Annotated in this window: 38 protein-coding genes and 1 tRNA gene; 12 read left to right on the top strand and 27 right to left on the bottom strand. The window is 45.9% G+C overall.

The features are described 5' to 3' along the window. The 3 genes from GX089_12320 to GX089_12330 form a co-directional block, all read right to left on the bottom strand. Positions 1–439: hypothetical protein (locus tag GX089_12320; GenBank protein NLP03274.1), on the bottom strand; the 439-nt coding region annotated here is incomplete at its 3' end. A 21-nt stretch (positions 440–460) separates the two neighbouring features. Further along, positions 461–1318, bottom strand: a complete 858-nt coding sequence (locus GX089_12325; GenBank protein NLP03275.1) for a hypothetical protein — start codon at positions 1316–1318, stop codon at positions 461–463. Positions 1319–1324: 6 nt separating this feature from the next. Next, positions 1325–3169: a serine/threonine protein kinase gene (locus tag GX089_12330; protein NLP03276.1), complete on the bottom strand. Its 1845-nt coding sequence runs from the start codon at positions 3167–3169 to the stop codon at positions 1325–1327. A 171-nt stretch (positions 3170–3340) separates the two neighbouring features. Here GX089_12330 and GX089_12335 point away from each other — a divergent pair, with 171 nt between their 5' ends. The 3 genes from GX089_12335 (at position 3341) to GX089_12345 (ending at position 7753) form a co-directional block, all read left to right on the top strand. After that, positions 3341–4852: an IMP dehydrogenase gene (locus GX089_12335; protein NLP03277.1), complete on the top strand. Its 1512-nt coding sequence runs from the start codon at positions 3341–3343 to the stop codon at positions 4850–4852. Positions 4853–4986: 134 nt separating this feature from the next. After that, complete coding sequence (locus GX089_12340; GenBank protein ID NLP03278.1) at positions 4987–6543, top strand: DegQ family serine endoprotease; 1557 nt, start codon at positions 4987–4989, stop codon at positions 6541–6543. A 313-nt stretch (positions 6544–6856) separates the two neighbouring features. Beyond that, complete coding sequence (locus tag GX089_12345; GenBank protein NLP03279.1) at positions 6857–7753, top strand: hypothetical protein; 897 nt, start codon at positions 6857–6859, stop codon at positions 7751–7753. Between the two features lie 315 nt (positions 7754–8068). On the opposite strand, the gene rpmA is transcribed toward GX089_12345, so the two are convergent. The 11 genes from rpmA to GX089_12400 all read right to left on the bottom strand — a co-directional run bounded on the left by rpmA (position 8069) and on the right by GX089_12400 (position 24273). After that, complete coding sequence (gene rpmA / locus GX089_12350; protein ID NLP03280.1) at positions 8069–8332, bottom strand: 50S ribosomal protein L27; 264 nt, start codon at positions 8330–8332, stop codon at positions 8069–8071. Between the two features lie 19 nt (positions 8333–8351). Further along, on the bottom strand, positions 8352–8663 hold the full coding sequence (rplU, locus tag GX089_12355) for a 50S ribosomal protein L21 (GenBank protein NLP03281.1): 312 nt from the start codon (positions 8661–8663) through the stop codon (positions 8352–8354). A gap of 160 nt (positions 8664–8823) precedes the next feature. After that, complete coding sequence (locus tag GX089_12360) at positions 8824–10356, bottom strand: Rne/Rng family ribonuclease (protein NLP03282.1); 1533 nt, start codon at positions 10354–10356, stop codon at positions 8824–8826. 8 nt (positions 10357–10364) lie between these two features. Beyond that, positions 10365–16568, bottom strand: coding sequence for a hypothetical protein (locus tag GX089_12365; GenBank protein ID NLP03283.1), 6204 nt, complete (start codon positions 16566–16568; stop codon positions 10365–10367). Between the two features lie 62 nt (positions 16569–16630). Continuing rightward, positions 16631–17749, bottom strand: a complete 1119-nt coding sequence (locus tag GX089_12370; protein ID NLP03284.1) for an SUMF1/EgtB/PvdO family nonheme iron enzyme — start codon at positions 17747–17749, stop codon at positions 16631–16633. 116 nt (positions 17750–17865) lie between these two features. Then, entirely contained in the window at positions 17866–18705 is an 840-nt protein-coding gene (folP, locus tag GX089_12375) for a dihydropteroate synthase (GenBank protein NLP03285.1), read from the bottom strand. 145 nt (positions 18706–18850) lie between these two features. After that, a complete protein-coding gene (locus tag GX089_12380) occupies positions 18851–20785 on the bottom strand; it encodes an ATP-dependent metallopeptidase FtsH/Yme1/Tma family protein (protein NLP03286.1) in 1935 nt (644 codons plus the stop codon). Positions 20786–21062: 277 nt separating this feature from the next. Continuing rightward, complete coding sequence (gene tilS, locus GX089_12385) at positions 21063–22427, bottom strand: tRNA lysidine(34) synthetase TilS (protein ID NLP03287.1); 1365 nt, start codon at positions 22425–22427, stop codon at positions 21063–21065. A gap of 86 nt (positions 22428–22513) precedes the next feature. Further along, positions 22514–22587: transfer RNA gene (locus GX089_12390), tRNA-Met, on the bottom strand. A 52-nt stretch (positions 22588–22639) separates the two neighbouring features. Beyond that, positions 22640–23539, bottom strand: a complete 900-nt coding sequence (locus GX089_12395) for a M23 family metallopeptidase (protein ID NLP03288.1) — start codon at positions 23537–23539, stop codon at positions 22640–22642. Between the two features lie 158 nt (positions 23540–23697). Beyond that, complete coding sequence (locus GX089_12400; protein NLP03289.1) at positions 23698–24273, bottom strand: methyltransferase; 576 nt, start codon at positions 24271–24273, stop codon at positions 23698–23700. A 399-nt stretch (positions 24274–24672) separates the two neighbouring features. Between GX089_12400 and trxB the strand changes: the two genes are divergently transcribed. Further along, complete coding sequence (gene trxB / locus GX089_12405; GenBank protein ID NLP03290.1) at positions 24673–25620, top strand: thioredoxin-disulfide reductase; 948 nt, start codon at positions 24673–24675, stop codon at positions 25618–25620. Here the strand turns inward: trxB and GX089_12410 are convergent, their stop codons facing one another. Next, the gene (locus GX089_12410) at positions 25621–27069 is read right to left on the bottom strand and encodes a GntR family transcriptional regulator (GenBank protein NLP03291.1); all 1449 of its coding nucleotides are present in this window, start codon (positions 27067–27069) and stop codon (positions 25621–25623) included. Between the two features lie 352 nt (positions 27070–27421). On the opposite strand from GX089_12410, the gene GX089_12415 reads away from it, so the two are divergent. Next, positions 27422–27943: a phospholipase gene (locus GX089_12415; protein NLP03292.1), complete on the top strand. Its 522-nt coding sequence runs from the start codon at positions 27422–27424 to the stop codon at positions 27941–27943. Between the two features lie 188 nt (positions 27944–28131). Here GX089_12415 and GX089_12420 read toward each other — a convergent pair whose 3' ends face one another. Further along, positions 28132–28845 carry a 16S rRNA (uracil(1498)-N(3))-methyltransferase gene (locus GX089_12420; protein NLP03293.1) on the bottom strand — a complete coding sequence of 238 codons (714 nt, stop codon included), beginning with the start codon at positions 28843–28845 and terminating at the stop codon, positions 28132–28134. Positions 28846–29035: 190 nt separating this feature from the next. Here GX089_12420 and GX089_12425 point away from each other — a divergent pair, with 190 nt between their 5' ends. Beyond that, entirely contained in the window at positions 29036–30892 is a 1857-nt protein-coding gene (locus GX089_12425) for a protein kinase (protein NLP03294.1), read from the top strand. 27 nt (positions 30893–30919) lie between these two features. Here GX089_12425 and GX089_12430 read toward each other — a convergent pair whose 3' ends face one another. After that, positions 30920–31708: a ParB N-terminal domain-containing protein gene (locus GX089_12430; GenBank protein ID NLP03295.1), complete on the bottom strand. Its 789-nt coding sequence runs from the start codon at positions 31706–31708 to the stop codon at positions 30920–30922. 308 nt (positions 31709–32016) lie between these two features. Between GX089_12430 and GX089_12435 the strand changes: the two genes are divergently transcribed. The 3 genes from GX089_12435 (at position 32017) to GX089_12445 (ending at position 35135) form a co-directional block, all read left to right on the top strand. Continuing rightward, positions 32017–33666 (top strand): LTA synthase family protein, encoded by a 1650-nt coding sequence (locus GX089_12435; protein NLP03296.1) that lies wholly within the window; start codon positions 32017–32019, stop codon positions 33664–33666. A 132-nt stretch (positions 33667–33798) separates the two neighbouring features. Continuing rightward, complete coding sequence (locus tag GX089_12440; protein NLP03297.1) at positions 33799–34461, top strand: BON domain-containing protein; 663 nt, start codon at positions 33799–33801, stop codon at positions 34459–34461. Between the two features lie 89 nt (positions 34462–34550). Further along, positions 34551–35135, top strand: a complete 585-nt coding sequence (locus GX089_12445) for a hypothetical protein (protein NLP03298.1) — start codon at positions 34551–34553, stop codon at positions 35133–35135. 7 nt (positions 35136–35142) lie between these two features. Here the strand turns inward: GX089_12445 and GX089_12450 are convergent, their stop codons facing one another. The 5 genes from GX089_12450 to GX089_12470 form a co-directional block, all read right to left on the bottom strand. Further along, positions 35143–38385, bottom strand: coding sequence for a hypothetical protein (locus tag GX089_12450; protein NLP03299.1), 3243 nt, complete (start codon positions 38383–38385; stop codon positions 35143–35145). Further along, positions 38382–39050, bottom strand: coding sequence for a DUF4159 domain-containing protein (locus GX089_12455; GenBank protein NLP03300.1), 669 nt, complete (start codon positions 39048–39050; stop codon positions 38382–38384). The genes GX089_12450 and GX089_12455 overlap by 4 nt, the downstream gene beginning before the upstream one ends. Before the next feature lie 98 nt (positions 39051–39148). After that, positions 39149–40066, bottom strand: a complete 918-nt coding sequence (gene secF, locus GX089_12460; protein NLP03301.1) for a protein translocase subunit SecF — start codon at positions 40064–40066, stop codon at positions 39149–39151. A gap of 26 nt (positions 40067–40092) precedes the next feature. After that, positions 40093–41763 carry a protein translocase subunit SecD gene (secD, locus tag GX089_12465; protein NLP03302.1) on the bottom strand — a complete coding sequence of 557 codons (1671 nt, stop codon included), beginning with the start codon at positions 41761–41763 and terminating at the stop codon, positions 40093–40095. 50 nt (positions 41764–41813) lie between these two features. Beyond that, positions 41814–42218, bottom strand: coding sequence for a response regulator (locus GX089_12470; GenBank protein NLP03303.1), 405 nt, complete (start codon positions 42216–42218; stop codon positions 41814–41816). Between the two features lie 267 nt (positions 42219–42485). Here GX089_12470 and GX089_12475 point away from each other — a divergent pair, with 267 nt between their 5' ends. The 3 genes from GX089_12475 to GX089_12485 all read left to right on the top strand — a co-directional run bounded on the left by GX089_12475 (position 42486) and on the right by GX089_12485 (position 44925). Then, the gene (locus GX089_12475; protein ID NLP03304.1) at positions 42486–43181 is read left to right on the top strand and encodes a hypothetical protein; all 696 of its coding nucleotides are present in this window, start codon (positions 42486–42488) and stop codon (positions 43179–43181) included. A 33-nt stretch (positions 43182–43214) separates the two neighbouring features. Further along, a complete protein-coding gene (locus GX089_12480; GenBank protein NLP03305.1) occupies positions 43215–44252 on the top strand; it encodes a hypothetical protein in 1038 nt (345 codons plus the stop codon). 79 nt (positions 44253–44331) lie between these two features. Then, on the top strand, positions 44332–44925 hold the full coding sequence (locus GX089_12485; protein ID NLP03306.1) for a hypothetical protein: 594 nt from the start codon (positions 44332–44334) through the stop codon (positions 44923–44925). 123 nt (positions 44926–45048) lie between these two features. On the opposite strand, the gene rodA is transcribed toward GX089_12485, so the two are convergent. From rodA to GX089_12510, 5 genes are all read right to left on the bottom strand, one after another. Next, positions 45049–46326: a rod shape-determining protein RodA gene (rodA, locus tag GX089_12490; GenBank protein NLP03307.1), complete on the bottom strand. Its 1278-nt coding sequence runs from the start codon at positions 46324–46326 to the stop codon at positions 45049–45051. Further along, a complete protein-coding gene (gene mrdA / locus GX089_12495; GenBank protein ID NLP03308.1) occupies positions 46323–48263 on the bottom strand; it encodes a penicillin-binding protein 2 in 1941 nt (646 codons plus the stop codon). Before mrdA ends, rodA begins: the two co-directional genes overlap by 4 nt. A 6-nt stretch (positions 48264–48269) precedes the next feature. Then, a complete protein-coding gene (mreD, locus tag GX089_12500; GenBank protein ID NLP03309.1) occupies positions 48270–48767 on the bottom strand; it encodes a rod shape-determining protein MreD in 498 nt (165 codons plus the stop codon). A 12-nt stretch (positions 48768–48779) separates the two neighbouring features. Beyond that, positions 48780–49613 (bottom strand): rod shape-determining protein MreC, encoded by an 834-nt coding sequence (gene mreC, locus GX089_12505; protein ID NLP03310.1) that lies wholly within the window; start codon positions 49611–49613, stop codon positions 48780–48782. An 89-nt stretch (positions 49614–49702) separates the two neighbouring features. Continuing rightward, on the bottom strand, positions 49703–50528 hold an 826-nt coding region (locus tag GX089_12510; protein NLP03311.1), incomplete at its 5' end, for a rod shape-determining protein.

Consider the following 50528-nt stretch of genomic DNA (forward strand, 5'->3'; position numbering starts at 1 on the left):
AGACGGGACTCTGAGAGAGCGGTGACCTGATGTAAAAATCAATTTTCTGAAAAACCTGCTGCCCGTTTGTCCTCCCTGTGATAAAGTTTATGCTGTTAGCTCCGGTATCACTGAATGAGAAAACAAATCTGTAAGGACCCGAACTCAGAGTCTTGCCCTCCTGAGCTCTCCTGATCACCTCACCTCCATTAAAAAGCCTGTTTCCAGGAGACATTACCTTGAAATAATCTATCTTCTCCCTTACAGCCAGCATCACCATGATTGTTTCTGCTGTAAAGATCTCAAGCGTATCGCCGGGTGCAAAAGTCATACCGGTTATGAGTACCTCGGAATTGGCAGGATCCTCAAAGGGGTTGTAATCTCCTATGCAGGAAAGAAGGATCACAAATCCGCAAAAAGGCAGGATAAGCAGATAATTTATGCAGGCAGTTCTTTTCATTTTTAAGTATTACAGCACAGGTCAAAATTTAAAAGACCAGGAAAATCCCGTCACTCCTATAAGAACCAGACAGTATCCTGCGATAGACAATGCTTTGTTTCTGTTGAATCTGGAACGTGCGTCTTTCCAGTCACTGCTGTTTTTTGTTGTCAGATTCAGGGTATCTAGACTGCTCAGAGATCTGACCTCCTTTATCGATGTACTGAGTTCATACGTAAATACTCCTCCGGCAGCCGCTCCCCCCATGGCAAGCGCCAGTCCCACATACCTTAATAAGTTGCGCTTTGCAGCCTCCGGGTCCTTCAGTATCCTGATCGGTACCCCGTCAGCGGTTACATCTTTCACAGACAGGTTATACGAGAAGGACGCCCCGGCAACAACCTGCTTCTCCTCTCCCTCTATAACCAGGTTTGATCGTCCGTTTTCCCTGAATACGCAGTTTGTAATCCGGATATACTTCGTTTCAGAAACTATCCCCTTAACTGAGTACATTAACTTCATATTTCGCAGGTCCGTTCCAAGCCCATCCTTGTGTATGTAAATACCATTCCAGTCGTATGGAGTCGGCGCCAACTTGCTTTGCGGATTATAATCTTTATCATTTTCAGATGTTAATATTACGGGATTGAGAGATGAGCCATCTGCAATCAGCGTACCCTGAACATGTACACCAGTAAAGTTCTTGAAGAGCATCACTGTTCCAGGCTCGATTGTCACTACCTTTCCCACCGGAACAAAAACATCGGCAACAACCAGATAAGGGGATTTTGCTGAAGAAAGCAGTTGGGGAAGATCTCCCGCAAGCTCCACCGGGCTGCCACCCCGAGCTGGCAGAGTAATAAAGAGCAGCATTGCGCTCCATTTCACAAATCGATTCATTAACCTTTAACCTCTTGATGCGATGCGCTGCATCTCTGCATCGGCTTCTTTGTAATACCTGTGGTCTTTTGATGTCTGAAGTGCGGATTTGACCTCGTACCAACTGTCAAGTGCATCACGCTTGATAACAGCCGTGGGATTCTGATCAAACTGTCTGCTTCTGCATTGGGCAGTGAAATACAAACGCTCCAGCCGTAAAGTACTTGAATTGACATACATGCCGGGAGTTCTGGAGCAAAGGTCAAGATAATTCAAAGCCTCGGAAATCCTCCCCTGGTTGAAAAGAAACTTTGCCTTCTCCAGATAAAACTCACCATCTTTGATATCTGTCCTGGAAAACAGGGAATTGAGCTCACTTCTTCTCCCCAGACCCTTTAAAGCCCTTATTCTGAATATCATCGCTTTGTCAACTGACGATTCCTGCGGAGAAAGCGATTCGTAAACTTCCAGAGCATTTTTATACTGCCCGGATTCAACTTCCCTTGTAAAAATAGACATCAGGTCATTTGTACCATGTTTCCTCTTGAGCTGATCGATAAGTGATTCCTGTGTAGCTATGGCAACTTGTGCCGGTGCCACCGGTGCAACTTGTTTCTTTTGTGCCACTGGCGGAGTGCTTTTGATAGGACGCGGCTCAGTTTTTTTAACCTGTTCCTCAACCACTTTCGGTTCCTCAGGTTTTTTTTCTTCCGGAATTTGGGGAACCTCTACTGTCCAGGCTGGTTCAACTACCGATACAGGCAGAGGCTTCTGAGCCAGATTTGCAACAATTTTCGGAATTAACATGCCTGTTGCAAATACCCCCAGTACTATCAGCAGTACTGCTGCTGTCATGAGAAACGGGTTTTTTCTCCGCAGGTTCACTACTATCTTCTCTCTGTCGGCTCCCATAAACCTGGCCAGCTCCTGCTCAGGAGAAAGCGGTGTGGTACTTCGATGGATCTTGCCGATTTCAGAGAGAAAACTCATCGCGTCCTGGATCCTCTTTTCCCTGTCCTGAACCATGCACATGTGAATCAGGCGGCGGAATTTAGAGGGGATTTTGATATCATAGGCATCAAGAGGTTTATAGTCGTTTTTGATCTTGGAAAGCATCAGTTTGGAAACATTCTGTTCCGGAAAGGCCTTCATTCCAGTAACCATCTCATAGAGAATTGTCCCAAGGGAATAGATGTCGGTGCGGATATCCGGTTCTTTTCCATCAAGCTGTTCAGGCGACAGATACTGCATCGTCCCCAGTATCGCTCCATCTGTGGTATGAATAGAGGCATCAGTGGGCCGGGCGATTCCAAAATCCATCAGCTTTACAATCCCATTGCTCGACACCATGATATTGGATGGTTTCAGATCACGATGAATTACACCATGATAAGTTTTACCATAGATAACATAATTCTGATTGTGAGCATAGCGAAGCGCTCTGCCGATCATTATTCCTATCGACATCGCCACTTCTACAGGAAGAGCACCCCTGTCCTCGATGATTTTCTCCAGGGTCTGCCCATCTATACGCTCCATCTCTATATAGGGAAGACCATTCCACTGCCCGACTGCATGAATTTCAATAATGTTAGGATGGTGGAGTTTGGCAGTGATCTTGATTTCCGTTTGGAAACGCTGCTTTGTATCTTCAGTATAGTTAGGATGGAGGAGTTTTACCGCTCTGTTAACCTCGAGCTGCGGATTCCATATTTCATATACATTGGCCATCCCTCCGACTCCCAAAAGTCCAGTAATGACACCTGAACCCATTGGTTCTCTTTTGGTGCCGTCAGGAAGAATAACAGCGTTCCTCATGCGCTTAATCGAACCCTGATCAGCGTCGGCTGTCCTTCTGTCTTCCGGAGTCATAAAATTCCTTACCAGGTTCCTGCAATAAAGGACGGCTGTATACTATATTTAGTATTGATATTCTACCATAATTGGGTGTATAATTCAATAATTTTAAACTTGAAAACCCGCCGGTAACAAGGCGGTTTTCTCTAAATAACCGGAAATTCCTGACCCATCCAAGAGGCATATATGGCTAAAATCATTGATGAAGTATCCAGAACATTTTCAGAGTACCTCCTGATTCCCCGATTAACCAGGAAACATCATCTTCCCGAAAATGTCTCCCTGAATACACCTGTGGCAAAGTACCAAAAAGGCCAGAACTCGAGATTCTCTCTTAACCTTCCCTTCGTTTCGGCAAGCATGCAATCGGTATCCGGGTCGGAGATGGCTATAGCCCTTGCCAGAAGAGGCGGATGTGCCTTTATCTTCTGCTCACAACCCATAGCTCAACAGGCAGCCATGGTTGCAAAGGTGAAAAATCATAAAGCGGGATTTGTCCCTTCCGACTCCAATCTTCGCCCCGACAACACTCTCAGGGATGCTCTTGTCCTGCGAAAGAAAACCGGCCACTCAACTATGCCGGTAACCCATGATGGCTCAAAAGATGGAATTTTTCTGGGAATAATAACAGACAAAGATTTCTGGGAATTTGAAGATGATCTTAATGCTCCGGTTTCAGAATTTATGACCCCAAAAGAAAACGTGGTCTTCGGGATCAGTGGAATCAGCCTTCATGAAGCAAACAAACTTCTGAGAAGCAACAAAAAAGAGTGCCTTCCTGTTCTTGACAGCAACGGGCGGCTGCTCTCACTGGTCTTCAAAAAAGACTACTTTGATCACATGACCAATCCAGATGAACTCCTTGATGATAGTAAACGGCTGGTCACTGGAGCAGGAGTCAATACTCACGATTACAAAGACAGAATCCCTGCCCTGATGGAGGCTGGTGTAGACGTTCTCTGTTTTGATTCCTCTGATGGTTATTCAGAATTCCAGATGGAAGCCATAAAGTGGACAAAAACCAAATACGGCTCCAAAGTTGTAGTCGGAGGTGGAAATGTGGTTGACGGAGATGCCTTCAGGTATCTGGTGGAGGAAGCCGATGCAGATTTTGTAAAAGTGGGCATTGGCGGAGGCTCCATCTGCATTACCCGGGAACAGAAAGGCATTGGCCGCGGACAGGCATCGGCACTGATGGCTGTAACCGCTGAGCGGGACCGCTATTTTCAGGAAACCGGCATATATGTCCCGGTCTGCTCTGACGGAGGATTGGCAAACGATACCCAGATCATAATCGCGCTGGCAATGGGAGCAGATTTCGTAATGATGGGACGGTATTTCGCGATGACGACCGAAAGCCCGACACCCATAGTGTCTATTGGCGGCAGAATGTACAAACCATACTGGGGTGAGGGGTCCAACAGGGCCAGAAACTGGCAGAGATACAATCAGTCAGGTGAATCAGGAATGAAATTTGAAGAGGGTGTCGATGCTTATGTTCCAATAGTGGGATCGGTCAAAGATGTCCTTTCTGTCACTGTAGCAAAGCTTAAATCCACAATGTGCAACGTGGGCTCCACTACCCTCAAAGAATTCTCGGACAACGCTGTCCTTACACGAATCTCGGAGCAATCCTTTGTTGAAGGCGGCACATCCAACGTGCTCTCCCTTGACAAAGACCTGCCCAGAGAGGTCTGATTTTTCCAGGCCGGATTCTTCCGGCCATCTTTCTGCTCTGCAGTTCCTGTAAAAATTGCAATAATTCTTTTTATACGCTCGTATACATTTACAAAGTATTCTCAACTGGTTGTTGTATCAAAAGGAGGAACATCTTGAAGAAACTTAAGCCCCTAATCCCTTCTCTGGTGGCTTTGATCATTACTGCCGGACTTATTACCTATTCAACATGCTCTTTCGCTGAATCCAATCATCCCCCAAAGGGATCTGTAACTTTCGGCGCCGAGAAAAAACCTGATATCAACACTCCTCCGCAGTTAAGTGCTTTCAGCAATATGTTCGCCGATATCGCAGAAAAAGTGGTACCTACTGTCGTCCAGGTTGTGCCCACAAAGATCGATACAGTCATATTTTCCAATAACCCCTTTTATCAATTCTTCGGTGATCCTTTTGGCTTCGATGAATTCTTTGGCAACCCTCGCCGACAATTCCGGCGTCAACCACCGGTTCAGAAAAGGGAGTTCAAGCAGCAAGGCCTGGGATCAGGGGTGATCGTGTCCAAAGATGGCTACATCTTGACCAATTTCCATGTCGTTGCCGGTGCCGATGAAATCGAAGTCAAGACTTCGGACAACCGCAGCTTCCAGGCAGAGATCGTTGGAACAGATTCTCTTTCCGATGTAGCAGTAATCAAAATTAAAGAAAAAGTAAAAAATCTCCCGGTTGCTTATCTTGGTGATTCAGACAAGCTTCGTCCGGGTGACTGGGCAATAGCCATTGGCAATCCTTTCAGCCTGGCCTCATCCGTGACAATGGGAATAATCTCTGCTCTTGGACGGACCGCAGGGGGAAATGCCAACTCCTACCAGAACTTCATCCAGACAGATGCCGCAATTAACCCGGGGAACTCCGGCGGTGCACTGGTCAACATTCATGGTGAGTTGATCGGTATCAATACAATGATCTACACACAATCAGGCGGTTATATGGGAATTGGATTCGCCATTCCTATCAACATGGCACGCAGAATCATGGAAGATCTGATCTACGAAGGGAAAGTGTCCCGTGGATGGCTGGGTGTGGTGATCCAGGATCTGGATGCTACAACACGTGATGCAATGAGAATCAGCCCAGAGACCAGAGGTGTTCTGATTGGAGATGTATTCAAGAATCAACCAGCAGATAAAGCGGGATTCCGCAGGGGAGATATCGTAGTTTCTGTTGGTAACAAGGCTGTTTCCAATCCAAATGAGCTGAAAAACGCCATAGCCAATATCAGACCCGGAAACAAAGTACCTGTTGAGATCCTCCGTGACGGAAAGAAAATGACTCTCCATGTCACTTTGAGTGGTCGTGATAAGAGTAAGCCGGACCAGCCCGCTGGTGCCAGTGTCCTGGAATCCTCCGAAGGTAAGGGTGATATTGTTGAGAATATGGGCATCAAAGCAGGAAATATCACTCCGGAATTAAGGGAGCAGCTTGACCTCAAGTCGGATATCAAAGGTGTTGTAGTTACACAGATCGATCCCAATTCCCAGGCGGCTCAGGAGGGATTCTCCCAGTACGATGTTATCCTGGAAGTGAACCGGAAACAGGTTACAAATGTTAAGGAATTAAAACAGGTCACGAAATCAGTTAAGACTGGTGATTCCATTCTCTTCCTTCTGCATCGAAATGGAAACACTTTCTTCAAGGCTTTCAAAGTTCGTTGACAATCACTGTCCGGGGGTGGCGCATGGCTGCCCCCGTTTTCCGTTTCCCCCTCAGCAATTCTCCTTGACTCTATTCTATATAGAACGTATCTTTGGTTTAATCAGGATGGTTTTCCATTGCGGAAGATTACCTCAAAGGAAAATATCAGGGACAGGTCCTGTATCCGGATACTATTTCTACATCAATAATTCGGATACAAATAACAACATTTGAAATCTTTTTCTATAACTAAAATCAATAGAATCGTTTCTTAATCCGGATAATCAGGGTTTTAATTCAAAAAATCTTACCAATCATTCAGGAGGAAAATATATGAAACGGTGGCGGGCAATCAGGATTATCAGTTTAACCGCTATTACCGCTATTATGTCTTGCGGTGTCAGCCAGAGTTCTTTGGATCAAGCATCAAAACGCATTGATGAACTGAAAACCATGGGTGTACCTGACAGCGCTCTCTCCAGAGCAAAAGTGTTCCTTTACCAGGCCAAAGATGCCAAACAGAGAGGCAATTCCGGAATAGCCAAACTCGCCGCCGACTCTCTCCGTATCCATATCGCCAAGGCTGAGGCAATGTATAAGGATAATATCAATAACCTGCTTCCAGTAATCGATTCCATGCGCTCAGTCATAAAAATGAACAAAGCCAACTTCAGCGGTATCACACTTAAGAAACTTGACAGTCTGATGATTCCCGTAGATTCACTTATCAATATCAAGTGGTATCTCCAGGCTCATCATCTGCTCAAAGAAATCATTGCAAGATTACCTCAGTTTAAATTTGACGACGAGAGAGCAAAGGAACTCAGGCCCAGAATTCCGGGTGAGTGGACATGTATAAATGAGACAAAAAGCAAAGAAAACAAGGCAGTTCATGCCATAGAGAAGAAAATTTTCACTTTCAGAAAGGATGGAACAGTTCTGCTGGTCGAAAACAAAAAGGGTCAGAGCGGTCCATTTCTTAAAGAAGACTATGAGTTCAGGTCATGGGGTAAATACGATCTGATCGGAGATACCATAGTTCTTCTGATCGACCGCTTTGCGGCTGTAAAGCAGAATTTTGAACGTCTCTATGTTGAAGAAGAAAAAGGGAAGAAGAAAACTGTCTGGAAAAAAGAGCCCCAGCCTACTTACGATTCTCTCATTACCGATGGAAGCCAGAACAGATTTATTACTTTCACCGATCTTAAGGAAGATTTCAAGAAAAAGTAATTCATCCGGATTTATCCGCAATTAGTCCGCTTACCTGTTTAAGGTAAGCGGACATCCTCTTGTTCCCCACACCGGGGTCGGTATCGGAATCGAAAAATATCCTGACCAAATAAGTCTGTTAAAGAAATGATAATTTTACTGTTTAAACTACAGAAGAAAATTTCCGGTTATTTTTTCAACATTGGAGTATCGTCTCCCCAAGCCCGGTTCACCGGGCTTAATATGCCCAGGGGCAGGCATTTATGCCGCCCCCCAAAAAAAAGGCGGTTTCACCATCTCCGGTAAAACCGCCCCTTAAGATTTCCTGTCTGAATATTATGCCTGTGCAGCCGGCACTATATCCACTCTTTTTCTGTTGCCTGCAAACCAGGAAAATTTAACCTGACCATCCACTTTGGCAAAAAGAGTGTGGTCTTTACCCTGTCCTACATTCATACCTGGAAACACAACTGTTCCGCGCTGACGGACTAAGATGGCTCCGGCACTTACCTGTTCTCCACCAAATCTCTTCACCCCAAGCATCTTGGGATTACTGTCACGACCGTTGCGGCTGCTTCCTACACCTTTTTTATGTGCCATTTTTTTTCACTCCCTGCAATCAGATTTTGATCGAAACTATTTCCAGTTTCGTGTACTGCTGACGATGACCGTTCTTGCGGCGATAATCTTTCCTGCGCTTCCTCTTTATCACCAGCACTTTCTTAGCCTTGGTATGATCAAGAACTTTGGCTGTTACAGAAGCACCCTCAACCACCGGCGTCCCGATCTTTATTTTATCGCCATCAGCAGCCAGCAAAACTTTGTCGATGGTTATTTCCGCACCCTTCTCTGCCTCAATCAGAGGAACCCGGATAGTAGCACCTTCTGTTACCTTGAACTGGGCACCACCTTGTTCGATAATAGAATACATATTGTCTCCTGACCCGAATATGCCAGTATATCTTAGGATTTTTTTCTTAATTTGCTTCAACCGGGAGCTGATCATAGCCAAAACATGACCAGATAATCCTGGTTTTCAGAGAAAAGACTTTTAAATATAATTACTTCCGGATTAAAATGCAAGCATCTGGCTAATCACAGGGCTGCTCTCTTTTCTTTACCTTGCCATCCGGAACTATGTTATACTCATCCTGATCAAGCTCCTCATCCTGTTCTATCAACAATTGATATTTATGTGCCCTCTCCAGCCTGTTTTTCATCTGTTCACCCTCTTTCAGAAGATAGGCAGCAACAGCAGGATGAACTGAGAGCTTCACCTGATTTGCCCGGACATTGGACCGCTTCAGATCACGGTCTATTCTGGAGATTACTGTCTCGGGTGAGAACACCCATCCCAACCCTTCACATACCGGACATACATTTGTGAAGAACTCCTGCAGCTCCGGTCTGACTCTCTTTCTGGTTATCTCCATCAGTCCGAATTTAGAGAGGCCGGTCATCGATGTGGCAGTGGGATCAGCAGCCAACGCCTTGCGCATCGCCTCCTCAATCTTCCGCCGGTTATCCGCGTTTCTCATATCTATGAAATCGACCACGATGAGTCCACCGATATCCCTTAAGCGCAACTGACGGCAGATCTCAGCCGCAGCATCGAGATTAGTCTTGAAAATAGTCTCCTCAAGGCTTGATTTTCCCACATTTCTTCCAGTGTTTACATCAATTGCCACCAGCGCCTCTGTTCTGTCAATCAGAATATACCCGCCGCTTTTCAGCCAGACTTTACGCTTGAGGAGCCGGTCGAGGTCACGCTCGATATTGAATTTGTCAAACAGAGGCACTTTTTGATTGTAGCGGATCACCCTGTTACAGAGATCCGGCGATAGCGCCTTCAGATAATTGAGTATCTCCCTGTAGTCATCATCCTGATCAACATACACCTCAGTAACATCCTCGGAGAAAAGATCCCTGATCACCTGGGTTGTAATACCCAGTTCTCTGTAAACCAGCTTGGGCCCGGTGCCGCTGAGCGCTTCCTCCTGTGCTTTCCTCCAGGCATCGAGCAGCATGTGGATCTCCTTCACAAACTCTGTTTCTGAGACCTTCAGCCCGATAGTCCTCACTATAAAACCTACCCCCTTTGGCTTTATCTGTGAGATAAGTTTCTTGAGCCTTACCCGCTTTTTGGTGTCCTGAGTCTTTTTGGAAACCCCAATAAAGTCGGTATCAGGTACAAGCACCAGAAAACGTCCTGCAAGACTGATCTGAGTAGTAACTTTAGCTCCTTTAGTACTTATAGGCTCCTTGGTAACCTGAACCAGTATCTCCTGGCCGACAGTCAGCACTTTTTCTATAGGAATCCTGGCAATCCGCCGGCGCTTCGATGAATCGTTGCCTGTATAGCGCTCCATCAATTCATTGCCGACTTCAAGAAGCAGTGACGGGTCTACATCGGTTGCATGGAGGAATGCGCATTTATCCAGACCTATATCGATGAAGGCAGCTTGTATACCCGGCAGTATTGAGGTAACCCGGCCACGGTATATGTTTCCAACGAGCCGGAAATGATCAGGCCTTTCTACTACCAGTTCAACAACCTTGTCGTTTTCAAGCAGGGCAGCTCTTTTTTCTGTAGGAGTAGCATTAAACAGTATTTTTTTGGTCATTTTTCAGCCTAAAATTGTATTTCTGCGATCAGATGGAACCTGTTGTCGATAATTTTCTTGTCGTCACCCTGAACCTTTCGTTCACCATAGGTGTACTCGGCTCTTCCGGTAACATTGTCCGTAAATATATATGTGAGATGAGGAGTGAAGTAGAAGTTCGTTTCAAAAGCAGTCGTATCCGCTTTTGTGAGTTCCACCTTCTTACCGATATTTCCCTTTAACCCGACAGTTGTACGACCCTTGACTGGAATTACCCATGTCAGCAACCTGATCTCTGAAAGACGGCTGCTTTGCTCTATCTGATAATTAATATCAATATCATGGTTCTGCAATTCGCTTCTGTGTGTCTTTATTTCAGCAGAATCCAGCGTGTGAGCTCTGGAATGGCTGAAATTATAAGTAAAACTGACAGGCAGCTTTTTCATCGATCCGGTAACTGAAAGTAGCGGCGAAAAATCGAACCTGAAATCTGTATTGTTTCCAAGTACCCCGGTGTTTCTCCTGGATTTCCTGTAGCCGAAACTGGAACTGAGATTAAGACTCTGCAAAGCATCATTTATAAAACCAATTTTCATCAGGGCCGATGTCCTGGAACCAAGTGAAAAATCCGGAAAAACTATTGCGGTGTCCATTTTGGTACTGTCCGGAACCACTTTGAAACTTCTGTTCCAACCGATACTTATGGGACTGAAACTGATTTCAAAAGGAATTTTTAAATCCAGTCCTGAAGAGATACTGTATTTCTGGTCTACAGTCCGGTAATCATTACCATAGAAGTCTTTTTTGCTGTTATTATCGTCTCTGTATTTCATTCCGCCCAGGGCCATGTCATCCATGTTTCCGGAGAAGAAGTTTCCTGCCTTCCCGCTCAACCCAAGTTGATATTTAAGAAATTCAAATTGTCCCGACCTGCCAAGCAGAGATGATTCAAGATAGTTGTTTTTCAGATCAGATCCGGCGGTATAGTTAAAGGTGATCTGCCTCAGTCCCACGTTATCGAAACCTTTGTCAAGCAATTCAAAAAACTTACCTGCTCCGTCCTTGCCTGTCGCATCCATAAATCCTTTAAGAAGCATATCGATATTCAGATTTGCGTTAAGGGAGAGAGTTGATTTTACTCCGGCACTGATATAGTCTTCGGCACCGGTTCTCCAGTTCACCATATCGGCTCTGTAGTCGGAAACATACTCTCCTGATGTGGAAAGCCAGTCAAAGATCTGAGGGTTAAGTTTGAGGCTGGCATGCTGTGTCCTGTTCTTCTCACCCCAGAGAACCATAAGATGTTTGAAGTTCGGATCTTCATGACGGGAGAATATCCTTCCCCATTCATCGGTGGAATCATGTTGAGAATTCCTGTACATATCTCTGTCGATGCCAATGCTGTATGCCAGATCGATCAGAGGTGAAATGGGGGAATAATCGAGAGCAAAGCCATGATGCAGGTCAAAGGTACCTATGATACTCTTGTCTTCCAGACGGTTATCATCCCTGATTTCCTTTCCTTTTCTCAAATCAACAAGATCGAATTCAATCCGCTCAGGAAGCAGGGAGAATTCGTAATTTTTCAGCGGCTTTGGAATCCACTTCGATGTATCGGTTTGCAGCGGTTTCCATTTTGTCCACTCTGGCGGCTCCTGAGGATTGAGGTTGTACTTGAGCTTTCCTGAGTAGGATTCTCTGTCTGTTCTGATCACATAATCCCCGATACTGTCGGATGGAGCGGGTCCCTGCCACAGTTCATCCCTGGACCTTGTCCACTCAACCTGTGCTCCTATCCTGTCGGCGGTAAGATTGACAATAGGGTTATCGGAACGGGATGATTTACTGTAGTTGGCGAAAAGCTTGTTATTTGTGTTCTGAGTCTCATAATGCTCAGCTTTTGTCATGTCATCCCTGTCTTTTTCCCTTCTTAAAAGTATATCACCAGCATCAGAGATCATGTCCATCAGATTGTCAGAGCGTCCGTTCTCTTTTGTAAGATAGACATCGGAGTTGGTTTTAAGCTGGGGACGGGTAACAGAGCCGGAAACGGACCCTCCCACAGGGATAGATACCCCCCACTCCGATGGAAGAAATTTGTCAAGATACAAGGTTGAACTGAAGTTACCTGTCAACGTGGAATTATCGGGTTTAAGGGAGTTTTCGGTCATCCGCCTGAAATCTCCATCCTCGTAATTGAGATCAGCGGATATATCAAGCAGGTCTGCAAATTTACTATTGAACCTGCTGCTCATGGCCCATCCGTTAAGTTTCCCTATACCGCTTACCTTCATGTCATTTACCCACAGTTCGCCCGAAGAGAGAGAATCTTCCCCTGCAGTATTCTCCTCCCTGTATACTCCTATTCCCATCCACTGGATATTGGAAAGATTGGGCTGCCTTCCTCTGGGTGCCTTTACAAGCAGACGACCCTTTCCATAAGAGAGAGAATCGAGGATCAGAGTGTCGGGATTGGAGAGCATATAGTTGTCTTTCAGCTCCGCAATCCTGCGCAGATCGATGGAAATCTGATTCCATCCTGAATAGAGATCTCCTCTGTACTCATAATAACAGGAATCATCTGTGCCGAACCTGAACACAAAATCCACTTTTCCCCCGTAAAGGAGTGCCTTGTCCGCATTGCTTCCGGAGGGGCTTTTTCCATAAACGTACAGACTCAGATTCCTGTAAGCGGAAAGGTTGATATTCTGATAGGAATAATTTCTGGTTATAAGCGCAGTCTCCCCCTCCTTGACATTCTGAAAAATAAGCTTCAATGCGCTCTCCCGCTCGTAATCTCCGGTCTGTTCATCCCTTTTCCAATGGAATATATCTCCCCTGGTACTGGATCTGTATTCTGAATCTTCATGGTTATTTATAGATACAGCCTCGATCTTTGTACCGATCGAATCGTAAAGAGGCTGCCACTGATTGCCAACAAACTGCATGTCATAGAAAATGAGCTGCTGTTCCTTGTTAAGAGCAGTAGTGTCAAAATCGGTCCAGATAAACCTGACCATCTTTATTTCCGACCACCTGGGACTATTGACAGAATCACGCATGTGTTCATAACCTGCCAGTACCTCCTTAAGCGGAATACGTACCTTTCTCCATCCTCCGGCAGGGTTAAGCTTTGCTGTTTTATCATAGTAGGGAGCATCGGCATCAGAGAGATCTATGGTAAACTCAAAGTACCTCTCCTGAGTGTGTGTCTGGATAGTACCGTCAAAATTGATATCCTCAGATGTCAAATAGCCATCACCCTGTTTTTTACAGGCATACCGGTAAAAATCAACATTAGTCTCATAGTTTTTATAATCATCCCTGGCAGGATCCGGAAATTTGATACTGTCGTAGTACAGCGTATCCCAGGTGAACAGTTTTTCACCCGGAATCAGATAGTACTCATCCCTGTTTGCTTTCCGGTCCAATCCAAGATCATCTTTCTGCCGGTAAATATCGGTCCAAATCGCGCTTGTATCCTCTTTATCCGACATCTGATTCGGCGGTCCTCCGTTAAGAGAAATATCTTCTCTCATGTCACCCATCTGAATTTTCAGAACACCCTTTCTGTCAAACCCGCCCACAGCTTTGACCATAAACTCAAAGTAGCGGTCACGCTCCTTGTTCATGAAACTGCTTGAGATCGGTGTCATTATTCCGGCCCATGCCTTGCGGAATCTCCTGATTACCTCACCCGAGGATGTGTCCGGCGCAGGTGTGGCATGCAGCCTGACAACAGTCTCATAAATCTCATCTCCTGCTGTCGGTTTCTCATTTCTGTCCCATATTTCCCTTCCATCCACCCTGTGCCTGGAGTCGACCGATCTGGGTGTAAACCAGTAAAAATCAAAAGCAGGAGGATAAAGATACAGGGAATCGGAATGGTATGGCGGGCTTGACTGAAACCAACTGTCAAAAGTACCGCCGATAGAAAACGGCTGTTTACTCTCCTCAAAATCATCTACATATGCTTCGTTTTCCGTATTGGGATTCATCCTGCTGTGGGCCAGCTCGAAATCAAACTGTATCTTGGAAGAAGCATCAGTTTTGATTAGCGGAATCTTATTAACAAGTGCAGTCATCCATTCCGGTTCCAGATCTATTCTGGTGTTAACATCAAAAAGCACCTTGTTATAAGGCTCCTGCTCCAGCCGCGGTATATCATCGAGAATTTTCGTATTCTGGAACAGAATACTCATACCTGTAAAAGATTTTTCGCCCAGAAAAGGAAGCTTCAGCTCGCCATGCATACCCATGAACAGCTTACGGTCAGGTACAAAAAGAGCCTCTCTCTGATACTCGATTTCCACTCTGTCTGCGGTTCTGGCAAGTGGTGATGTCAGTTCAAGAGTTCCCATATCATAACTGATCACATAATCACGGTCTCTCTGAAGAACCTTGCCGTCTGCAATAACCCGCTCTGTTCCTTCCATTACCCCCCAGCCCAGGTCAAAAACTGTCTGTTTTTTTGTTCCCGACATAATAAGAACGTAGGGAGATCTGTAATTATCAATCCGGTCTACATTGTAACGGTAGACGAACCTGTCGCGTTCTGTCAATTCCGGATTATCAAAAGGTTCATTCCCGAAAAAGCTGGTATCATAGGGAGGAATTATAAGGACACCATTATCTTTGTCAAAAATGTCAGATCTGGTGACAAGCGGCTTTCCGTTCAGAGTCAAACCCAGTATGTCGGAAATATGAGTATTGCCCTGACGTTCCTCCCCGATTCCGCTGACAGGTGTAGTTTCTACCTTGAGGGTAAAATTGGAAAAATCAGGAACTGACAACTGATAAACGTTTCTCCACATCAGGTAAAACCTTGATGTATCCGCACTGGCTGAGTCAATCGGCGCCTCAGTCTTAAGAGTCCAGAGATTAAGAGAGGTGTCCTGTTTCTCTCCTCTGCTGATCTGAGGACTTTCTGTCCTGAGATATATCGCAACATGGTCATTTGCGCTTATAGTTATCGAATCAAATCTTATCCATCCTTCCTCTTTGTTCAGATAATAATGCATGTCCTGAAGAAGCAGCTCGAATTTGTACTTCTGCATGTTATCATCAGTTGTGGCTTCCCTTACAGTGCGGTTGGGCAATTTCTCGATTTCAGTCGCCTGAGCAGGATCAACTCTCCGGTACACCTCCAGAGTAGTTACCTTGGGAGGAGCCTGTGGATTTGATGGAGCACCCTTTCCATACTTGAGGTTGTAGGCAGCTCTGTAAATATTGTGAAGGAAGAAGAATTTGTTTTCCAGATACTGGTTTACTTTGTAAGGGATCCCGCCCTCCGAGCTCTGCCCTGTACTGTTCGATACTGTCAGCTTATTGGTTTCACCCTGCTCATGACTGACAATCGTTGTCAACTTCAGAGGACCAAGCTGTGATCTTATTTTTATTCCAAACAGTCCCGCATGATTCTCCTGGTAACCGGCAAGCCCCTGCCCGGGCATCTGGAATCCTGTATAACCGGCTATCACCTCCTGAATGATCTCATCTTCCAGTTCTCCCGGCCTGGATTCCTTGTACTCGATCTTAAAATTTTTCAGATTGTCTGTAAGCGAAATCTCCTCTTCGCTATTGGCTTTGATATTGATATTGATAAGACGCCCCACACTTCCAACGATACTGAAATTGTACATAATGTCAAAATCCAGCCCGGTGGTGGAAGCAGTATTATCATTCAGGTCAGAATTCATCGTCTTTGAATGGTCGAAGCCCATCTTTATTGTCAGATTCCCGTCAATACTGAGACGCGGGGGATCATTTCCAAGTACCCTCTGAGCCCAGGATGGGTACTGTACGGGAATCTCCCACTGCAGTTTCATGAGCTGGGGCTTTGTTTTCTCCTCCTGCTTCCGGGGAGCAGAAATACCCTTATGCCAGCCCTGGTAAAGGGCGAAATTTTTCCTTGATAAGAGATAATCACTGAGTTCAGGATAGTGATACTCCCACATTGTATAACCCAGAGAATCCTGACGGCGGAAGGTGATCTGACGTTTCTCAAAGTCAATAACCGAAGTGTCTCTGAAAAGCTGGGTATTAAGCTCCAGTATCACCGGATTTTTATGGGCGAGCTGTGATGAGGCGTAAGGCTCTTCATCGAGCGGATGAAAGCCCTCTATTCTGGGCTTCTCAAAACGGATACCCTGCTGTCCGGATGCCACGGAAAAGCCTGAAATAGCTGTAAACAGAAGAATATAAAGAAAGCTGCCTTTAGAGGACCCTGTCACAATTCACTTTCTCTTTTTCTGCCCTTTTCCGGGCTGTATGCAAGGGAGATTTTCTATCACCATCATTTCTTCTTTTTCTCCCCCGTCTCTTTTGCCTCTGGAACATCAGCACAGCAGCGAAATCCTACCGGATTGTGCTGGTTTTGAGGATAGTAGCTGTACCTCTTATCTGAACACCCGCTCTTCTGACCACTCTGGTGAAAACCACCCTGAACATAGTAAAAACTTGTGTTCTCTCTGGCCCTGGTATCAGTCCACTCCATTAGATTTCCCGACATATCATAGACATCGAAGAAACCCCTGCACTCGGGTCTGCTCCCGGATGCCACATAAATAGTGTCATGTGTAGCACAGGCATAGGGCTCGTAAAACTGGCCATAAGGATACTTCCAACCGTGTGGTCCTGTGCAGGCAAGATACCATTCTTCTGATGTACACAGTCTTTTTCCTGCCGCAAAACAGGAATCAGCGGCATGGTAAAAGGAAATATAGGAAAGAGGCATTACACCTTTACGGTTGGGCCATTCGTATCGGTCAATACAAAACCGGGTTGAACCCACTTTTATATACTCCATATCCGGAGGACACACTGAGGGGCTGCTTGCCTGCTCAATCTCATAGAACTCTTCCCGCGTCTCCATCCCTCTGCCGCAGGTGTCCCTTCCCTCATAAACAATCACTCCGGTTTTGCTCATCCTGACCGGATCACCACTGTAAACTGTCCAGGCTGTGTCGCCTTTGAGACGCCACCGGATTACCGCTCCCTTTTTGTTAGCGAAAAACCTGATATCCACAGGTTTACGGTGAAGTCCACCGGAGGGATCGGGATAAACCCACAAACCTAATGTATCAAGTTCACAGGGGTCCCGGGAATCCTCTTCCTCCACAGCTACAACAGAACTGTCTTTTATCGAATCCTCTTTAACCTCCTCAGTAACCGTATCCGCTGTGATTAAACTCACTGGCGGTGCCTCCTTTCTGAGGGGCTTTTTCTCAACAGGTACCACCTTTTCCTTTGGAACCGTATCCACCGGAACCGTATCCACCACTGTATCAGCAGTTGTATCAGGCAAAGCTGCTTTTTCCTCTTTTGGAGGCTCCTCCTGTATAACCTCTTTCTGCTCCGGAAGAGAGATTTCAGGCGGCTCACACCGAAAAAGCCGGAAAACCAAAAATAACAAAAAAACCAGAAATAACAACAGTATCAGCCATATCCGGTTTTTCTTCTTTTTTTGACTTAAGCGCTTCTGCACAACTGCAACCCGTTATCATTCTTACAGTTATCGAAATTGTACCACTATGAAAAGTACTCTACTGGCAGACCTTTTTCAATTACTGCGAGCACTTTCAGAAAATCCCGGGTTTCATCCACATCATGCACCCGGAAAATCCTGCTTCCTCTCAAATACCCCGCGGCCACAGTAGCGAGTGTCCCACATAGACGATCCTGAACTTCTTTACCGGTTATCTGACCTATAAACCTCTTTCTCGATGTACCCAGCAGGACCGGATATCCAAGCTCCGCTATTTTATCGAGACCCCTTAAGAGAGCCAGATTATGCTCGGCGGTCTTGGCAAATGCAAATCCAATTCCCGGATCAAGTATGATTTTGTCCCTGGAGACTCCTCCTTCGATGAATTTCCTGCAGGCATCGAGAAGCTCCTCTCTCACCTCAGAAACCACATCATCATAGCCGGGATTTATCTGCATGGTCTCCGGTGTCCCACGGCTGTGCATCAGCACCATGGTACATTTCCGCCTCGCAGCCAACCTGATCATCTCCGGATCGGCTCTGCCAGCGCTGATATCATTTATCCATGATGCCCCGGCATCCAGTGCCGCCTCTGCTACACCCGACCAGGTGGTATCAACACTTATTGGCCCGCTGAACCGGGCAGCCACCTCTTTAATCACTGGCAATATTCTTCTCTTCTCCTCCTCCTGAGGAACCGGAGAAGCTCCGGGGCGGCTGGATGCACCTCCAATATCCAGTATGTCTGCACCCTGTTCGGCAAGCCTGAGACTATGCTCCACAGCCGAAACAGTTGTATCGTGCTTTCCCCCGTCATAAAAAGAATCAGGAGTGACATTCACCACTCCCATAATCCTGAAAGGTACTTTGATTTCGTTATTCATGGAACAGATATTTACACGTTAAAGTTGGTATATTAAAAAACAAAGAGGCAGGAACAGTTTTTCTGCCCCTACCAGCGTTGTAATTTCTCTGCCCGGGTTCAGACAGATCAAAGATCTGCCTGTATGATATCGGGCATTGTTTTTATCAGTTAATACCGGCAGCAGGCTCTGTCTCCGGTCCTACTGTCACCGTATTTTCAGGCTTCTCCGGTGCTTTCCTCAGAAGAGACCGCGTTTTCTTTACTGTCTGGAGCGTATCCCCGCTGATCACCTTCATGATTTCTTCACGGTCAAGAAGTTCATGTTCCAGAAGAGCATTTGCGAGCATTTCAAGCTGGTCACGGTGCTCAGTGAGAATCTCTCTTGCCCTCTGAGCCTGTTCCTCTATCATCACCCGCATCAGACGGTCTATCTCTTCCGCGGTTTTATCCGAGTAGTCCCTGTGACGGGAGATCTCACGTCCCAGGAAAATCTGCTCATCTTTTTCACCGTAGCTTAAGGGTCCCAGTTCATCTGTCATTCCGTAATCACAGATCAGTTTACGGACCAGATTAGTGGCCTGTTTAATATCGCTTGCCGCACCGGTCGTCTGATTCCCGAACACTATCTCCTCAGCCATCCTTCCGCCAAGCATAATGCAGATACGGTCGAGTATATACTGTTTGGAATAGCTGTGCTTATCTTCCCAGGGAAGCGAAAAGGTGACTCCCAGCGCCCGTCCCCGGGGAATAATTGTCACTTTATGAAGAGGATCGGCCTCTTCACAATAGATATTGCATATGGCGTGTCCTGCCTCATGATAAGCTGTAAGCTTTTTCTCTTTCTCGGACAGTACCATGCTTTTCCGTTCAGCACCCATCATGACCTTGTCTTTGGCTTCTTCAAAATCGAGCATGGTGACAGTGTCCTGACCAAACCTCGCAGCCATAAGTGCCGCCTCATTGACCAGATTCGCCAGATCCGCTCCCACAAATCCCGGTGTTCCGCGGGCAATAGTGTAGAGATCAACATCAGCGCCCATAGGAATGCTCTTTGTATGCACCTGAAGGATTCCCTCTCTTCCCTTTACATCAGGAACATCCACCACTATCTGCCTGTCAAACCTCCCCGGTCTCAGAAGAGCCGGATCGAGAACATCAGGTCTGTTGGTAGCAGCAATGAGTATGACACCTGAATTCACCTCAAAACCATCCATCTCTACCAGCATCTGGTTGAGCGTCTGCTCCCTCTCGTCATGACCGCCACCAAGCCCGGCCCCCCTCTGACGTCCAACAGCATCGATCTCATCGATGAAAATTATGCAGGGTGAATTCCGTTTGGCTGTCTCGAACAGATCACGTACTCTTGAAGCACCCACCCCCACAAACATCTCCACAAAATCAGATCCGCTCATCGAGAGAAAAGGCACTCCAGCCTCACCGGCAACACACCTTGCAAGCAGAGTCTTTCCGGTTCCGGGAGGACCTAAAAGCAGCACACCTTTAGGAATCTTGCCACCAAGACGCTTGAATTTCTTTGGATCCTTAAGAAAATCGATTATCTCCTGAAGTTCCTGCTTGGCTTCCTCAACCCCCGCAGCGTCAGCAAATGTTATCTGGGGACGATCCATCGGGTTAAGTTTGGCACGGCTTTTCCCGAAAGTAAATATCCCCTTCTGCCCCGCCTGCATCTGCCTCATGATAAATAACCAGACAAGAATCATCAGTACCCAGGGAAGCGCATTGAGCAGCACATCTCTCACGTCAAGCTTATCCTGCTCGAATGTGTACTGAAATCCGGCATTATCCCATTTGGAAATCATCTCACTGTCAATATAGGGAAGATTGACGGTGAAATACTTGCCAGGCGCATTATTCTTTATGGAAGGAATCTTGCTTAATGATGAAGGATCGGCCAGTTCACCGATAAAAATCGCTTTATTAAGCCCCTTCTGCAATACATCAGCTCTGACAATTTTCACTTCAGGATTTGCAAGTACCTCCTGAAATTGACTGTAACTGATCTTGACTTCTTTTCTGGTACCGAAACCCTCGATCGCACGCAGTGCAAACACAACAGCTATCGCTATGGCCAGCCACATCAGAACAGTCTTGCCAGGGTCCTTGCGCGGACCCTTCTTACCTGTATTTTCCTTCTGCTTTTTCTTTTCAGAAGACACCAGGCGGTCCTCCCTGCTTTTCTGCTTTTTTTCTTCCAAAGGCTATTCCTTTCCGACCGCGTACCGGTAAGACAGCCGCGGCTGAATAACATTTTGATTAAATATACATTATATAGTGAAAAAAGTCTTTCCCCTCAAGAAAACTCTCCGGGAACCCGGCAAGCCGAAATCTTACAGCCCAGGTAAGCCTTACACTATTTCAGGCAGGTGAGCAGAGATGAGATTCGATTCTTATAATCCGGCGAGTTGATTCTGTAACACGACTCTCATGATCTATCTGTATTCCGGGAATCCATACTATCTTATTGCTCTGATTTACTATAACTCCAAACCCTTCACCAAGCATCCTGGGTATACCTTTACTTACCAGGTATTTTATCACTTGTTGTCCTGCTCTCATCCCTAAAGGCTGGAACCTGTCCTCTGCACTTATGCTGCGGTATAAAAGACGCTCTCCACAGCAGTTCCGGTCAAGCACAACCGACCAATTATCACTCTTTATCTTTCCATGTGGGGGATCGCCCTCTGAAACAGAAAACCGCAAATTTACATCATGTAACTCGGTATTGCCTGGCACCGCAATCTCGTATCGGAAATCCCTCTTCTCCACTCTTTCCCGCACAAAGAAAACTCCCTCTTTCCTGGGGAAATAGTGCCATCCGCAGGGAAGAAGATACTCCTTTCCCCTGTTTCTGGAATTATAAAAAACATTCTCAACATGAGCACGATACACAGGGATCCTGTTGCGTTCAAAGAGCGCCTTTATCCCCTCTCCCGCTTCGGGGCGCATTTCCAACCCCTCTTTTTTAAGCAGGAATGATTGGTCTGGAAAAATAATTACGAATCTACCGATCCACTTATTGGCCTCCTGAGAGAGAATACCCCAGGAATCATGAGCTCTCCAGGCCAGTGATGAAAGGTTCTCTATTACATCGGGAACATCCCTGCTCAAAGCAGGAAGCAGCTTATGACGTATGCTGTTGCGACGAAACCGCGTCTCAGCATTGGATGAGTCAGTGCGGAAAGAGATCCCTTTCATTGAGAGCCATTCAACCAGCTCGCTTCTTGCTATGTAAAGCAGAGGCCTGATCACCCCGTCCTCTCTGAGCGGAAGAATTCCCCGAAGACCCTTTAATCCGGTACCCCTGAATATCCTAAGCAGAACTGTTTCCGCCTGATCATCGGCAGTATGTCCGGTCGCCACAAAATCAAACCCACCACTCTCCATCACCGAGCGGAAAAACCGGTACCGCTCTCTCCTGGCCCACTGCTCTATCCCCGGATCTTCACTGTTGTACCCACTCAGATGCTTGACAAAAAATTGAAGGCCCAAACTGGATGAAAGCTCTCTTACATACTGCTCATCACCATCGGATTCCGCTCCGCGCAACCCATGATTAACATGCGCAACTGCCAGATTAGAGATCTTCAGTTCATCCCTGAGTTCATGCAGCAAACACAGCATCGAAACGGAATCACTGCCTCCGCTTACCGCCGTCAGTACCGATGAATTCGGGAGGAGAAAACGGCTGCAGAATAACAGGATTTTTTCAGAGGGTGACATAAGCTATACAGGGGTAAACAGAGGTAACAACGGAGGAATCAACCCGATAATTGCAAATATTTCGATACCGACACCGAATCAAAAAGTAGCAGCGGAGGGAATCGAACCCCCGACACGTGGATTATGATTCCACTGCTCTAACCGACTGAGCTACGCTGCCACAGGACTTCGAATGAGACTAAAAATTACCATTCGGAGAAAAAAAAGTCAAATTAATCCACAACCGTGTCGAATGGAATCAATACCTGAAGAGGATTTATCGGCTTGGCCATGAAACGCACCTCATAGTGAAGATGCGGACCGGTACTCTTTCCTGTATTTCCCAAAAACCCGATCAATTGTCCTGTTTTTACCTCATCCCCTCCTCTGGTGTTAATTTTCTGCAGATGGGCATAGATTGTTTGATAACCGGTTTCAGCATGATCAATTATCACTACATTACCCCATCTGGATCTGTTTCCTGCAAAGATAACTGTACCCGCCAGAGAACTGTAAACAGGTGTCCATAATTTACCGGCAATATCGATACCGTTATGTCTGGCAGTTCCCTCATAAACCGGATCTGTTCGCATCCCGAAATGTGAAGTAATCCTCCCCTCAGCCGGACTGAGAAAGGAGAGCCGCTCCGGAAAGTTGCTCCCTTTGAAGAGCGGCCGGTCGAAAACAGCGGGTTGCAGCCTTTGTGAAAAGGGAAATATACAGTTGAAATTCTGAATCAGAGTCTTGTTGTTCTCGATTATTTCCAGCCCGGTCTTGTAAACCCCACAAACCGAACCATCTTTGTTCTCTACAGGTTGAAAAGAACGTCTCCTTAAATCGTTTATCGTACGCGAAAGATGAATGTCCAGGATTCTGGCTCCTGAATCGTACTGTATGTATTTTTTTTTCTCAATCTGTACACTAATGATATTTTGGGCACTTAATAACACATACAGAACCCCTCTTATCATCCCTCCCAGACTGATAAAGACTAAAATCAGACACAAGACAACGATTTTAGATGAAATCAGACCATAAAAAGAGCTGTTTTTCTCAGAAATGAAAAAGTACCTGCTTTTTACCAGCGAAAGAACAGTTGTTGAGAGCAGACCTCTCCGCGCTTTTCCAATCATCAATTGCCCCCTGAACGGGAAATTTTCGTAGAAAGCGTAGAAAATTCCGGCACATAACTAACCTCATACCAACAACCAACACGGGTTAAGCGCAGTGCTTTAAAAAAGTATCATCGATTATGTGAGTGCAAAATATATGCCAGTCGGATGAGAGCTTTCTATATTTCGAATCTGAAAATTCTCACCTCACGGGTGTGAACACCCTCAAGCTCCCTGTCCACTTCAATCCACTCGTTTAGCAGAAGCTCTATATTGTCTTTGGGAGCAAAGGGCCTGCTTCCATCGGCAATTATAATTTCTATGCCTTTTCTACGGAGATCCTTCAACAGGGCAAGCATTGATGGGGATTTGGAGCGCTCGTAAAACATGTCTACCACAAAAACCAGATCAAAGGATTCCAGAACATCCTCTTCAAGGAAATTTCTTTTTTCCAGAACCGGAGAGACACCATTGGCAAGGAAATCTCTCTCGGCAATATGCAAGGCAACGGGATCGATATCATTTGCCACTACCCTGACCGCACCGGCTTTCGATGCGGCTATGCTCACAACTCCGCTTCCGCACCCAAGATCCAGAATGCTTTTTCCTTTTACCAGGTCGGGATTGTTGAGTATATATCTGGAAAGTGACTTTGCTCCGGGCCAGACCGCAGCCCAGAAGGGCACATCACACACCGAACCCTGCTCATGCTCCAGAGCATCCCATAAACGGTAAAAATCGGGCGCCTGATGCACTGCAATCCGGGGACAAGTACTCACCGGTGTTAAGGGGGCAAAGTCATTTAGAAGTTTTTCTGATGGTAGTTTCACAATGATAATTTAACTGAATGTGGAAAATTATACATTTTCCAGGCGAAAACTCGGGTCAAAATCCTCATAGATAAACTATATCAGGATTAGACACTTTTGTATTAAATATCTTTCATTTTTTAATACACTATTTAATTATCCCGCCCCTAACCCAGGCCTGCAGCCCGGCTTTTATATAGCGCCCATTTCAGGGCTTTCACTTCCAAAAGAAATCCTTTCAGGCAGGATACCGTGCTTTTCAACAATCAGCCAATTATTTTATGTGTACTATTACATAGATATTTCAATACATTGAACGAAGAGCTGTTCAAACCGGGAGGATTCATGCCAGAACGTTTGGTAATTATTGGTTCAGGGCCGGCAGGACTCACTGCTGCTATTTATGCATCACGGGCAAACATACAACCTCTGCTCTTTGAGGGTTTTCAGTGCGGAGGAATTCCGGGCGGCCAATTGATGATCACAAATATTGTTGAGAATTTCCCTGGCTTCCCCAACGGTATTTATGGACAGCAACTGATGGCCAATATGCGCGAGCAGGCTTTAAACAACGGCACACGATTCATTACTGAGGATGTCATCGAGGTCGATCTGACCACCTATCCCTTTAAAATCGTATCCATGTCTGAAGAAACATACACTGCCGGCTCAATTATCGTTGCCTCCGGAGCAACTGCCAAAAGGCTTCCTCTGGAATCAGAGAAAAAATTCTGGGGGAAGGGAGTTTCGGCCTGCGCTGTCTGTGACGGGGGTTTGCCGGTGTTCAGAAATAAGGAACTGGCAGTGATAGGCGGAGGTGATACTGCTGTAGAAGAAGCACTCCACCTTACCCAGTTCGGGTCCAGAATCTACCTTATCCATCGCAGAGATGAACTGCGGGCAAGCAAGGTGATGCAGAAGCGGGCTCTTACTCATCCTAAAGTGCATATCCTCTGGAACAAGGTAGTAGAGGAATTTCTGGGTGATACAAAGCTTACCGGTTTAAAACTAAAAGACACTGTAACCGGAGAGATCACAGATCTGGAAGTCGTCGGTGCGTTTGAGGCTATCGGGCATCAGCCAAACACCTCCTTTTTAAAGGGTCCCCTGGAGAAAGATGAACATGGGTACATTATTACTGCCCCGGACTCGACATGTACAAATATTGAGGGACTGTTTGCGGCAGGTGATGTTCAGGATTCCAAATACCGTCAGGCGATAGCAGCGGCCGGAAGCGGCTGCATGGCTGCCATCGAGGTAGAAAGATGGCTTCTGGAGAGAGGCGGATTATAATTATCCGACATTTGAGAATGTGGTGTTTCTCACGACGAGCACGCCCTCAATTTCCACCGTGTTGTTTTCCCGGCTCTTATGTGAGGATGGGTTTAACAGGTGAGAGAGCATGAGTTGAACCAGACCATGGATATTGAAGTTATAGGAGGTCAAGCCTCGGCGGAACGCCTCAAAAGTATCATCAAATGCTGCCACTGCTATCCTCCTGCTCACATGCTCCTTCAGGTAATCCAGTGCCATAAATGCCACCCGGTCATTTGCGCAAACCCAGGCTGAGCAATAGGCATCAGATGCTGCTTTTACAAACAGAGGATTAAGAAAAGCCCTCACTGCTTCATCATCGATTATCCTGGAGAGACTGGGCCTGATCCTTAATGCTGCACGCTTGAGAATCCCGTTGGCATTCCGGGGCTTCATAAGATCCTGAAAAAGAATCTCCGATGATTTCAGAGATAAGCGGAACTCATGAGAGTACCTGTATTCATTCAGTGTAAAAGGCTGTATCACAGCTCCGTTTCCCTGTCTCTGGAAAATCTCCTGCAGACCATAAAGTCGTGCTCTTGACCAGTCAGATTTATGAAAGGGAGAAATATAGGCTGCCTTTGAGTGACCCTGCTGAAGCAGATATGAGGCAAGACTTCGTGCGGCATTTGATCCGGTTGCAATGGAAAAAATCTTCAATCCACGATTCCTCCCTGAGGAACTGCCGAGCTGCAGCCGTGTTCCCTCCTGAAGTACTGCGATTGGCTTCTGGAAGAGATCTATCTGTGACAGAACCTCTCTGTAAAGCTCACCGGGACTCTCCGCCCACAGCAGATATCCCAGCACCGAATCATCGGATCTGAGCCGGTCAAATGTGGTACCGTTCTGGTTTGTAAAAGCAACCCTGCCATCCAGCCTGGTATATCTTATTATCTGCAAACGCACTTTCATCTGAGAGCAGAGGTTTTCGCAAATTCTCAGGAACTCCTCACCCCACGGGGTCCTGGACTGAAGCTCAATTGTCGGATCAGACCATCCCAAGAGCACAATTGATGAATGAGCTTTACTGGGAGAGAAGGAGATAACTTTGTAGGTCCGGTGCTCAGGTTGAATCACCCCTTCGACAACCAGGCTGTCAAGTGCCTTGCGCAGGGTTTGATGGCTCACGCCATAGTATGCTTTAACCTCTTTCAAGGAGGGCATCAGGGTGCCGGAAGGATAGAGACCGGTAAGGATATCTTTATGGATCCTGTCCCTGAGCCCCAGCCATCCTTTGCGAAGGGCGTTCACCGGTTCCTCAAAGCTGATACTTACCCGTGTCCCGCTCCCCTGTATCACCTCGAGTACACCTTCGGAGGCCAGTTGATTAACCGCCTTCCACATCGGGACGATGCTAACCCGGGCAGCCTTGGCCAACTGACTGATACTGGGCAGGGGGTCACCGGGTTTCCAGCTTTTATTAAGCATGTATCTCAGGTATTTGAGAGCCTTTTCTCGAGCAGGAGAGACCTGGGATATGGAGGGTTTTTTTTGCATTTGATGGTTGGCGAAATTTGCAAATAGTTTTCAATCTTATATAGTGGCAAACTACAGATGATAGGTTTGACCTTGATATCAACAGCAATCAGTCTAATCCTGTAAACCTCATTGTTTGTTTTTCATATCGGGGTCGGAATCGGTATCGGTATCGGTATCGAAAAAACTGTGTACATGGTGGGAAATCCCCCCGCTGGAAGTGTCGATGCCGATACCAATACCGGCCCCGACACATGAAAACAAATAGTGTTTTCATGCTACCCCCGGCATTATTTTCTACCTGATGATCGAATTTATAACTGATCAGGAAATCTACTCCAGGGTTCTTCTCCAGGAAGTCCCAGCCAGCAAAGACTTTCTCTGGCTTGCCACTTCCGACTTAAAAGACCTTCATATCAAAAAAAACAGACGCTATTTACCATTCCTGGAGGTGCTTTCCTATCTTCTGTCCCGGAATGTTTCGGTTCGTCTGATTCACGCTAAAGAACCAGGGCCGGTCTTTCGGGAAGAATTTGACAGATATCCCATTCTCGCAAAGGGGCTTGAACGATTGCTTTGTCCCAGGGTACATTTCAAATCGATCATTGTCGACGGAAAGGTTGCCTATACAGGCAGTGCGAATCTCACAGGGGCAGGGATGGGTGCAAGGAGTGAGGGAAAGAGGAATTTTGAGGCTGGAATAATAAGCTCTGATCCGAAACTTGTGGGGCAGATAATGCAGCAGTTTGATGACGTGTGGATGGGGAAGTTTTGCGGTAACTGTCATTTTTCGGATAAGTGCCCGGACCGGGATGCCATGACCTGATTTTGAAATCGCTTGACTAAACAAGAATAGTATTTTTGTCAAAAAATGGTTTGTTTTAATCTTACAGAAACAATCTTAATTGAAGAAAAGGATTGATGTGAAAAAGAAAATCGTGATTGCTGGTGCAGTTGTTCTGGCTCTGATCGCCCTGGTTGTGATCATCTCCAGAATACTTTCAAAACGATAGATTAGAAAAGCCGTCCAGCGAGAGCAGGGATAGCATTTTCTACTCTGAGTATCCTGGGGCCTAATGTGACAGCCTGAAAGCCGTTTTTTTCCAGAAGCTCAATTTCAAAAGGAATAAAGCCCCCCTCAGGTCCGATTACCAGTGTAACCGCACAGTTTACATCATGCGGACAAGCCAGGGAACTGTATGGATGTGCCACAAGGGCCATGGTTCCTTTTGCCACCGACGGAAGCTCGTCCTCAACAAATGGTTTAAACCTTTTCCTGATCTCAATTGTGGGTGGAATAGTATCTTTGGCCCCCTCCAAACCAAGAATGATATGGCTGTTGAGGTTGGCACTCTGAAGTACCGGTGAGGACCAGTAGCTTTTTTCAACCCGCCAGCTTTCTATTATGAATACTCTTTTTATCCCCAGAGCTGTAGCCACTTCAATTGATTTCTTTAGACTCTTTGGACGGGGTAAAGCCATCACCAGTGTAAACGGCAGAGCTTGAGGAGGAGGTTCTGAGAGGCTAACCGACAGTTCTATCTTTTCATTGTCAATTGTTTCTACAATGCCGATCCCTGTAAGGCCGCCAAGTATCCCGACCTTGAGCCTGTCTCCGGGAACCGCATGGAATACACTCATGATATGTTCCCTGCGCCGACCCCTGATCTGCACTCTTTTGTGATCACTGCCAATGAAATCACTTTCAGAAATCAAAATAAGATTCAATTATTCACCTCCTCCTGAAATTTATCACTAAAATGAGTATGTTTGATAAGATACGCTCTCGATATCGGAGTCGATATCGGCATCGGGATCGGTATCGTTTTTAATTCCGGATAATCCTTGTTAGTATTAAATATATTTCTCTTTTCTGCTTAAAGGTTGCTTAGAGTAGGAAAGGTATTTTTTGAATCCCATGAGCACTGAAATTAAAAGCAACACAAAGGGAAATCCTCAGAAATTCGGGCGTTACGTTGTAAAAAGCATTCTGGGAGAGGGTGCAATGGGCCGTGTCTATCTGGCGGAAGATCCTGTTCTTCAGCGCCAGCTAGCAGTAAAAGTAATTGCTCTGGAGAAGACCCTGGATGAGACAACCCGGCGTGAATATCTGGAAAGATTTGCAATCGAGGCCAGGGCTTCTGCCAGACTCAGTCATCCTTCGATTGTAGCAGTACACGATGCGGGGCAGCAGGATGGAGTGCCGTGGATAGCATTTGAATATGTCAAGGGAGAGGGGCTGGATCAGCTTATCAGACATCACAAAAAGCTGCCTTATGAAAAAGTCCGCATTATTGCTGTCCAGATTGCCTCTGCTTTACACCATGCCCATGAACACCACATAGTTCACCGTGATGTCAAGCCGGCCAACATTCTGCTGGATTCCCGAACCGGTATAGCCAAGCTCACCGACTTTGGAGTGGTCAAGGCTCCCTGGACAGGCCTGACCCAGTCCGGAACAAGCGTAGGTTCTCCGGGCTATATGTCACCTGAGCAGATCGATGGTTCGAAAATCGACCACAGAAGTGACCTGTTCTCTCTTGGCGTTGTGATGTACGAGATGATCACAGGGAAACACCCCTTTGTCAGGGAAACCGTTCCTGCCACTTTTTATGCGACTATATCGGAAAACTACGAGCCTATTCTGAAAATCTGCCCGGATATTCCCCTTGAACTGGAAAAAGCTGTAAAGGGTTTATTAACCTCAAACAGAGAAAACCGTATCGCCTCAGCACTGGATCTCATAAAGCAGATCTCCCGCAAGCATGATGAACTTGGCAGCGGGCATCTTCACCTCTCAGGCAGAAAAAACCGTCCCCAATCACTTATCAGAACTATCACAGGCAGATTTAACATCCGCGAGATAGCCGTTACCATAGCAGAATACATTAAAACCAACCGCAAACCGGCAATTCAAAAGACTCTGGAGTTGCTGGACAGCATGGGAAAACGGCTCCGGCCGGCAGTTGAATTTGTAAAAAACCTTATAATCGAGGGAAAAAAACGTTTTCAGGACCTCCCCGAACCAGCCAGAAACAAACTGAATATCGGAGCTACAGTTCTATTCCTGGTTATAATCTCCATTGGAACTGCAGTCACTCTTAATAAGATTTTCAAGCCTGCTCCTGAGAAAAAGCCTCTGATCCAACTCGAGCCGGAGGTCCCCTCGGAACTCCTTTACAGATTTGATCAGTCACTTTCCAATGGCATTTTTAGTGAGGCACGGGCAATCAGGGACAGCCTCGGCCAGAATAAAGATCTCTCGAAATGGGTAAATTTTCTCAACGCCAGGATGGAACTTGTGAACGGCAGGTACAGTGAGGCAATCGACAGCTTCACTAATCTGAAAAAAACGGGTGGGAAACAGCTTATAAACAACCAGATGCCCCGTCTGATAACGGACATAGAAAACAGATTTGTCCGTGGAAGGGCCCCGGAACCGCTTGTGTATCTCGCGACCCATGTGCTTTCCATCCACGACTACAAAAGAGCTTCGGAGTTGCTTTATGATAATCACTACTGGAAACGATGGAATATGGTGAGAGTATTCGAATCAGCAGGGAAAAAAGTTGACATGGTTAAAATCCATATCCTTGATCTTCAGACCGCAGCCAGTGTTTCCACCCGGAAGAGAGCGGCCGAGAAGCTGGGGGAACTGGGTGATCCCCGTGCCATTCCTGCACTGAAAAAGGCCAGGGACAAGGGATTTCGGGACCCCTTTGTGGCCTCCGCAGCAGGCGAGATCCTTGAGCGCTATTTCAGTGATGCTGAATAGCGCTGTTTTCCAGTGTAAATTATACTCTCAGGGAATAAGTTCCGGAAACACCGCTCTCATCCTCCCCAGGTCCTCATCGGTGTAATCTCTGCCCCTGAGTACTTTCATGAACGAGTAAAGATCATCGATATGGAGAGTAAAACTGTGGCCGGGGGATTTTTCCTTAAGCTTAGAGAAATGTCCCAGGACAGTTTTAAAGGTCAGCGGTTTGACTGACCGGGTCCCGGGCTGGTTCATCTCCTTTTCCAGAACATCTTTTTCTGTGCCAGCGGGAGCCTTGAGAGTCTTCTGGATTATCTCTTTTGCCCTGTTCCAGGAAATCTCCCCTTTTTCCAGCATCTCTCTCATCTTTTCGTCAACCATTGGAGCAAACCTGAGTATTTCCTCGATCCAGCCCTTACTCTTGTCAAGAAATTCGGCAATCCTTTCAGCCGACCAGTTTACATTGTTCAAGTAAATAACAGTTTCAAAATAGTCAGTGACCCTGATATCGAGCCTGTCTGCATTGAGCTTGAGATTCAGTGCCCGGATCTCATCGGGACCTCCTGCCACAACCCTCACATCCACCCTGTCAAAATATCCCGGATGGCTTTTCCTTATATTGGAAATTGCCGCCATACGATGGAACCCACCGACCAGATAATACTCCCCTGATGTCCTTTCCCACACCATAAGAGGCTCAAGGAGACCGTTTGTGAGGATGTCTTTTTCGAGATGGCTGACTTTGGCAGGGCTGAGCTGCCTGTGATTACCGATAACCGGATGAATCGCGATCTTTTCAATCTGCAAATATTCGTATCTTTTTGTAGTTAGCATTTTATCTCCAGGAAAAGTTAACTCTGTACGCTCTGTACGTGAAATCAAGTAAGCCTTTAATCATGCGGATCATGGTCAAAATTAATAATTGCGGCTTTTATTATCCAGCATCAGATACATGACAACCGGGAAAGTGGAAAATGCTGTTTTAGCAGCGAAGAAGGCCTCCTGTTTTTCCTGTTTCAGGATTAATGAAGAAATGTATATATTTTTTTATATAAACCGCTGATAGCAGGATCTCTATATTGGATATAAAAACCAAGATTCGCAATTTGAAGATATCCGGAGATCTAATATGGATATCTCTGTTGTTTTTATTTATTGCTGCGAACGCTTATAAATGCACTGTTTTCAGGCTGATTCTTTCTGATCTGAAAAACCCATATTTCAGCACTGCTTTTTCATATTACTCCTCATATCTGATGCTTTGTTCCTTTGTGTTTCTTCTTTTATTCAGATTGAAGCAGTTCTGGCTCGCTGTTGTTTTTTACTCCCTTCAGTTTCTGTTTTTATCCGTCAATTTGACCTATTATTTTTTCTTCGAAAGCTACCTTCATCTCAACCAGTACATTCACCTGTTTAATGAAGCAGTTCAACTGCTCCGACACACAGCGGCTCCACTCGAGGGCAGGCTTTTCATCGTTTTTCTGGATCTTCCTCTGCTTGTGGGACTCTTTTTTTTCCGCAAACATATCTCCTTCCGCTCTCCGCCTCTCCGGTATGCAGTATACGCCCCCTTCCTGATTCTCCTGGTAAAGCTTTCCCTGTGGAATCCATTAAAAAGTGAGAGGTTGCGTGATATTATCGATGACCGGTACGCCGGAGAACTGCTTGCAGTTAAAAAATTCGGTATAGGCATGGTAAATCTTGTTAATCTGACCAGAATAAATCAAGACGCTAAGTACCTCAAGGCTCTTAACAATAAGGGAAAACTGATTGAGACAGCTATTGATACCTCTGCAGAAGTACCCGGTTTTTTTGTCATCCAGATCGAGTCGATGGATTCTTATGTCATCAATAAAAAACACAAGGGCAGGTTTATTACTCCCTTTCTTAACAGGCTCAGTAAAACTGCAGTTTACTACCCTTACACACTGAGCTATCACAAAGCCGGGTCAACCTCAGACTGTGAATTCTCGGTAATAAACAGCCTGGAGCCTCTTGATCACTTCCCATCAATGAAAATAAGGAACTATAACTTCCCCAATTCCATCGCCAGAAGCCTTGCAAAGGACAGTTTCGATGTTGCGATATTTCACGGAAACAGAGGTGAATATTTCAACAGGAGAATAGCATTCAAAAAAATGGGATTCCCCGCATTCTATGATATCTTCGACATGAAACTCAAAGAGGTACGCTGGGGTGCTCCTGATCACGAGGTTTTCAATTTTGCTCTCCGCTCTCTTCAATCGGCAAAGGATCCTTTTTTTTATTACCTGATTACCATGAGCAGTCATGAGCCTTTCACTTTTACCGAATCCTATTATCAAAATCCTCGCTATGATGACATCGGGGGAAAAAAAGTGCGGAATTTTTTCCAGTGCATGTCTTATGTCGACAGTACTCTTAATAGTGTTGTGACAAGAATACGAGAGATGCGTCCCAACACAGTAATTTTCATCTTTGGCGATCACACTCCCGGAATTAAGAATGACCTCTACAAGCAGGCATCATTTAAGGAGTCAGGGATGTACTTTGAGTTTACCCCCCTGTTTATAATTACCCCTGATAACCGCAAATACAGCGAAAAAAAGCGTGTTGCCTCCTTTCTGGATATCGTCCCCACCATTCTCTCGATATGCGGAAACCACCACGGAATCCACTCTTACGGTGTCAATCTGCTGGAACCAGATAAGGAGTTTGGTCCTATTCCTTACGGTGGCACGCAGCAGGACCGTAAAATCCTTTTCCAGAAGATTCACCCTTCAGACAACAAATCCCGGAAAAGGCATAACTGAATTTAAACTATAGTTTGATTGGAATCTGGATCTGAATTTCACCTCCGGAGTGAAAAATGTACTATTAGTTAATCCCCCCGGCATACCTTTTGCAACTTCTCTTATACAAAAGATCTGTATGGGGGATCTGTTATGGAAAAAACTGCTGAGCAGATACGGCAGGATGTCATAAAGCAGTTGAAATGGGATAGCCGGATCAAGTCGGAAAATATCTTTGTCGAGGTCACCGGACACACCGTTGTGCTGACAGGCACTGTCAGTTCAAATCTCCAGAGAATATCAGCGGAAAATGACTGCCGGTCAGTTCAGGGTGTCTCTGTTGTCGACAACAGACTCCAAGTAATGAAACCCGCCACCGAACAAATTCCCGACGAGAAAATCAAGTGGAATATCGAGAGTGCACTCTCACTTAACAGCACAATAAATGCATCGATGATTGAGGTGGCAGTAAATAACGGCAAGGTAATATTGGCTGGATCCGTGGATCAGTTCTGGAAAAAACTGAAAATCGAAGAGATCGTTTCCAATGTCCCCGGAGTATACGAAATAGTCAACACTCTCACCGTTGTCCCTACCAATTCCCCATTTGATCAGGCCATCTCCACAGATATCCTCAGTGCGATCAGCCGTTTAGGAAGAATCGATCCTGAATCGATACATGTTGAAGTCAACGGTGGAAGAGTCAGGTTAAGGGGAAAAGTACCTGACTGGCAGTCCTATTCAGCCGCTTATAATATCTCAAAACATACAAACGGAGTGACAGATCTTATAAATGAACTTGTAATTTCAGAATAACCGGCATCGAAATTGAAGCAGAAAAATTCAATACATACAATGAATGTCTTTTTCTCTAATCATCTTAATCAGGGTATTCAGGTTATACAGTGGTCCAAATCAGGTTAATCATCAGTCTGATTCTGATCCTTGTATCTGTCTCTTTCTTCTCTGTAAAAGGGGAAAGTGCCACTGATAATGATACTGTAAGTACCGATACTTCCCAGGCCGAAACAACAGACGGAAATGCAGGACTGGTCAGGAAAAAAGCAGTTCCTTTCATTGCCGCCGGCTTCGGACCGGCAAACCTTGAAAACACCAATTCAGAAGGTCTCGCCTACAATTTTTACGGCGGCAGGTACTGGGAAGTCGCACGGAATGCCGGATTAAAATTTCTTGGCGAGATTACCACTGATTTCGATGACAGTTTCCTTCTGGGAGTCGATATAGGGGCCAATCTCTACCTGCTTCCCGCCGATATCTCACCTTTTATCGGAGGAGAAATGGGATTTGGATTCACCAGAGTATCAGGTGATAATGTATTCGGATTAAGCTTCGCAGCCTCTGCCGGAGCGCAGTTTTTCCGCACCTCTGATGTGCAGCTCAATGCCGAGGTCAGAGCCGGAGTACTGCTTGGCAGATCAGAAGGAGACTTCCCGTTAAATTATATGGCCAGGCTGGGAATCTTTTTCTGATCAGGCTTTATTTCAACTCCGCCTTATTCAAAAACATGACCCCGAGTGAATCAAAATATGCTTTTACAGCAGAACGGTAATTTTCCGGAAAATTGCCCTGAAGAGCCTTACGCCTGATCAGATGGAAAGTATCGGGGTCATCGATTATCTCCCCGGGTTTCACCGTCTTATTCTCATTAAACACCTTCTCCGATGTCCTGGACTTTCTTTCCTCTTTACCCTCATCCTGACGGTTCAAAGAGAGTGCCGCCTGAAGCATCCTTGACAGAAAGCGATCCTGGCGCTCAACAACCTCCTGTTTCGGTTTCTCCAGCATGGCAGCAATCCTCCTGGCCTCCTTTTCCAGTTCTTCCACACGCTTTTTTACCTGCTCCCCGCTCTCATCGCCATATTTCTCTGCAAGTTTCTTCAGTTCCTCAGCAAGTGCCTTCTGTGCCTGCTGCGCCTCACGCCTTGCCCCCTCTGCATCACCTTCCTGCTCTCCGGATGACTGCCCTCCCTCTCCACTCATGCCCATCATCTGCCTGAGAAGTTCGGCAGTAGCGGAGTTTATCGCTGATTGCCTTCCGGAAAGCTGCCTCAATCCATCGAGCATTCCTCCGGATGAGCACGATCCGCCTGATCCCTGCTGTTCCATCATGGAAGCTGCTCCCAGAAGACTTTCCGCAAGTGAATTGAATGAATCCTGATTCTGCTTCATAGGAACTGTACTGCTGGTCTCACCCAGAGCCTTCAGTGCCTCGCGTGTTGTACCCCGTGAGTTCATGAAATTCTCGCGAAGCTCCTGTTTCAGCGTTGGCGGTATAGTTCTGAGACTGTCGGTTTTTGAGAACAGCTTTTCCAGAGCATCACTGATCGCCTGCTGTGATCTTGCGATCTGAGTCCGCTCATCATCTCTACGCAACTGCTCCCGTACCATCTCCTGCCACTGGGAAAGGCTAAGTGCATCATGAGCCATATCAAGCAGCAGATCTCTCTCCATCTGCATCCGCTGCATTCTCCCGGAACTCATCATTTCACGGAGTTCCTGAGAGAGCGACATAAGCGACCCGCTCATCTGGTTCATACTTTCCGATGAAGGGACCTGGTTTTGTGAAATCTCAGATTCCATTCTCTCCTTCATCGATTCAACCATATCAGAAGACCTGGTGTTTACAGGCGGATTTTCCTTTGGATTGGAAAGCTCCTTCAGGAAATTACCGATTCTGTCAAGCAGTCTTTTTTCCTCTTCCAGAGTATTCCCCCGGTCTCTTCCACGCTCAAGTTCCAATTGCTCTCCAGCCAGTTTTTCGGCCTGTAAAGCAAGAGTAGCCATCTCCCGGTCACGTTTGAGCAGTTCGAGAAACTGCAGGGTATTGTCAAGCCGCTCGTTCAATTCAGGAAGCATCTTTCCGGCCTGTTCTATCGCCTCTTTCATCTCATCCCAGGAGATCTCCTGCTTGTTCTGAAGTCCTGCAAGAAGACTGTCTCCAAAAAGTTCTATCAGTTCCTCAAGAGATTTCTGTATCTGTTCCATCTTTTCAGTGATCTCTTCTCCAAGCGTCCCTTCACTTTTAAGCCGCTCGATATTCTCCCGCAGTGACTCCATCGCTTTCTGGAGCGTATCAGCCTGAGCCTTGATTGTTTCCTTTACGTCCTGCAAGATCTGTTTCTGATCCCACGAAAGTTCTTTCTGTCCTGTAGCTGATTTCACCAGATTTTCAAGCATGTCTTCCAGATGATCCTGCTTTTCCCTGACTTCACCTATCGACTTCTCAGCACTCTTCTCCTGCTCGACAATTTTTCTGTGAATCTCCTCAAATCCCGGTATTCTGAACCAGAAGGTGTCACTGGTGGCGGTCTGGGCAACTTTGCCCGGTTTGGAATCACGTATTACTGCCCAGTAAAAAAGAGTGTCACCCGGATAAAGGGAAAGCTCTTTAAGATTCCAGACCAGTTCCTTTCTGATCACCTTTGGCCTTCCAGGTGAAGTGATATCCCACTGTAAAGTCGAATCCTCTCCATTTTTCCTGTAACTCAGTTTCATGCTGCTGATTCCCAGATCGTCAATGCCCTCTATCCACAGAGTCTCTACCATCGCAGGTGAAAGAGCTTTGTTGAATCCGGGTTTGAGAAAATGCACAACCGGCAGCTCATCGGGAATAATTCCGATCTGAAAAGACGGCAGTGTATCACTGAATTGATCATAGATATCTTTCAGAAGGAAGGTATATTCGGATTGTTTCCATATTGTAAATTCTCCATCCGCACCACTTTTATTTACACTCATTCTGATAGAGTCTTTCCCGATCAGCGCCCATGCATCCGATAAGTCATCAACCCCGAGCTCCAGCTTAACCTTTGTTCCGGAATAAGCCGTAAAATCTCCCTGTCCCTGGGGAAGAGATACTTTTTTTGCACCCGTATACGCCGGCGGAAAAAGTGTCACTTGAAGGCTATAGGGCACTGGCGGAGCTATTACGGTTACCGTTTCGGGGCCATACACCCTGCCGCCATAGGAAAACCTGTAGAGGAAACTCTCTTTGACACTGTCGATACTGAAACAGAAACTCCCGGAGCTGTCAGGCCGTAAAAACCTATTTCTGCGTATGTTTCCATCGGGTGACGTGATAGTGATTCCACAGGATGGAAATAGTGTATGAATTGGATTCAGACGCAGGTCCACACGCGCACCTCTTCTGATTTTAAGAGTACCCGGAGTAACATTTGCATCGGACTTGTTCAGAAAGGAAAGAGGCATTCGCCAGTAAGAAGGTACAGATGGTTCAGCGATAAAAAGAGTCAATACCCACAAGATAAGCGATCCCGGAAAGATAACAGCACAGCGGCGCATCAACATATCTTTACCCTGTTTAAAACCTGCGATCTGCTCTGATGCTATTTTATAAACCCTGTCAACAAGGGGCCCGCTCAATTTGTCTTTGTCAAGTTCAAATGCTATCGACAGTAAAGAGTGTCCGATTTCACTGTTCTTTTCCAGTTGAACCGCTGTAGAATGAAGATCCCTGAAATGAAATGTAAAGGAATCTATAATCCATCCGGCAGCAGAGATAATTGTGGCCGCAAGCAGAAAATCCCAAAGCAACGGAATAAAAACCCATGGAAAAAAAGCAAAGAAAATGTTCAGCAGTGTAGAAAAAAGAAAAAACCCGGAAAAGAGGAGCGCACTCCCTTTAATAGCCCTTTTAATAGCTGTCCGGCGGCGGACTCCGTCAACAAACTTCCAGAGTTTTTCTTTTTCCTGAATCATGGATTGAAAAACCAGGAGACAATATTAATACCCATTCTCAGAGCGAGTTCATGAAGCTGCTCACCGTCATTATGCACATGTAAATCTTCCATTCCGTCTCCGATGTCAGAGCTGTACGTGTAGAAAACCACCAGTCTTCCCTCAAAGAATATGCCCAGCCCTTGTGCCGGTTTTCCATCATGCTCGTGAATTTTCGGCAGTCCCGGAAGTTTATAGAAGCTGCTGTACAGAGGATGAGTTGAAGGGAGTTCTACAAGAGGATTTTCAGGAAACAGAGAGCGAAGCTCTCTTCTCAGTGACTGATCCAGCCCGTAATTATCATCAGCCCACAGGAACCCGCCACCGATTAAATACTTGCGGAGTCTCAGCCGCTCAGCATTTGTCAACCGGATATCACCATGCCCTGTCATATATAGAAAAGGATGGTGGAAGAGGTTTTTATCCATTATTTCGATCACAGGAATACTGTCACAGACCAGGATAGATGTCCTCTGTTTTACCGCTTTGACCAGATTAGGGAGAGAAGAAGGATTAGCGTACCAGTCACCGCCACCGCCGTATTTGAGCCTGGTGATCGCAAAACCACACTGCTGAGCGGAAACCTGCCAGAGCAGGCTGCCTGTTAGAAATAAACCTGCAAAAACTAACCTGCGGCATCTTTTCATAATCAACTCTGATTGAGCTTTGAACGAAAACAGTATCTGCGCCCTGACGGGCACATAAAAAAATGCCTCCGGTGATACCGGAGGCACAAGGGGGATATTTACTTTGTTATTGGCTTCTTATTGTGCCAAAAGATGAGAATCGGACTGGCGATATATATTGTGGAATAGGTACCAGCAATAACACCAACAAGCATGGCAAGGGCAAAATCCTTTATAGCTTCACTACCAATAAAATAGAGAGCTGAAACCACAAAGAGAGTAGTTACGGAGGTATTTATGGTTCTGGAGAGGGTCTGGTTGATACTGCTGTTGACCAGTTCAGGAAATTTTCTTCCTTTGAGTCCGCCCCGCATGTTTTCTCTGATTCTGTCAAAAATAACTATAGTATCATTGAGTGAGTAACCTACTATGGTCATTATTGCCGCGATAAAGGTAAGGGATATTTCAAGATCGAAAATGATAAAAACACCCAGGGTAATGAGCACATCATGGAAAAGCGGGATAACCGAAGCCACGCCGAAGGGAAGATTAAAGCGGAAACCCACATAAATCAGAATCGCAATCAGGGAGAGGATAGTGGCGATGATTGCATCTCTTTTCAGTTCTCCTCCGATCTTAGGTCCCACACTTTCAACCCGTCTTATATCAAAGCTGTTTTCAGGATAGTCTTTGGATAATGCATCCCGTATGATATTTGTGACATTGGTCAGTTCACTTTCCTGTTTAGCAACAGTGATCTGCAATTCATTGTTAATAATCTGTCCGATGGTCTTTACCTCGGGTGAGCCGAGTCCAAGGTCGCTCACTATCGAACGGATTTTTCCCAGATCATCTCTGACCGGCTTCTCGAACTTCACCTGGATAAGAGTACCACCCGCGAAGTCCACCGAGAAGTTCAATCCTTTGTGAACGAACATAAAAACGATACTCACGAGTACAAAGGCGAGTGAAATGCCGATGGCCAGCTTACTAAAACCGATGAAATTGAAGTTTGTTTTCTTGAAAAATTGAACCATAACGATTTAGACCTCATTAATGAAAGTTAGATGCTCAAAGTGGTTTTTTTCTGGAAAAAGATGTTCATAATCAGACGTGATACATACAGAGCCGTAAAAAGTGACGCTACAATACCGAAGATAAGTGTAACGGCAAATCCCCTGATTGGGCCTGTGCCTTTCCACAGCAGTATAAAAGCGGTGATAAGTGTTGTCAGGTTAGAGTCCATAATTGTGACAAATGCATTTGAATACCCTGCATCTATTGCACTTCTTACGGTTTTCCCCAGTCTGAGTTCTTCACGAACACGCTCAAAGATGATCACATTGGCATCCACACCCATACCAATAAGCAGAATGATACCCGCTATACCGGGAAGAGTAAGGGTGGCATTTACACCTGCCATCACAGCCAGCACGATTGCGATATTAATAATCAGAGCAACGAGAGCGATAATGCCACTGAGCCGGTAGTAAAACAGCATGAAGGCAAAAACCAGTGCTGTTCCGATTATAGTAGCCAGCATACCTTTCTCTATGGAATCCTGACCAAGTGACGGGCCAACGACCCGTTCTTCTATAATTTTGACCGGTGCAGGAAGGGCACCTGCGCGCAACACAATAGCCAGATTCTTGGCTTCCTCCATCGTAAAGCTTCCGGTAATCTCCGCTCTTCCCAGAGGAATCTTCTGGATGATGCGAGGCGCGGAATAAACTGTGCTGTCAAGAACTATAGCCAGAAATTTATTTACATTCGCAGCAGTTACAGATGAAAATCTGCGGGCGCCTTTGGCATTCATCTCAAGATCAACCTTCGCTCCTCCGGCCCTGAATCCCTCCTGGTCAATCGATGCCCGGGCGTCTTTTATGAGGTCACCACGCATCTCCGGAGAACTCTTCACATAATAAAGAACCCTGTATTCTCTGCCTTCCAGTTTGGTCGTATCATGTGCCCAGAGAAACGAGTTGCCACCCAGTCCTGCCCTGTTGAGAGCCTGGCGAACATCTTCCCTTACCAGAATTTTGTTCACCTTTGGAACATTCTCCATCCTGACACCTACCTGATCCCCAAGCTGCACAAGCAGTTCCTTGAAGGAACGGATCTCAGTTGGTTTCTTCGGGGTTTCCTGCTCCTCTGTTTCTTCAGCTTCAGAACCCTTGAACAATTGTTCTGCCAGCTTCTGTTTCTCTTCCTCTTTTGCCTTACTGGTGTCCACAGCCGAGACGCTATCTTTTGGCTGTTTTCCCGCGATAACATTATCGATGAGATTAATTGCATGCTCGAGTTGAGCAGGTTCTCTTAAAAGGTTGAATTCAAGCTGAGCAGTTCTGCCTATAACGCTCTTTGCAGATCCTTCATCCTTAAGACCCGGTAATTCAACTATAATCCTGTCTTTACCCTGCTTCTGAATAGTCGGTTCTGCAACACCCAGAGCATTTATTCTGTTCTCGATTATTGCATAAGCACGGTCAAGTACGTCTTTTTCCTGGTCCTTCTCCAGTTTTGACCTGTCAATCTCAAGCACCAGGCGCATACCACCCTGAAGATCGAGCCCCAGGTTCAGGATTTTTTTCATAGCCTGAGGATTATCCCGTAAATAGATCTCCCGCTGCTCAGGTGTCTTGGAATAAAAGGTGAATGTAGGGATCAGGAAGTAAATGGCAGCCCCAACCACCGCCAATGTCAGAAATATTGCAAGAGGACTGTTTTTTTTCATGAGTCTGACAGGATCCTTTCCGAAAATTTGTCCAGAACAGAAATAACAGTTTACTGGATAGTTTGGTTTTGATATCTATTGTTCAGGTACTGATTAACTTTTTCTACTATATCTTTTGGATTCTGAGGCTTAGTCAGGTATTGATCGCACCCTACTCTCTGCCCCTCATGATAATCATGATCCTGATTCAGGGCAGTGAACAGGAATACGATTATGTCTTTCGTTTCTGGATTATTTTTTATCCATTCACAAACGTCAAAGCCGGTCTGCCCGCACAGGATAACATCAAGGATTACCAGGTGCGGTTTTTCCTTACTAATTATGGAAATAGCTTGATTGGCCGTGACAGCTTCCAGGACACTGAAACCCTCAAGTTCCAGAAACAAACGTAAGATTTTTCGTATCCCGGGCTCATCATCAACCAGCAATATCCGAAACGGTTTCTGATCAGCCACAAAAATTTCCAGTGTAAAAATGTCTCGAAACCCTGATTAGACCGCCCTCGGGGTAAATCCCGCAAAAAATACATAATCTGAGGATTATGTTGCAACGAAACAGGGATTCGTAGAATTATACAATATATATTATAAATATCGCTCAATCTACAAACGATTTCAGATAAAAAAGCCTTCCCCAATCTTTAAATACGCTCGTCCTCTCCCGGTATTGATTCAGATTTGTTACTATTGTATAATGCTTTTAAACCAATCGGATATTTTATTATGGCTGAAAAAAACCAGGATCTGGTGCAGAACCTCAGAGATCAAATCTCTGCTCTGAAAAGCCGAATTGCCGAATTGGAAGAGTCGGAGAGAAAATCCAGAGAAAGAATTCAGCAGCTCACTGAAAAAGAAGCTTTCAATTTCGCTCTATTTCAATTCAACCCCGCTTTAATGGTAATCGTAGACCTCGAAGGCAGAGTAGTAAAATCCAATCTTGCCAAAAGAAATTCAGGACAGCGACTGCCCAGAATCGGGGATATAATGTATAAAGATTATGCGTCACGCCATGAAATCGATATGTATTCTGAGCTAATCGATGCGATTAAAAACAATACTGTAAAAACCTTCCCGGAACTGAAATATGAAAACCGTTATCTCTCTGTCACCATCTCCCCTTTTTCAAAGGGAGCTATTATAATTTCTCAGGATATCACCGAACGCAAGAGAGAGCAGAATGAACAGGTCGCTCTTCTCACCAATCTAAAGCACCTGCATGAGAAACTGCTTCCTATTTGCGCCTGCTGCAAAAGAATAAGAAACGAATCCGGCAAATGGAATTCCATCGAGACCTATCTGAGCAGACATTTTAACCTCGATTTCACACACACTATCTGCCCGGACTGCATCCGGGAAACTTATCCTGAATATTGGAAGCATCTCCAGGAGAACCGGGAGGCTGCAGAGAAAACAAAGTAGAAAAGGACATTTACATCAGTCTATATTTCTCTTATGAATTCTCCCTTTGAAGCAAAAAATCAGAACACGACCATTCCCGATCCATTCAGTGAGTTCCGCCCCTTCCTCTGGACTCCCGAATCAACCGGAGAACCTATCTATTCAGTCAAGAGAAATCACGGTATCACCGGCACCTACAAACTACATAACCTGAATGATCAGATAAACGACAACAGAATTACTTTTGATAAAGTGATTGTGGAGTATGTGATCAATGACTGCAGCTATGTGATCTTTACAGTTGCAGACCTCCTGAACTCCCCCTACCCCTTTGATCAGCAATCCGAAGGAAATATCCTTGGAGAGATTGCGGAACGGATCTCAAGGAGAATAACCAAATACTTCCTTAAGCACTGGAACAAGCGGGGTAGAACTGGTGGTATTTTCGATCAGAGATTCAATATCCGCAACTGTGAGGATTTCATTGTCGCCCATACAAATCAATATGTGCTGAAAATTCAACAATACCCCAATCTTATCATTCTGAAAAGAACCGGAAGAGGCAAATACGGTTATGAAAATATCAAGGAACTGGATGGTTTTTTTGATTACCGTTATATGGGGAAACGGCACATACTGGTTCTCGAAAGCAAGCTTGAAAAAATAAATGTCAATTGCGATGATCTGATCAGCAATCTCTTCACCCCTCTTCGCCAGATATTCCCTGAGGCCGTTTTTCATTATGTCCTGTTTACAGATAAATACTCTGTTTATTCCCGGAGCAATTATCAAAGGTGGAGACAGATCAAACTTCTTCCGATCAGGATTCATGAAAGACTTAACTCTGAGGGAATAGGTACACTCTTTTTCACTTTCAACGAAACAAGAGAAGACTTCGAGAAAATCAAAAACTTCCTTATGATCCAGTATCGCGCTGTACGCAAGGAAGCACTGACACTTTTCGGAAAAACCATTATAAGTGAAAAAGAACTGACCATCTTCGATGGCGGAGAAACTCCTCATATAAAACTGGTTAAGGACCCTCTCTCAGGGATGTGGCGTGAGATTCCTCTCAGGCACAAGAGCTATTAAATATACACATCACAGGGAAAAATCTTATATTAATGATGAAGAATAAAACACCATAAAAGCAATCCCTCAGGAGGTACTGATGCGAAGGTTTTATATTGCAGCTCTTTCATTCCTTTTACTGGCAGTCTCCGCCAGCTACGCCCGCAATATTCTGGAAAAGAAAATGTTCTATCTCAGCAACACCGGAAAAACCGGGATGGCAAAATTCTGGGTCATTTACCTGGGAAATTTTGACTGCAAACTGAACCGGAAATTTCCAGGTGAACCGGAACAGAAAATCGATGCATCCATGAACTTACAATACCTCTCCAGCGGCTACATCGAGGGTAACGGTTATTCCGCAAAAGGCAAAGTCGATTGTCTGCCCACCATGTGGATCAGCAACGAAAAGGGCGAACGGATGATAAGTTCAGACAGCATCGACTTTATCTACGACTATGGACGTAAAGTCCAGATGATAGATGGAGAAAACGGTACTTTTATCATCAATGTGGAAGGCGACAAGAGAGAATCAAAGAAATTCCTCATGCGGGAGTACAAGATGCAGATGTATTTCGGAGAAGAGATTCTTAAAGAAGGTTCCGAGGAAACTCCTCTGGCCGCTTTCGCATACAGTAAAGAGGGTCTGGCACGGGCACAAAAAGCTCAGGCAAAGCTGGATGGAAATCAGTAAAGTAAAAAATGTAAGTATCATACCCTAAGGTGAGAGAGCAACGCAATGCTCCTCACCTTTTTTTTATTCTATTACCTTACCCGCACGTCTTAAAGAATAAATATATCTGACAAATTTTCCCGGTTAGAAATCATGGTCTGAGGCCCTGGTGTTAAGCATCAGACCTACTATTATGGCCATGGTAAGCACAAATGATCCGCCATAGCTGAGAAAAGACAGCGGAATCCCGGTAACCGGCATCATTCCGATAGTCATTGCAGTATTTACAAACACGTGAAAACCGATGATCGAAACTGATCCCACCATAACGAGATTAAAAAACCGGTTTCTGGAAGACTGTGTGAGTATCAGACCCCTTACTATCAGAAGAAGGAACAGAAGTATCACAATTGTACACCCGACAATTCCAAACTGTTCCCCCAGCACCGAAAAGATAAAATCAGTGTGCTGCTCAGGAAGATAGGATAATTTCGATTGAGTGCCTTTCAGGAATCCTTTTCCAAACAAGTGCCCCGAACCTACCGCTACCTTTGACTGAATCACCTGATAACCGGCTCCGAACGGATCAGCCTGAGGATTGATAAAAGAGATAATGCGCATTTTCTGATAATCTTTGAGAAAACTGTTCCAGACTACGGTTGTGATTGTAGCTGTAAACAGGGACGAGGCCACCACCCCGATCATTATGAACATCGATGGTCTGGCAAAATAGAGTATTGCGCAAAGTGTCAGAAAAAAGAATCCCCATGGTATGGCACCCACTATACCCCATCCATGGTCACTTCCGAAAGAGAGGATAAGCGGAATTGCGGAAAACACAAGTGAGAACAGGGGCGAGATAATATAGAAAACTTCCAGAACTGTCAATCCGCCCCAGAAGAACATGGGAAGAGACATGGCACAGAATACACCCGCAGTTCCCAGATCCGGCTGTTTAAGAACCAGCAGGAAGGGAACTCCGATAAGAAGCCCGGGGATAATAAATGATGTTATCCTTTCCAGACTGACTGTTTTTTCAGAAAGATAACGGGCCAGGGCCAGAAGCAGTCCTATCTTTGCGAACTCTGATGGCTGAAGTTTGAAACCGGCAATGATTATCCACCGCTCAGCTCCCTTTGCCGAAACTCCCATCACAAGCGCCATCACCAGCATCACCACCGAAATGGCATAAAAGATATATGCGAAGCCGTAAAAAAGCCGGCCAGGAATGGAGATTATTGCCATAATAATAAAAATTGCCATCGCCACCCAGATAATCTGCTGTTTGTAAATACCAGCAAGGGGGCCGCTCTCATGAAAATAAGTGGCACTGTAAATAAGAAAAATGCCTATGATCCAGAGCGAAAGCGCCAGGAAGAACAGAGGAAAATCGAAGGACCCTTTTCTTTTGATTTCCATCATTGGCTTCCCTGTTCGTAAAGAGCCATCTGTTTTCTGATCGGCTCAACCATCCCATTGAGTTTTCTTATTGCAGTACTGTCAACAGCAAGCGAACTCATCACCTTTTTTCCCTCCTCTGTCTCGGCAAAAAAATACCGCAGCACATCGCCTGCAATCGGGGCAGCTACCGAGCCGCCATGCCCTGCATTTTCCACAACTACTGCAATGGAAATCACCGGATTTTTTACCGGTGCACAAGCGATAAAAAGAGCATGCGTCAGATCCCCATGAGGATTCTCGGCACTCCCGGTCTTTCCCCCGACCGTAATACCGGGAACGGCTGCACGTGTACCTGTACCTCCCGGCCTGACCACCGCTGCGAGCGCCTCATGAACCATATCCCGCGTTTTCTGCTTCAGCTCAAGCCGGCTTTTTATTTCAGGGCTTTGCCTTGCAATTACATTACCGTTCCAGTCCCTTTCCTCTTTGACAAGGAATGGTTTGTAGAGAAACTCGGAGTTTCCCAGTCCACCGGCCATAAGAGCCAACTGTAACGGAGTAACAACCTGCGTCTGCCCTATAGCCATATCCAGCACCAGTCCCCGTGTCCATTTCCAGCCCCGCCTGGCAAAACGTCTGTTGTACTCTTCCTCGCCGGAAAGCCAGCCCGCTCGCTCACCCGCAAGTTCGATCCCGGTAATACTGCCAAGCCCGAACATACGTGCATACTCATTTATATTCGCATCTCCAAGCTTCAGTCCGGCCTGGTAAAAATAGATATTACAGGAATGCTGTACAGCCCCGATCATATTCAGACTGCCATGACCGCTCAGTTTCCAGCAATGCGCCACACGTGATCCGATCCGGTAGGCCCCTTTACATCCGGTAGGCATGTAGGATTCAGGTTCTATTAAACCGCTTTCTACCCCCGCGACACTGGTAATCAGCTTGAATGTAGAACCCGGGGTGTAGGTCCCGGAAATAGCTCTGTTGTTCAGAGGAAGATTGGGATCTGTTGCTATGGAAAGCCAGTTTTTGCTTCTAAGTGATGTAGCCATGGAGAAGATATTGGGATCAACCGAGGGACTGGAGAACATGAGGAGCACTTCTCCGTTGCGGGGGTCAAGTGCTACAACCGCTCCCTTCAGAGTATCAGGGAAAACAAGATCAGCCACCTTCTGGAGTCTTGAATCAATTGTCAAGTAGACGTCATTTCCGGATTCCGGATCCAACCTGGGTATATTCGGGATCGGGCCAAGGCTCTTTCCATAGGCATTGACCTCAATATATTCCTGTCCGCATTTCCCCCTGAAAACACGTTCGAACTCCCGCTCGATTCCCGATTTGCCAATCAAGTCACCGTAATGGTACCCCTTCTCCCTGAAATCCGAAAATTCCTCTTCCGGAATCTCTCCCATGTATCCCACAACATGGAATACCGATTTACCCAAAGTATACTCTCTCCGGGATTCGGTTTCCACAAGCACGCCAGGGAGCTCCATTGAATGCTCCTCAACTACGCTTACCAGATCCAGAGAAACATCCTCTTTCAACCGTGTTACATCAAAACGACGGCTTCTGGCCTGGTTTATGTAACTTTCCAGTTCCGTGCTGTCAAACACCTGGCTTCCCTGCGTATCCCTGATCATGCAAAGTGAGTTTACAACCTGCTCACGGTTCCTGAGTTTGTAGGGAAGCAGACAGATAGAGTAGGATGGTCTGTTGCGGGCAAGTACCTCTCCGTTTCTGTCGAAGATTTTCCCCCTGGGAGGCACAATTACCTTCAGGCGCATGGCGTTTTCTTTTGAAAGGCGGATATTCAGTTCGGCCTGAATTATTTGTATGTAAATGAGACGCAGAACCAGAATAAGAAAAAAGAATGTGACAACGCCTATCAGAAGATAACTCTTTTGATGCCGTATCTGCTGTTCATCCTGTATAAGCGATCCAAATGACATGATCCGCTACCGTTTTACCGCTGCCTGAACATAGTTTTCCCACAGGAAGGGAGCCATACCAAGCAGCAGTGAATAAAAAGAACGCGGCAGTGTGGCGGTCAGGATCTGCATCGCGATTACCTGCATAGAACCGCCTGTCTTCACCATCTGCACCACCATAAAAACCAGATCGTTCAGCAAGAACATAAGCAAAAGCAGCACCGCTTGAAAGATCGGATCGATACGCACCAGCTTTTCATTGAACAGGCCGGCAAAAAAACCGGCAATTGTTTTAGAAAGAGCATTCTGACCCAGTATCGATGGAGAGTAGAGATCCTGAGCCAGTCCCAGAAAAAAACCGACATAAATTGCAGGCATCATCCCGGTTTTTATTGCCAGTATAAAAAGCACCAGCATCAGCAAATCCGGTCTTATCCCGAATATTGAAATTGCCGGAGCAAGAGTCGTTTGAAGTATAAACGCCAGAAAAAAGAGCCCAGCCCACTTCAAAATCTTTTTCAGCATCAGAGTCCTCTTTTACCTTTGCAATTCCAGTGAATCAAGCTCTTCCCTGAAAGACTGCCACTGCGGCGACAGAAGTAGCACAAAGAGATCTTCAATACGGTCAAAATCAACCGAAAGCTCAACCCAGACCCTCTTGAAGAGCGGATTCTGGGAATCGGTAATCCTATCCACCTGCCCGACTCTCAATCCCTTCGGATAGATTCCACCCAGACCCGAGGTAACGATTGTGTCACCAATCTGCACATCTTCATGGTTACGGCACCGGAAAAAAAAGGAGCGGCCGTTTTCTGTTTCCAGTATACTTACAGTCCTGCTCCTGCGGTTTAGAATGCTGGTGCGGTTTGAGGGATCTGTTATGAGCTGCACAAGACTGAGTCCGTTCATCACCTGTATCACCTTTCCCACCACACCATTTTCACCCACCAGAGGCATCCACATCCTCACACCATCTTTATATCCGGCATTTATAATTACACTTTTGTTTTCTATTGACGGGTCGCGGGCAACAACACGCACGGGAAGGAGTTCATACGTAAAGTCCTGTGAAAGGTCAAGCAGACCTCTGAGACGCTCGTTTTCCGACTTTAACTCCTGAAGCCGCGACACTTCAGTGTTGAGACGGGCCACCTCCAGTCTTAAATGCCTGTTCTCAGAGAAGATATTTCTGATGTGCGTGAGGTTATTAAAAGTAACCTGAAAAGGATAGAAAACAGTTATTGTCAAAAAACGGGATGCTCTGGCTTGAAACTCCGGAGGTCCTGAAATCATCCATAAGCTGAGTACGATTGTAACCAGAAAAGAACAGGAGCTGCGATGCTTTGCAACAAATTCAACAATCCAGTGCATCTGCCGGTTGATATCGGTTGATGTTCATTTCCAGCCAGGCCCGGTTCCACTGCTGCACCAGAACCGAACTGCTGGTTTCAGAGCGCCGCTTATCTGCTTCTTCTGCCAGTAGGCATCAGAACGGCCGCATATTTATCGAGATCCTCGATTATCTTCAATGCTCCACGAGCTACACATGTCAATGGCTCATCGATTACATTCACCGGAAGGTTGGTTTCCTGCCTCAACCTTTCATCAAGACCCCTGAGAAGCGACGATCCGCCGGTCATTATTATACCCTTGTCGAGTATATCCGCCGACAGCTCAGGAGGCGTTTGCTCAAGTGCCTGTTTCACACCCTCGATAATGGTCGAAATAGGCTCGTTCAACGCATCACGAATCTCAGTGGAGGTTATGCGAAGAGTCTTTGGTATGCCAGCCACCAGATCCCTTCCCTTGACCTCCATCTCCAGTTCCTCTTCAAGTGGAAAAGCTGACCCGATCTGTATCTTTATCTGCTCTGCAGTACTCTCCCCCACAAGCAGATTGTAAGTCTTCTTCAGATAAGAGACTATCGCCTCATCCATCTCATCCCCACCGATACGCACCGACATATCACAAACCATGCCGTTAAGAGCCAGCACAGCTATCTCCGCTGTACCTCCGCCTATATCGATCACCATGTTGCCTGAAGGCTCATTGACCGGAATTCCCATGCCTATAGCCGACGCCATAGGTTCAGCCACAAGGTGCACCTCCCTGACCCCGGCACTCTCCGCAGAGTCATGAACCGCACGCTTCTCTACTTCGGTTATTCCTGATGGAACCCCGATTACCGCCCTCGGACGAAAATAGAAACGGTATTTCTGAACTTTGCGAATGAAATACTTGAGCATCTGCTCAACGAGATCAAAATCAGCTATAACACCATCCTTC

Source organism: Fibrobacter sp. (assembly GCA_012523595.1).
Taxonomy (GTDB): domain Bacteria; phylum Fibrobacterota; class Chitinivibrionia; order Chitinivibrionales; family Chitinispirillaceae; genus JAAYIG01.

Coding starts and splice junctions, on each gene's coding strand:
- trxB (NLP03290.1), top strand. CDS start 24,673: ATGCCAGAACGTTTGGTAATTATTGGTTCAGGGCCGGCAGGACTCACT.
- GX089_12380 (NLP03286.1), bottom strand. CDS start 20,785: ATGTGGCTGGCCATAGCGATAGCTGTTGTGTTTGCACTGCGTGCGATC.
- GX089_12430 (NLP03295.1), bottom strand. CDS start 31,708: ATGCTAACTACAAAAAGATACGAATATTTGCAGATTGAAAAGATCGCG.
- rpmA (NLP03280.1), bottom strand. CDS start 8,332: ATGGCACATAAAAAAGGTGTAGGAAGCAGCCGCAACGGTCGTGACAGT.
- GX089_12415 (NLP03292.1), top strand. CDS start 27,422: ATGATCGAATTTATAACTGATCAGGAAATCTACTCCAGGGTTCTTCTC.
- mreC (NLP03310.1), bottom strand. CDS start 49,613: ATGCACTGGATTGTTGAATTTGTTGCAAAGCATCGCAGCTCCTGTTCT.
- rplU (NLP03281.1), bottom strand. CDS start 8,663: ATGTATTCTATTATCGAACAAGGTGGTGCCCAGTTCAAGGTAACAGAA.
- GX089_12480 (NLP03305.1), top strand. CDS start 43,215: ATGAATTCTCCCTTTGAAGCAAAAAATCAGAACACGACCATTCCCGAT.
- secF (NLP03301.1), bottom strand. CDS start 40,066: ATGGTTCAATTTTTCAAGAAAACAAACTTCAATTTCATCGGTTTTAGT.
- GX089_12450 (NLP03299.1), bottom strand. CDS start 38,385: ATGATTCAGGAAAAAGAAAAACTCTGGAAGTTTGTTGACGGAGTCCGC.
- folP (NLP03285.1), bottom strand. CDS start 18,705: ATGAATAACGAAATCAAAGTACCTTTCAGGATTATGGGAGTGGTGAAT.
- GX089_12325 (NLP03275.1), bottom strand. CDS start 1,318: ATGAATCGATTTGTGAAATGGAGCGCAATGCTGCTCTTTATTACTCTG.
- GX089_12335 (NLP03277.1), top strand. CDS start 3,341: ATGGCTAAAATCATTGATGAAGTATCCAGAACATTTTCAGAGTACCTC.
- GX089_12330 (NLP03276.1), bottom strand. CDS start 3,169: ATGACTCCGGAAGACAGAAGGACAGCCGACGCTGATCAGGGTTCGATT.
- tilS (NLP03287.1), bottom strand. CDS start 22,427: ATGTCACCCTCTGAAAAAATCCTGTTATTCTGCAGCCGTTTTCTCCTC.
- GX089_12345 (NLP03279.1), top strand. CDS start 6,857: ATGAAACGGTGGCGGGCAATCAGGATTATCAGTTTAACCGCTATTACC.
- GX089_12395 (NLP03288.1), bottom strand. CDS start 23,539: ATGATTGGAAAAGCGCGGAGAGGTCTGCTCTCAACAACTGTTCTTTCG.
- GX089_12475 (NLP03304.1), top strand. CDS start 42,486: ATGGCTGAAAAAAACCAGGATCTGGTGCAGAACCTCAGAGATCAAATC.
- GX089_12425 (NLP03294.1), top strand. CDS start 29,036: ATGAGCACTGAAATTAAAAGCAACACAAAGGGAAATCCTCAGAAATTC.
- GX089_12485 (NLP03306.1), top strand. CDS start 44,332: ATGCGAAGGTTTTATATTGCAGCTCTTTCATTCCTTTTACTGGCAGTC.
- GX089_12440 (NLP03297.1), top strand. CDS start 33,799: ATGGAAAAAACTGCTGAGCAGATACGGCAGGATGTCATAAAGCAGTTG.
- GX089_12410 (NLP03291.1), bottom strand. CDS start 27,069: ATGCTTAATAAAAGCTGGAAACCCGGTGACCCCCTGCCCAGTATCAGT.
- GX089_12360 (NLP03282.1), bottom strand. CDS start 10,356: ATGACCAAAAAAATACTGTTTAATGCTACTCCTACAGAAAAAAGAGCT.
- rodA (NLP03307.1), bottom strand. CDS start 46,326: ATGATGGAAATCAAAAGAAAAGGGTCCTTCGATTTTCCTCTGTTCTTC.
- GX089_12455 (NLP03300.1), bottom strand. CDS start 39,050: ATGAAAAGATGCCGCAGGTTAGTTTTTGCAGGTTTATTTCTAACAGGC.
- mrdA (NLP03308.1), bottom strand. CDS start 48,263: ATGTCATTTGGATCGCTTATACAGGATGAACAGCAGATACGGCATCAA.
- mreD (NLP03309.1), bottom strand. CDS start 48,767: ATGCTGAAAAAGATTTTGAAGTGGGCTGGGCTCTTTTTTCTGGCGTTT.
- secD (NLP03302.1), bottom strand. CDS start 41,763: ATGAAAAAAAACAGTCCTCTTGCAATATTTCTGACATTGGCGGTGGTT.